This is a genomic window from Stenotrophomonas sp. STEN029, assembly GCF_056760015.1.
Genome location: NZ_JBRREC010000028.1, coordinates 1 through 45,804 on the forward strand (window position 1 = coordinate 1; position 45,804 = coordinate 45,804).

Annotated in this window: 35 protein-coding genes, 1 pseudogene and 1 riboswitch; of the genes and pseudogenes, 16 read left to right on the forward strand and 20 right to left on the reverse strand. The window is 65.3% G+C overall.

Annotation, left to right across the window (positions count from 1 at the left end; genetic code table 11):
• Positions 1 to 201: 201 nt before the first annotated feature.
• Together ACVOLI_RS08455 and ACVOLI_RS08460 are read right to left on the reverse strand one after the other, a co-directional pair.
• Positions 202 to 1,101, reverse strand: a complete 900-nt coding sequence (locus tag ACVOLI_RS08455) for a DnaJ C-terminal domain-containing protein (protein WP_296253514.1) — start codon at positions 1,099 to 1,101, stop codon at positions 202 to 204.
• 126 nt (positions 1,102 to 1,227) lie between these two features.
• Positions 1,228 to 1,665 (reverse strand): Hsp20/alpha crystallin family protein, encoded by a 438-nt coding sequence (locus ACVOLI_RS08460; protein WP_296253511.1) that lies wholly within the window; start codon positions 1,663 to 1,665, stop codon positions 1,228 to 1,230.
• Between the two features lie 151 nt (positions 1,666 to 1,816).
• Between ACVOLI_RS08460 and ACVOLI_RS08465 the strand changes: the two genes are divergently transcribed.
• Both ACVOLI_RS08465 and ACVOLI_RS08470 read left to right on the forward strand, forming a co-directional pair.
• Positions 1,817 to 2,299: a redoxin family protein gene (locus tag ACVOLI_RS08465; protein WP_481534261.1), complete on the forward strand. Its 483-nt coding sequence runs from the start codon at positions 1,817 to 1,819 to the stop codon at positions 2,297 to 2,299.
• A 26-nt stretch (positions 2,300 to 2,325) separates the two neighbouring features.
• The gene (locus tag ACVOLI_RS08470; protein ID WP_481534262.1) at positions 2,326 to 2,901 is read left to right on the forward strand and encodes a ferritin-like domain-containing protein; all 576 of its coding nucleotides are present in this window, start codon (positions 2,326 to 2,328) and stop codon (positions 2,899 to 2,901) included.
• Positions 2,902 to 3,161: 260 nt separating this feature from the next.
• Here ACVOLI_RS08470 and pbpC read toward each other — a convergent pair whose 3' ends face one another.
• The 6 genes from pbpC to prpB all read right to left on the reverse strand — a co-directional run bounded on the left by pbpC (position 3,162) and on the right by prpB (position 17,458).
• Positions 3,162 to 5,525, reverse strand: a complete 2,364-nt coding sequence (pbpC, locus tag ACVOLI_RS08475) for a penicillin-binding protein 1C (protein ID WP_481534284.1) — start codon at positions 5,523 to 5,525, stop codon at positions 3,162 to 3,164.
• Positions 5,526 to 5,777: 252 nt separating this feature from the next.
• Positions 5,778 to 10,697 carry an alpha-2-macroglobulin family protein gene (locus ACVOLI_RS08480; RefSeq protein ID WP_481534263.1) on the reverse strand — a complete coding sequence of 1,640 codons (4,920 nt, stop codon included), beginning with the start codon at positions 10,695 to 10,697 and terminating at the stop codon, positions 5,778 to 5,780.
• Positions 10,698 to 10,911: 214 nt separating this feature from the next.
• Positions 10,912 to 12,105, reverse strand: coding sequence for a 2-methylaconitate cis-trans isomerase PrpF (gene prpF, locus ACVOLI_RS08485; protein WP_481534264.1), 1,194 nt, complete (start codon positions 12,103 to 12,105; stop codon positions 10,912 to 10,914).
• A 177-nt stretch (positions 12,106 to 12,282) separates the two neighbouring features.
• On the reverse strand, positions 12,283 to 14,898 hold the full coding sequence (gene acnD / locus ACVOLI_RS08490) for a Fe/S-dependent 2-methylisocitrate dehydratase AcnD (RefSeq protein ID WP_481534265.1): 2,616 nt from the start codon (positions 14,896 to 14,898) through the stop codon (positions 12,283 to 12,285).
• A 359-nt stretch (positions 14,899 to 15,257) separates the two neighbouring features.
• Positions 15,258 to 16,415 carry a bifunctional 2-methylcitrate synthase/citrate synthase gene (gene prpC / locus ACVOLI_RS08495; protein ID WP_296249403.1) on the reverse strand — a complete coding sequence of 386 codons (1,158 nt, stop codon included), beginning with the start codon at positions 16,413 to 16,415 and terminating at the stop codon, positions 15,258 to 15,260.
• Positions 16,416 to 16,573: 158 nt separating this feature from the next.
• Positions 16,574 to 17,458 carry a methylisocitrate lyase gene (gene prpB, locus ACVOLI_RS08500; RefSeq protein WP_282265849.1) on the reverse strand — a complete coding sequence of 295 codons (885 nt, stop codon included), beginning with the start codon at positions 17,456 to 17,458 and terminating at the stop codon, positions 16,574 to 16,576.
• 122 nt (positions 17,459 to 17,580) lie between these two features.
• Between prpB and ACVOLI_RS08505 the strand changes: the two genes are divergently transcribed.
• Positions 17,581 to 18,804, forward strand: a complete 1,224-nt coding sequence (locus ACVOLI_RS08505) for a citrate/2-methylcitrate synthase (RefSeq protein ID WP_481534266.1) — start codon at positions 17,581 to 17,583, stop codon at positions 18,802 to 18,804.
• Between the two features lie 179 nt (positions 18,805 to 18,983).
• Here ACVOLI_RS08505 and ACVOLI_RS08510 read toward each other — a convergent pair whose 3' ends face one another.
• Genes ACVOLI_RS08510 through pdxH form a run of 4 tightly spaced genes read right to left on the reverse strand, consistent with a single transcriptional unit; the run spans position 18,984 to position 21,185 of the window.
• A complete protein-coding gene (locus ACVOLI_RS08510; protein ID WP_481534267.1) occupies positions 18,984 to 19,787 on the reverse strand; it encodes a cobalamin-binding protein in 804 nt (267 codons plus the stop codon).
• Positions 19,784 to 20,128, reverse strand: coding sequence for a YqfO family protein (locus ACVOLI_RS08515; protein WP_481534268.1), 345 nt, complete (start codon positions 20,126 to 20,128; stop codon positions 19,784 to 19,786). Before ACVOLI_RS08515 ends, ACVOLI_RS08510 begins: the two co-directional genes overlap by 4 nt.
• Entirely contained in the window at positions 20,128 to 20,589 is a 462-nt protein-coding gene (gene aac(6'), locus ACVOLI_RS08520; RefSeq protein ID WP_481534269.1) for an aminoglycoside 6'-N-acetyltransferase, read from the reverse strand. The genes ACVOLI_RS08515 and aac(6') overlap by 1 nt, the downstream gene beginning before the upstream one ends.
• The gene (gene pdxH, locus ACVOLI_RS08525; protein WP_481508768.1) at positions 20,586 to 21,185 is read right to left on the reverse strand and encodes a pyridoxamine 5'-phosphate oxidase; all 600 of its coding nucleotides are present in this window, start codon (positions 21,183 to 21,185) and stop codon (positions 20,586 to 20,588) included. Before pdxH ends, aac(6') begins: the two co-directional genes overlap by 4 nt.
• 42 nt (positions 21,186 to 21,227) lie before the next feature.
• Here pdxH and ACVOLI_RS08530 point away from each other — a divergent pair, with 42 nt between their 5' ends.
• Positions 21,228 to 22,061: a kinase gene (locus tag ACVOLI_RS08530; protein WP_296249395.1), complete on the forward strand. Its 834-nt coding sequence runs from the start codon at positions 21,228 to 21,230 to the stop codon at positions 22,059 to 22,061.
• Between the two features lie 136 nt (positions 22,062 to 22,197).
• On the opposite strand, the gene ACVOLI_RS08535 is transcribed toward ACVOLI_RS08530, so the two are convergent.
• Positions 22,198 to 22,401 (reverse strand): dodecin family protein, encoded by a 204-nt coding sequence (locus ACVOLI_RS08535; protein ID WP_282265844.1) that lies wholly within the window; start codon positions 22,399 to 22,401, stop codon positions 22,198 to 22,200.
• Between the two features lie 99 nt (positions 22,402 to 22,500).
• Here ACVOLI_RS08535 and ACVOLI_RS08540 point away from each other — a divergent pair.
• The 6 genes and pseudogenes from ACVOLI_RS08540 to mdtD all read left to right on the forward strand — a co-directional run.
• Positions 22,501 to 23,025 (forward strand): annotated as a pseudogene (locus ACVOLI_RS08540) (shikimate kinase); the annotation flags it as partial.
• Between the two features lie 15 nt (positions 23,026 to 23,040).
• Positions 23,041 to 24,150, forward strand: a complete 1,110-nt coding sequence (aroB, locus tag ACVOLI_RS08545) for a 3-dehydroquinate synthase (protein WP_481534285.1) — start codon at positions 23,041 to 23,043, stop codon at positions 24,148 to 24,150.
• 294 nt (positions 24,151 to 24,444) lie between these two features.
• Positions 24,445 to 24,696: a WGR domain-containing protein gene (locus tag ACVOLI_RS08550; RefSeq protein ID WP_282265842.1), complete on the forward strand. Its 252-nt coding sequence runs from the start codon at positions 24,445 to 24,447 to the stop codon at positions 24,694 to 24,696.
• Between the two features lie 60 nt (positions 24,697 to 24,756).
• Positions 24,757 to 25,830 carry a uroporphyrinogen decarboxylase gene (gene hemE / locus ACVOLI_RS08555; RefSeq protein WP_481534270.1) on the forward strand — a complete coding sequence of 358 codons (1,074 nt, stop codon included), beginning with the start codon at positions 24,757 to 24,759 and terminating at the stop codon, positions 25,828 to 25,830.
• A gap of 75 nt (positions 25,831 to 25,905) precedes the next feature.
• Positions 25,906 to 26,544, forward strand: coding sequence for a hypothetical protein (locus tag ACVOLI_RS08560; RefSeq protein WP_481534271.1), 639 nt, complete (start codon positions 25,906 to 25,908; stop codon positions 26,542 to 26,544).
• 64 nt (positions 26,545 to 26,608) lie between these two features.
• Positions 26,609 to 28,030 carry a multidrug transporter subunit MdtD gene (mdtD, locus tag ACVOLI_RS08565; protein WP_481534272.1) on the forward strand — a complete coding sequence of 474 codons (1,422 nt, stop codon included), beginning with the start codon at positions 26,609 to 26,611 and terminating at the stop codon, positions 28,028 to 28,030.
• 9 nt (positions 28,031 to 28,039) lie between these two features.
• On the opposite strand, the gene ACVOLI_RS08570 is transcribed toward mdtD, so the two are convergent.
• The gene (locus ACVOLI_RS08570; protein WP_481534273.1) at positions 28,040 to 31,597 is read right to left on the reverse strand and encodes a hybrid sensor histidine kinase/response regulator; all 3,558 of its coding nucleotides are present in this window, start codon (positions 31,595 to 31,597) and stop codon (positions 28,040 to 28,042) included.
• A gap of 46 nt (positions 31,598 to 31,643) precedes the next feature.
• Complete coding sequence (locus tag ACVOLI_RS08575; RefSeq protein ID WP_481534274.1) at positions 31,644 to 35,174, reverse strand: hybrid sensor histidine kinase/response regulator; 3,531 nt, start codon at positions 35,172 to 35,174, stop codon at positions 31,644 to 31,646.
• Between the two features lie 182 nt (positions 35,175 to 35,356).
• On the opposite strand from ACVOLI_RS08575, the gene ACVOLI_RS08580 reads away from it, so the two are divergent.
• The 3 genes from ACVOLI_RS08580 to ACVOLI_RS08590 are packed head-to-tail and all read left to right on the forward strand — an operon-like array spanning position 35,357 to position 37,187.
• Complete coding sequence (locus tag ACVOLI_RS08580) at positions 35,357 to 36,043, forward strand: YceI family protein (RefSeq protein WP_481534275.1); 687 nt, start codon at positions 35,357 to 35,359, stop codon at positions 36,041 to 36,043.
• Positions 36,040 to 36,618, forward strand: a complete 579-nt coding sequence (locus tag ACVOLI_RS08585) for a cytochrome b (protein WP_481534276.1) — start codon at positions 36,040 to 36,042, stop codon at positions 36,616 to 36,618. Before ACVOLI_RS08580 ends, ACVOLI_RS08585 begins: the two co-directional genes overlap by 4 nt.
• Complete coding sequence (locus ACVOLI_RS08590; RefSeq protein WP_296249376.1) at positions 36,615 to 37,187, forward strand: YceI family protein; 573 nt, start codon at positions 36,615 to 36,617, stop codon at positions 37,185 to 37,187. The genes ACVOLI_RS08585 and ACVOLI_RS08590 overlap by 4 nt, the downstream gene beginning before the upstream one ends.
• Positions 37,188 to 37,349: 162 nt before the next feature.
• Here ACVOLI_RS08590 and ACVOLI_RS08595 read toward each other — a convergent pair whose 3' ends face one another.
• On the reverse strand, positions 37,350 to 37,580 hold the full coding sequence (locus ACVOLI_RS08595) for a glutaredoxin family protein (protein ID WP_481534277.1): 231 nt from the start codon (positions 37,578 to 37,580) through the stop codon (positions 37,350 to 37,352).
• 96 nt (positions 37,581 to 37,676) lie between these two features.
• On the opposite strand from ACVOLI_RS08595, the gene ACVOLI_RS08600 reads away from it, so the two are divergent.
• Positions 37,677 to 39,059 carry an L-serine ammonia-lyase gene (locus ACVOLI_RS08600; RefSeq protein WP_296249371.1) on the forward strand — a complete coding sequence of 461 codons (1,383 nt, stop codon included), beginning with the start codon at positions 37,677 to 37,679 and terminating at the stop codon, positions 39,057 to 39,059.
• Positions 39,060 to 39,231: 172 nt separating this feature from the next.
• Positions 39,232 to 40,110 (forward strand): hypothetical protein, encoded by an 879-nt coding sequence (locus ACVOLI_RS08605; protein WP_481534278.1) that lies wholly within the window; start codon positions 39,232 to 39,234, stop codon positions 40,108 to 40,110.
• A 4-nt stretch (positions 40,111 to 40,114) separates the two neighbouring features.
• Here the strand turns inward: ACVOLI_RS08605 and rarD are convergent, their stop codons facing one another.
• From rarD to metX, 4 genes are all read right to left on the reverse strand, one after another.
• A complete protein-coding gene (gene rarD / locus ACVOLI_RS08610; RefSeq protein WP_481534279.1) occupies positions 40,115 to 40,996 on the reverse strand; it encodes an EamA family transporter RarD in 882 nt (293 codons plus the stop codon).
• Between the two features lie 249 nt (positions 40,997 to 41,245).
• The gene (locus ACVOLI_RS08615; protein WP_481534280.1) at positions 41,246 to 42,313 is read right to left on the reverse strand and encodes a homoserine dehydrogenase family protein; all 1,068 of its coding nucleotides are present in this window, start codon (positions 42,311 to 42,313) and stop codon (positions 41,246 to 41,248) included.
• Positions 42,310 to 43,560 carry an O-succinylhomoserine (thiol)-lyase gene (locus ACVOLI_RS08620; RefSeq protein ID WP_481534281.1) on the reverse strand — a complete coding sequence of 417 codons (1,251 nt, stop codon included), beginning with the start codon at positions 43,558 to 43,560 and terminating at the stop codon, positions 42,310 to 42,312. Before ACVOLI_RS08620 ends, ACVOLI_RS08615 begins: the two co-directional genes overlap by 4 nt.
• Positions 43,557 to 44,585 (reverse strand): homoserine O-succinyltransferase MetX, encoded by a 1,029-nt coding sequence (gene metX / locus ACVOLI_RS08625; protein ID WP_481534282.1) that lies wholly within the window; start codon positions 44,583 to 44,585, stop codon positions 43,557 to 43,559. The genes ACVOLI_RS08620 and metX overlap by 4 nt, the downstream gene beginning before the upstream one ends.
• A 71-nt stretch (positions 44,586 to 44,656) precedes the next feature.
• Positions 44,657 to 44,776, reverse strand: a riboswitch (SAM riboswitch).
• Positions 44,777 to 44,892: 116 nt separating this feature from the next.
• Between metX and ACVOLI_RS08630 the strand changes: the two genes are divergently transcribed.
• On the forward strand, positions 44,893 to 45,702 hold the full coding sequence (locus ACVOLI_RS08630) for a M23 family metallopeptidase (RefSeq protein ID WP_481534283.1): 810 nt from the start codon (positions 44,893 to 44,895) through the stop codon (positions 45,700 to 45,702).
• The last annotated feature ends 102 nt before the right edge of the window (positions 45,703 to 45,804 follow it).

Consider the following 45,804-nt stretch of genomic DNA (forward strand, 5'->3'; position numbering starts at 1 on the left):
TTTGGTGGGGGGGTGGGGGTGGCGGGGGGTGTGCTGGGGGGCGCCCCCCCCCCCCCCCCCCCCCCCCCCCCCCCCCCCCCCCCCGGGGGCCGGGGGGGGGGGGGGGGGGGAAGCTCCTGGCCAAAAATCCCAGCCAAAGAAAAAAGAAAAGCGGGCAAAGCCCGCTTTTCTTCAACTGCAACAGCGCGAACCAAACCGCGCTCAGTCCTCGCCAAACGCCTTGGCCAGGTCCTTGTACGCCTTGCGCTGGGCTTCGTTGCTCGCTACCGGCGCAATCACTTCCAGCTCCACGATCTGGTCACCATCCGGGCTGCCGGGCAAGCCTCGACCACGCAGGCGCAGCTTGCGGCCGCTGTCCGAATCGGCCGGCACCTTCAGCTCCACCGCGCCACCCAATGTCGGCACGCTGATGCTGGTGCCCAAGGCAGCCTGCCAGGGCGTCACCTGCAGCGTGTAAAGAATATTGCGGCCATCCACCTCGAACTGCGGATGCGAGGCGTACTCCACCTCCAGCATCAGGTTGCCACCGCCACTGCCCTGCCCGCTCAGGCGGATCACCTGGCCCGGGCGGATGCCCTTGGGGACGCGCACGTCGAGCTGGCGACCGTCCACGGTGATGCGCAGGCTGTCGCCACTGTAAGCAGCCTCCAGCGGTACCGACAGCTTGGCGCGGGTATCGCGCATCGGCTGCGGGCCGGCACCACCGAAACCCGGGCCCGGACGACGTCCACCGGCACCTGCGCCACCGCGCTGACGGGCAAACAGGCTTTCGAAGAAGTCGCTGAAACCGCCGTTGGCATTGCCACCGCCGAACACTTCCTCGAAATCAAAGCCCTGCCCGCCGCCAAAGCCCGGCGGTGCATTGAATTCCTCGCCAGGGCGATAGCCCTGCGCGCGCAGCTGGTCATAGGCCTTGCGCTTGGCTGGATCGCGCAGCGCCTCATAAGCCTCATTGACCGCCTTGAATTTGTCCTCGGCGCCGGCTTCCTTGCTTACGTCCGGGTGGTACTTGCGCGCCAACCGACGGTAGGCCGTCTTGATCTCGGCATCACCGGCGCTGGGCTCAACCCCAAGCGTGGCGTAGTAATCCTTGAATTCCATCCTCACACCTCTGAAAAAAAGCTGGCCCGACACCTTGCGGCAACGGGCCATCGTGCAATCGGCAAGCACCGTGGCCCCATTCTACCGGGCCACGGTGCCTGCGCAGGTGGAAGTTCGCTCACGCCGTCAGGCGCTGGGCTGGCCCTGCACCACCTGGATGCGGCGCGGTGCCGCCTCGCTGCGCTTGGGAATGCGCACTTCCAATACGCCATTGTGGCTATGGGCCACGATGCCCTCGGCATCGGCGCTGTCAGGCAGCACGAAACGGCGGTTGAAGGCACCCTGGGCGCGTTCACTGCGGGTCAGACGCTGGCCTTCAGCCAGCTCCGGCGCGCTGCGCTGGCCGCTGATGGTCAACACGCCCTTTTCCATCTGCACGTCGATGCTGGAAGCATCCACGCCGGGCAGGTCTGCCGAAACAACGAACCGGCCAGTTTCCTCGCGGATATCGACCGCAGGCACCCAGGCTGACGCGCTGCTGTTGGTGACGGTTTCAAGCAATGGCGACAACAACTGATGAATCTCGGACTGGGTCGGCCACTGGCGGTAACGTACGATGCTCATGATGTCCTCCTGCAAGATATGGGGACTGGCATGCCGGAATGGCGCTGCCTTTCCCATGCACACGACGTATTGTGTGAAGACCGCCTTTTCAAGCTGTTGACGCGGTGCTTCCACCGTCTCTTTAAACTTCAATTCAGCCTAGGAGTCCTGCATGTCCATCAACGTTGGCGACCGCATCCCTGAAGTCACTCTCAAGCGCCTGCGCGAAGGGCTGGAAACGATCGACACCCACGCATTGTTCGATGGCCGCAAGGCGGTGCTGTTCGCCGTGCCCGGCGCATTCACCCCGACCTGCTCGGCCCGCCACCTGCCCGGTTATGTCGAGCATTTCGAGGATTTCCGCAACCGCGGCATCGAAGTGTTCTGCATGGCGGTCAACGACCCGTTCGTGATGCAGGCCTGGGCCAAGAGCCAATCAGTGCCCGATGGATTGCAGATGCTGTCCGACGGCAATGGCGATTTCACCCGCGCACTGGGTCTGGAAATGGATGCCAGCGCGTCCGGCATGGGCATCCGTTCGCGTCGTTTTGCGCTGTACATCGAGAACGGCGTGGTCCGCGCAACCTACATCGAACAGCCGGGACAATTCGAGGTATCCGGGGCCGAGCATGTGCTCGCCCATCTCCCCACCTAGGGGTTCAATAGAAGGAAAGGCCAGCCATGAGCAAGCAGCCCGCCGCCAAGTCGACAAAATCAACGCAGTTGGCAGGAATCACTGATCGAAAAACCCTACGCGCCAACGCGCGCAAGAGCATCGAGGATGGCGCGGTCACGCCCACCTACAGTGCCAACCGCCCAGCGGTGATCAAACTGCTCAACGACGCGCTGGCCACCGAATGGGTGTGCGTGCTGCGCTATTACCGGCATTACTACATGGCCAAGGGCATGCTGGCCGACTCGGTCAAGGCCGAGTTCCTTGAACACGCGCAGCAGGAGCAGGCACATGCCGCCCTGCTATCCGAACGCATCGTGCAACTGGGCGGCGAACCCGACCTCAATCCGGACACCCTCACCGCCCGCGCGCACGCCGAATACAAGGAAGGCGGCAATCTGCGCGACATGGTGCGCGAGAACCTGATCGCCGAGCGCATCGCCATCGACAGCTATCGCGAGATGATCAACTTCATCGGCGACAAGGACACCACCACCAAGCGCATCCTCGAGCAGATATTGGCGCAGGAAGAAGAGCACGCTGATGAGTTCGCCGATCTATTGGAAGGTTGGATCGGCGAATAAGCCGGAGACGTGGTAGAGCCGAGCCATGCTCGGCTGGAGCCTTACCGACAAACCCATGTTGTAGGAGCGGTGTAAGCCGCGAAGCTGACACCAATGAAATTGCAGGGATCGCTGCAACTTGATTCATTTGTTGCTTCGCGGCTTACGCCGCTCCCACAAGCGCGGATTGCGTGGGAAGCTCCTGCCGAGCATGGCTCGGCACTACAGGGCATTGCTGGGAAATCCCCTGCCAAGCATGGCTCGGCACTACATTGCGCTTCTCAGTTCACTACGCGGAAGCGGACGCGCGTCCATGTGCCGTCGGCTGCCAGCGCCGTCAGGGTGTGTTCGCCGGCATCGTTGAAGTCGCGGGTGAAGGTGCGCGCGCCTTGTGTCTGCGCTATCCAGCGGCCGTCGAGCAGCCATTCAATCGTTGCTTCGCTGCCCAGCGCGCGCAGCTGCAGGCGCGGGCCATGCTGTGCACCCGGCGGTCTAGCCAGTGTAGCCAGGTCATTCAAGCCATCAATATGCAGCACGCCATCGGACTGCCGACCGTCATCGGCGCAGTCTGCTGCCAAAGGCGGCAGGCTTTGCGCCTGCCGTTGCGCCACGGTCAGCCAAGGCGACGCCATCGCTGGCCAGCGCGCGATCTCGCGATCCTCGACCCGTGGATGGCCTTCGCAGCCGGGCGACAGCCGCTGGCCGGTCGCTGCATCCACCTGGTAACGCATACGCCCGGATTGCCAGAACCTTGCCTCACGCTCAGGGAAGCTTGGCGGCACCACGCCGTCCAGCACCCACGCAGGGAAGCGGCGCTGGCACATGGCAGGCGGGGTCTGCTCGACGGCAATGCCCAGTGGCCAGCAGATCTCGACTTCGCTGACGCTGTCCGGCCGTGCCCGCACGGCATTGTCACCGGCCTGGCGCGGCAGGCTGTCGATCACCTCGAACATCAGCGGCAAGGCCGTCACCGCGCCGTACTGCCCCGGCAACGGCGTGCCATCCGGACGACCGACCCAGACGCCGACGGTATAGGAGCGAGTGCTGCCGATTGCCCAGGCGTCGCGGTAGCCGTAGCTGGTACCGGTCTTCCATGCCACGCGCGGGCGGTTGCCAGTATCGAAGGTACCCACGCCATAGCCCGGTCGCGGATTGGACTCGAGCACATCGCGCACGATCCATGCGGCACCCGGCGATACCAGCCTACGCTCGATGCGTGGGTCGTTGGGCGTGTAGCGCACGCGACCGGCGATACCTTCCCGGTTGAGCGCGGAGAACGCACCGACCAGATCCTCCAGGCGTGCCCCGGTGCCACCGAGAATCAACGCAAGGCTGGGCTGCGTGCCATGCGGAAAACGCAGATTGATGCCGGCATTGCCCAGCCGTGCAGCGAACCGCGATGGACCAACCCTGTCCAGCAGATCCACCGACGGCACGTTCAAGGACAAGCGCAAGGCAGTAGCAGCACCGACCGGCCCGTTGAATGCCGCATCGAAATTGCCTGGACGGTAGCCGCCGAAGCTCTGCGGCGCATCGACGATCAGGCTTTCCGAATGGATCAGGCCGTCGTCCAGCGCCATGCCATACAGGAACGGCTTGAGCGTTGAACCCGGCGAACGCCACGCCTGCACCATGTCCACATGGCCAAGCCGCGCCTTGTCGGCAAAGGTGACCGAACCGACATAGGCGCGTGCTTCCAGCGTGTTGTTGTCCATCACCAGCAGCGCAGCCGAGGTGCGTTCCGGCAGTTGTGAGAAATACGAGGAAACACGCTCTTCCAGCGTGCGTTGCAGACCGCTGTCGATCGTGGTTTCGATCTGCGGCACACGCGGATAGGCGCTGCGCATGCGTTGCGCCAGCAAGGCGGCATGCAAAGGCTGTTGCAGCGAACGCGCCACCACCGGCTCGATGCGCGCGTCGGCGACATCATCGACCGACCACACCTTGAGCTCGGCCATGCGTGCCAGCACCTTGTCGCGGGCGCGCTGCGCGGCTTCCGGGTGCCGATCAGGACGCAGCCGGCTGGGCGACTGCGGCAACACCGCCAGCAACGCGGCCTCGGCCTGCGACAGATGCGTGGCCGACTTGCCGAGATAGGCCCAACTCGCCGCTTCCACACCTTCGATGGTGCCACCGTAAGGCGCGCGTTCCAGGTACAGGTCGAGGATCTGTGTCTTGCTCAGGTGCACTTCCAGCTGCAGCGCACGCAGCAGCTGTTTGAGTTTGCCCCAGGGCGTGCGCGTATGCGGATCGAGGATGCGCGCGACCTGCATGGTCAGGGTCGAGCCACCGGAGACGATGCGTCGCTCCAGCAGCATCTGCTTGCCGGCGCGCGCCAGCGCCCACAGGTTGATGCCGGGATGGCGCCAGAACCAGCGGTCCTCGTAGGTCAGCAAAGCCTGCAGGTACAACGGCGAGATGGTCTTTGCATCGGCCGGGTAACGCCACACGCCTTCTGCATCGGCGAAGGCACGCAGCGGTGTGCCATCGCGCGCGACCACCAGCGTACTGGTGTCGCGTGATTTCGGCAGCGGCAACGGAAATGCCAGGTCCAGCACCAGCAACAAGGTCAGCAGGGCGGCAAGCGCCCAGCGCAGGTTGCGGAGCGTAAGGACGGCGCGCACGCGGGTGGCAATCTGTTTCAGCCGGGAGGCGCGCGTTTTCAATGGGGATGATTCTTCAGACATTGCCTGTGGAGCTGGGGCGGAACGGCTTGGCCGCGGAAGAGCTTACCCCTCCCCCACCCTCCCCTTGCCTTCGGCAAAGGGAGGGAGCAGGAGCAGCTGCCTGACGCCGCAATTGTTGCCTGTGTCGCTGCGGCGGAATGGCTTGGCCGTGGGAGAGCTTACCCCTCCCCGGCCCTCCCCTTGCCGTTGGCAAAGGGAGGGAGCAAGCGACTACGGCTGCACCACCGTGATGGTGCTGGGGTTGGAGCGGCCCACGCCGCGCATGTCGGGACGGTACATGTCCTCGGCCAGCGGCGGCGGCACCATGTACGTGCCCGGGGTGACCGCACGCACCAGATAGAACACGTGCGCTGTGCTGCCACGCGACAGCTTCAAGGCGGCCACATAGCGGTCGTCGCGGAACTCCTCGTGCTTGACGTCGGCAGCGCTGGAGCGGTCACTCACCTTGACCTCGCCCACCACCACGTCGGCCCACTGCTTGGCATCGCCAAGGTTGAAGTTCTCGATTTCCAGGCCGGCCGGCAACAGGTCGGTGAGCAAGGCATCGGGCATGTTCGAGTTGGAAGTGACGCTGAGCCGCACGATCAGGGCCTCGCCTTCCTTCAACGGACGCGGCGTCCACGGCTTGCCGTCGGTGCCGAACCAGGAGCGCTCGATGCCGATCACGCTGTTGTCCGGTGCCGGTGGCTGACGCGGAATGCCGGCAACGTCCAGGCTGGCGAACATCGGCGCCTCGCCCTGCGGCGAGAACCGCACGCCCTGCGCCAGCTGCGCCATGTCGAACACGCGACCAAAGGCCTTGCGTGCACTGATGTCCTCGACATTGTCGCCAACCGCCAGTTCGCCGGACACCAGCTTCTTCTGGTTGGCCATCAAGGCCTTGCCCAGGCGCGCCAGTGCCACCTGTTCCTGCGTGCTCAGCCACATCAGGCCACTGCCACGACGCACGTCCAGCGTGCGTCCCAGATCGATCACGCGCGCGTCGTATTCCGGCTTGGACAGGCCGCGCTCATGCAGCAGGGCGATCATCAAAGCCTCGTCGCGCAGGCGGGTGCCGTAGTCGCCGAAGTATTCCGGACGGTCGGCGCTGGACTTGGCGAAGCCAGCAGCAATCGCCGCCTGGCCACGCTTGCTGTCGCCCTGGATAGCCAGGGCCGCACCCAGATGCACCAGCGACAAACCGGTCACCGCCTTGCTGCGCTCGTTGTCCCACAGCGTGCGCAGCGTACCCAGCGGTGCGCGATTGACGCGTGCCAGCACATAGCCGGAATAGGCCTGGTTGGCGAACTTCAAACCGTCACGGCGATCACTGCCGTAGAACTGGTTGCCACCGCTGAGCAGGTCTTCGCTGATCCGGTTCAAGGCCTTCTGCAGCACGTTCTCCGGCACCGCGAAGCCTGCATCCTTGGCGTCGAGCAGGAACTCTGCGACATACGGCGTCAGCGCCAGATTGATGTAGTCGTCATCGCCCCACATCGAGAAGTTGCCGTTGGACACCTGCATCGACGCCAGCCGGCCGAACGCACCTTCCATGCGCTCACGACGGACCTTGGCGTCCAGACCATCGGCACCGAGCATCGCCGACGTGGCCTCATCCAGCATCAGCGCTGCATACCCCTTGCTGGTGGTCTGTTCGGCGCAACCATAGGGATAGTTCAAGGCGCCCTGCAGCGCCGATGCGAACGGGATCGGCGGCAAGGCGCTGACCAGCATGCGTGCATTGACCGAACCGCCCATCAAGCCATTGGCAAAGCTGCTGTCCAGGGCGATCGGCGCCAGCGGATCCAGGGTCCGGGTCTGCGAACGCAGCACCGATGGCCACGCCGCGCGCACCGGCAGGTCGTAGCGGCGGTCCACCTTGAAGCCATTGCCATCAACGCGCACCCGCACCTTGGCCACGCTATAGCCTTCCTGCGCGGTCAGCGGGAAGCTCAGCGTGCTCTTGGCGTCCGCCGCCAGTTGCACCGTACGGGTCGATTCGCCGATACCGAGCGGGCCTTCACCGTCCACGCGCACGTTGAACTCGCCGGGCTTGCCGGTGAAGTTCTGCACGTCGAGGGTAACCGTGCTGCGATCGCCCGGTGCCATCACCCGCGGCATGCTGGCCTCGGCCAGGATCGGCGCGCGCACCAGCGTCTCCACATCCCGATTGCCGTAGCGGTCGGCCGAGTAGACCATCGTCGAAACGCGCAGGGTGCCGTTGAAATCCGGCACCTGCAGGCGCACCCGCGCATTGCCCTTGGCATCCAGCGCCACCGGCCCGGAGAACAGGTCCACGGTCTGCACGCGGGCGGTCGGCCGCTTGGCCTGCGGCAGTGCCGCCAATGCCATGTCGCCGCCGAACTTCAGCTTGCCGCTATTGCCCTCGAAACTCTCGATCACGCGGCCGTAGATGTCATAGGCATCCACGCCCAGCCGACGCTGTGCGAAGAAGTGCCCGGGTGCATCCGGCACCGGGAAGCGGGTGATGTTGAGGATGCCCACGTCCACCGCCGAGACGGTGACGTGTGCCGGCTTGCCGGCCAGCTCGGGCGCGCTGACGGTCACCGTCATCGGCTGTTCCGGGCGCATCTGCTTGGGCGCGATCAGGCCGACCGCGACGCGGCGGTCGCGACGGTCCATCGGCACATGCGCGACGCCAACGGCACGCGCCGGGGTGATCTTGCTCGGCGCGCTGCCACCACGGAACACCAAGGCGGTGATGTAGACATCGTGCCGCTCCCAGTCCTTGCTGACCGGGATTTCAAACGTGCTGCCCGGCTTGGCATCGATGTCCTGCACGTACAGCATGCGGTCGCTTTCGACCATCAACACGCCACGGCCGGCATGCGGCGGGGTCAGCGTGACCTTGACGGTGTCACCGGCGCGATAAGCGGTCTTGTCCAGCGACAGCTTGACCTTGTCAGGGCGGGCATCCAGCCCACGGTTCTGATCGTCCCAGCTCCAACCGGCGCGGAACGGATAGCGCATGGTCAGGCCGGTGGCCGGATCAAACACGTCCACCCGGTACTCGCCCCACTCGACCGGGAAATCGAACCGGGCCGAGGTGGCACCGGCGTCGATGGTGCGGGTTTCCTTGTTCTCGAAGCGGCGGGTGAAGTCGTAGTCCCAACGGTTGTCGGTATAGGTCCAGTGGTAGTCGCGCAGTTCGCGCACCAGGGTGACCTTCAGTCCCTTGGCCGGCTGCGGCTTGCCATCGGCATCCACCCGCATCAGCTCGAAGCGGGCATTGGCGTTGGCGTCCGCACCGTCGCTGTCGCTGAACAGCGGGCGCAGGGCGACCAGCGCAGGTGCCGGCCACATCACCCGCTTCAAGGTGCGGGTGACGGTGCGGCCACCGGTTTCATAGACACTTCCGGACAGCAGCGCAGCCACGGTGGTGGCCTTGCCCGCCTCGGCCGGCAAGGCGACGTCTTCGCGCAGCTTGCCGTCCTTGGGCAGGGTGGTATCGATCACGTCATTGGCTTCGCGCGGCAGCTGCACGGTCGGGTCGCCGAAGAACCAGCCCGGCATCGACTCGACCGGGTGCTGCTCCACCGCCACCGCCAGGCGCGCGGTGAAGCGGTTGCCGTCGGCCGGTGCGCCATACAGATAGGCCGCATCGGCCTGCAGCTTCAGCGCCTCGCCCGGCTTCAGGGTCTTCTGCGCGCTGGCCAGGTCCAGCTTCATGCGCTCGGGCAGGAACTCCTCGATGCGCAGGGTCATGCCCTGCACCGCCTCCTTGCTGGCCGGATCGGTGCGGAACTCGACGGTCCAGCGCCCGGTGGGTGCCTCCACCGGAATGGTCTGCTCGAACGCGAAATAGCCCTGCTCGCCCGGCTGCAGGCGGGTCTCACGGAAGGTCTTGCCGTCCGGCTGCTTGAGCCGCAGGAACACCGGTTGGCCGCCGGTAGCTGGCCCGGCCAGGGTCTTGCCGTCGTTGTCGCGCAGCAGCGCGGAGATGCGCACGGTCTCGCCCGGGCGGTACAGATCGCGCCCGGACCAGGCAAATACGTCGAAATTGGCGTTCTGGCGCCCGGCCACCGCGAACTCGCTCAGGTCCAGCGCAGGCTGGTTGAACGGCAGCATGGTGGTGTCACTGCCACTGCTGGCGACCAGCACATGGGCGGCATCCAGCGTGTAGTTGAGCAGGGCGTTGCCGTTGCCGTCGGTCTGGCCCTTGAGGATGACCTCGCCCTTGCCATCGATGACCTTCAGCTCGACCTTCTTGGCCGGCGCGCCGTCGGCCAGCGAGGCGGTGTGGACGAACAGCTTGTCCTTGTAGGCGCGGGTATGCAGGCCGATGTCGCTGACGGTGAAGAACGAGGTATCGAATTCGTTGTCGAAACTGCCGGTGCGCTTCATCACCGCGAAGTACAGGCCGGGCTGCTGCAGCTCCTTCACGTCCTGGATCGGCAGATAGGTCAGCACGCGCTCGTTCTGTTTGCCACCGAGGATGAAGCGGTTGACGTAGACCGGCTCGGCCAGCTGGTTGAGCGGGGTCTTGTCACCGTATTCGCTGTCCAGCTCCCAGCTGCCACGTCGACCGCCGCGCTGGTACTGGCTGAAGAAGGTGGGCAGGTCCTTTTCGCGCACGCGCAGGAACTCCACGTCCACCTCGGGCACGTTCACCGAGACCACCGGCAGGCCGCGGCTTTCGCGGGCCGGCAGCACGCTGCCCTGCGAGGCGAAGCCTACTGCAGGATCCAGCTCGCCGGTGAAGACCTTCTGCTTCACTTCCGTGCCCAGCCGGTTGCCATCGGCCGCCAGCAGGTCGGCCGAGATGATCAGCGTGTATTCCTTGGCCGCCTCCACATAGGGATAGCGCAGGGTCTTGCCGTCATCGGACAGCGACCAACTGCTGTCCTCGTTGCCGACCTTCTCCTCGAAGCGCAGCAACTTGTCGAAGTCCTGGGTGCCGACCAGCGGGCGCGAGAACTCCACCGCCAACGCAAGGCCGTCACCACCCTTCTGGTCCGGGTAGGCGCGCAGCATGGCAAAACCCTTGACCTCTTCCTGCTTGGTCTGGATCGCCTCACCGCTGGCGCCGGGCAGCTGCCCGGTTTCGTTCCTGCTGCATCCTGCAACCAAGGCCAGCGCCACCAAGGCGGCCGCAGCCCAACGCATACCCTTCAACATCCTGTTACCCATGGCGTCCTCCCGCAGATCGCCGGAGTATAACCAGCCTGCTTGTAAGGGCTTGTGTAGCAAGCTGCCCTCTGCTGGGGATTTGTCTGGAAACCCGCCAGGCGTGCTACACCCGCTATATGTGGGTCCTCGAAATCGCAAAAAGCATAAGGGCCACTGATCCCAGCAGCCCTTGCTCTTCTTTCGCCGCCCTCATTGCCATGGACGGAGCGCGATATCAGAACGCATCACCGGGCACGCGCACCCAGCCTTCCATCAGGATGCGGGCACTGCGGCTCATCACCGCCTTGGTGACCGTCCACTGACCATCAACCAGCGCGACCGCCGCACCGACGCGCAGCGTGCCGGAAGGATGGCCAAAGCGCACCGCATCACGCTGACCACCACCACCGGCGAGGTTGACCAGCGTGCCCGGCACTGCCGCTGCCGTGGCAATTGCCACCGAGGCGGTGCCCATCATCGCGTGGTGCAGCTTGCCCATCGACATGGCGCGGGCGTTGAGGTCGATGTCGGCGGCGTGGATCTGCTTGTTGCCGCTGGACAGGTAGTCCTGCGGCGGTGCCACGAAGGCGACCTTGGGTGTGTGCTGGCGTTTGAGCGCTTCTTCAGGGCTCTTGATCAGGCCCATGCGCAGGGCGCCGGCAACGCGGATCGCCTCAAGCTTTGCCAGTGCCGTCTTGTCCTCATTGATGGCCGGCTGCAACTCGGCACCGGTGTAACCGATATCCGTTGCATTGATGAAAACCGTGGGGATGCCGGCGGTGATCATGGTCGCCTGCAGCTTGCCGACCCCGGGCACATCGAGCTCATCCACCAGGTTGCCGGTTGGGAACATCGCGCCACCACCCTCGCCTTCGCCCTCATCGGCCGGGTCGATGAACTCCAGCACGATCTCTGCTGCCGGGAAGGTCACGCCATCGAGATCGAAATCACCGGTTTCCTGCACCTGTCCGTTGCTGACCGGCACGTGGGCAATGATGGTCTTGTTGATGTTGGCCTGCCAGATGCGCACTACGCAGATACCATTTTCCGGCACACGAGCGGGATCAACGTAGCCTGCATGCAGCGCGAACGCACCAGCACCGGTAGACAAATTCCCGCAGTTGCCGGACCAGTCGACGAAGTCGGTATCGATCGACACCTGTCCATACAGATAATCCACATCGTGGTCGGGCTTGCTGCTGGGCGAGATGATCACGCACTTGCTGGTGCTGGAGGTGGCGCCGCCCATGCCGTCGGTGTGCTTGGCGTAGGGATCAGGGGAGCCGATCACCCGCTGCAATAAGCGGTCACGTGCCTGGCCCGGCTGTTGGGCGCTGGCTGGCAGGTCTTCCAAGCGGAAAAACACGCCCTTGGAGGTACCGCCGCGCATGTAGGTTGCCGGGATCTTGATCTGGGGGATGTGGGACATGGTGCGGGTTTCCTTGCTTCGATCGTGATGTGGAAGGCCGGATGCGATGCTAGCCGCCCATGCCCTCACCCCAACCCCCGCTCCGCGGCCCGGCCCTTGCGCAAGGGCGTTCGTGGGGCCGCGAACCAGGGGTTTGCTTACAGGCCCCCTCTCCCGCGCGCGGGAGAGGGGCTCAAGTCATGCGTTTGCCGATTCCAGGAAATCCTGCGCAAATCGCTGCAATACGCCACCGGCCTCGTAGATCGCCACTTCTTCATCCGAATCCAGGCGACAGGTCATCGGCACCCTGACCACTTCACCGTTGCGGCGGGTGATGATCAGGGTCAGATCGGTACGCGGGGTGCGCAGGCCGATAACGTCATAGCTCTCGGTGCCGTCGATGCCCAGCGTGTTGCGGTTGGTGCCCGGCTTGAACTCCAGCGGCAGCACGCCCATGCCGATCAGGTTGGTGCGGTGGATGCGCTCGAAACCTTCAGCGGCAATCGCTTCAACACCAGCCAGGCGAACGCCCTTGGCCGCCCAGTCACGCGAGCTGCCCTGGCCGTAGTCGGCACCGGCGATGATGATCAGCGGCTGCTTGCGCTCCATGTAGGTCTCGATTGCTTCCCACATGCGCATGACCTTGCCTTCCGGCTCCACCCGCGCCAGTGAGCCCTGCTTAACGCTGCCATCCTCGTTGCGCACCATCTCGTTGAACAGTTTGGGATTGGCGAAGGTGGCGCGCTGTGCGGTGAGGTGATCGCCGCGGTGGGTAGCGTAGGAATTGAAGTCCTCTTCCGGCAAGCCCATCTTGGCCAGGTATTCACCGGCCGCGCTGGACAGCAGGATCGCGTTGGACGGCGACAAATGGTCGGTAGTGATGTTGTCCGGCAGTACCGCCAGCGGCAGCATGCCGCGCAGCGTGCGCTCACCGGCCAATGCACCCTCCCAGTACGGCGGGCGGCGGATGTAGGTGCTTTGCGGGCGCCAGTCGTACAGCGGACTGACCTTCTCGCCATGCTCGACGCGGACGTTGAACATCGGGTTGTAAACCTTGCGGAACTGCTCCGGCTTGACCGCTGCCTTCACCACCGCATCGATCTCGGCATCGCTCGGCCAGATGTCCTTCAGGCGCACTTCCTTGCCGTCGGCGTCCACACCCAGCACGTCCTTCTCGATGTCGAAGCGCACGGTACCGGCAATGGCATAGGCGATCACCAGCGGCGGCGAGGCCAGGAAGGCCTGCTTGGCGTACGGGTGGATGCGGCCATCGAAGTTGCGGTTGCCCGACAGCACCGCAGTGGCGTACAGGTCGCGATCAATGATCTCCTGCTGGATCTTCGGGTCCAGCGCGCCACTCATGCCGTTGCAGGTGGTGCAGGCGAAAGCGACGATGCCGAAGCCCAGCTGCTCCAGATCCGGCAGCAGGCCGGCTTCTTCCAGATACAGCTGCACCGCCTTGGAGCCCGGCGCCAGCGATGACTTCACCCACGGCTTGCGGGTCAAACCGCGCGCGTTGGCGTTGCGCGCCAGCAGCGCTGCGGCAATCACATTGCGCGGATTTGAAGTATTGGTGCAGCTGGTGATGGCAGCGATGATCACCGCGCCATCCGGCATCAGGCCTTCGGCTTCCTCGCCCCTGCCACTGAGCAGCTTGGCTTCGTCGGCGATGCCGCGCTCGGCCAGGTCCGACACCGGCAGGCGCTTGTGTGGATTGCTGGGGCCGGCCATGTTGCGCACCACGCTGGACAGGTCGAACTCAACGACCCGCTCGTACTGCGCGGTTTCCAGTGCGTCCGCCCACAGACCGGTGGTCCTGGCGTAATTCTCGACCAGCGCGATCTGCGCATCCTCGCGGCCGGTCAGGCGCAGGTAGTCGATGGTCTGCTGGTCGATGTAGAACATCGCCGCGGTTGCGCCGTATTCGGGGCACATGTTGGAGATGGTGGCGCGGTCACCGATGGTCAATGCGGCAGCACCTTCACCGAAGAACTCAAGGTAGGCGCCAACCACACGTTCCTTGCGCAGGAACTCGGTGATCGCCAGCACCACGTCGGTGGCGGTGATGTTCGGCTGCGGCTTGCCGGTCAGCTTGGCGCCGATGATGTCGGGCAGGCGCATCCACGAGGCGCGGCCCAGCATCACGTTCTCGGCTTCCAGGCCGCCGACACCAATGGCGATGACGCCCAGCGCATCCACGTGCGGGGTGTGGCTGTCGGTACCAACGCAGGTATCCGGGAAGGCCACCCCGCCCTGCTGGTAAATCACCGGCGACATCTTCTCCAGATTGATCTGGTGCATGATGCCGTTGCCCGGCGGAATCACATCGACGTTCTCGAAGGCCAGCTTGGTCCAGTCGATGAAGTGGAAGCGGTCTTCGTTGCGGCGGTCTTCGATGGCGCGGTTCTTGGCGAACGCGTCCGGATCGTAGCCACCGCATTCCACTGCCAGCGAGTGATCGACGATCAGCTGCACCGGCACCACCGGGTTGACCTTGGCCGGGTCACCACCCTTGTCGGCGATGGCGTCACGCAGGCCGGCCAGGTCGACCAGTGCGGTCTGGCCGAGGATGTCATGGCAGACCACGCGCGCCGGGAACCAGGGGAAATCGAGGTCGCGCTTGCGCTCGATCAGCTGCTTGAGCGAATCGGTGAGCGTGGCCGGATTGCAGCGGCGCACCAGGTTTTCGGCCAGCACGCGCGAGGTATAGGGCAGCATGGCGTAGGCGCCGGGCTGGATGGCATCGACTGCGGCGCGTGCATCGAAGTAGTCGAGCGTGCTGCCTGCGAGGTGCTTGCGATAATCGGTATTCATGGCTGGCCTGTGAGGGTCTGGGCTTGCTGGTGTTGCGGTGGAGTGCTGCGAAGATGCGTGTGATTGCAGCAATCCCACAGCAACACATGAAATCTGGCATTTCCCTTCTCCCGCCTGCGGGGGAAGGCGCCCGAAGGGCGGATGGGGGGCTTTGGCTTTGGCTTCGGCTTTGGCTTCGGCTTTGGCTTCGGCTTTGGCTTTAGCTTTGGCCTTTTCCAAAAGCGAGAAGCTGCTCCACGTGCCAGGAGCTTCCCCTCACCCCAACCCCTCTCCCGCAGGCGGGAGAGGGGCTCTATCTCGCTTGTGGCGGAGATGCTGCAGGCGTCATCTCGCTTGTGGCGAAGATGGCTTTGTCTCCATCAAGCGCGCTTGTCCAGCGGCACGAAGGTCTGGTCTTCCGGGCCGGTGTAATTCGCGCTCGGGCGGATGATCTTGCCGTCGATGCGCTGCTCGATGATGTGCGCACTCCAACCTGCGGTACGTGCAATCACGAACAACGGGGTGAACATCGCGGTCGGCACGCCCATCATGTGGTAGCTGACGGCGCTGAACCAATCCAGGTTCGGGAACATCTTCTTGATGTCCCACATCACCGACTCAAGACGCTCGGCGATGTCGTACATCTTCATGTTTTCCTGCTCGGCCGACAGCTCACGCGAGACATCCTTGATCACCTTGTTGCGCGGGTCGGACACGGTGTAGACCGGGTGACCGAAACCGATCACCACTTCCTTGCGCTCGACGCGGGCCTTGATGTCGGCTTCGGCTTCGTCCGGGGTTTCATAACGCTTCTGCACTTCGAAGGCGACTTCATTGGCGCCACCGTGCTTCGGGCCACGCAGTGCGCCGATGCCGCCGGTGATGGCGCTGTACATGTCGCTGCCGGTGCCGGCGATGACGCGGCAGGCGAAAGTCGAGGCGTTGAATTCATGCTCCGCGTACAGGATCAGGCTGGTGTGCATGGCCTTGACCCAGGAGTCGCGCGGCTGCTCGCCGTGCAGCAGGTGCAGGAAGTGGCCGCCGATCGAGTCATCGTCGGTCTCCACGTCGATGACCTTGCCGTTGTGGCTCCAGTGGTACCAGTACAGCAACATCGAACCCAGCGAGGCCATCAGCTTGTCAGCGATGTCGCGTGCGCCCGGGTGATTGTGGTCGTCCTTCTCCGGCGACACGCAGCCCAGCACGGAAACGCCGGTACGCATCACGTCCATCGGGTGCGCCGACGGCGGCAGTTCTTCGAGCGCGGCCTTCACCGATGCCGGGATGCCACGCAGCGCCTTCAGCTTGGCCTTGTAGGCACGCAGCTCGGCCTTGTTCGGCAGCTTGCCGTGTACCAGCAGGTGGGCGATTTCCTCGAACTCGCTGGTGTTGGCCAGGTCCAGGATGTCGTAGCCACGGTAGTGCAGATCGTTGCCGCTGCGGCCAACGGTACACAGAGCGGTGTTGCCGGCAGCGGTACCGGACAGGGCGACGGACTTCTTCGGCTTGAACGCCGGTGCGGCGGTGGATTCAGACATGGTGTGAACCTCGATCAGATGCGGGATTTTGATGCCCCTCTCCCGCCGGGAGAGGGGTTGGGGGGAGGGTCGGACCCGCTGAAACATTCAGCAGTAGTGGCACCGACCCTCATCCGGCGCTACGCGCCACCTTCTCCCACAGGGAGAAGGAAGTGCTGTTACTTCTTCGCAGCAAACGTCTTGTCCAGGCTGCGCTCGAATTCGTGGTAGCCAATACGGTCATACAGCTCCTCGCGGGTCTGCATGCTGTCCACCACATTACGCTGGTGGCCATCACGGCGGATGGCTTCGTAGACGTTCTCGGCCGCCTTGTTCGCTGCACGGAACGCCGACAGCGGGAACAGCTGCATCGCCACACCGGCCGAGGCCAGTTCATCACGGCTGAACAGCGGCGTCGCGCCAAATTCGGTGATGTTGGCCAGCAACGGCACCTTCACCGCGTCGGCGAAGCGCTTATAGGTCTCCAGGTCGTAGGCAGCCTCGGCAAAGATGCCGTCGGCGCCAGCTTCCACGCAGGCCAGCGCGCGCTCGATGGCCGCGTCCACGCCTTCCATCTGGATGGCATCGGTGCGGGCGATCAGGAAGAAATCCGGATCGGTCTTGGCATCGGCGGCAGCCTTCACCCGGTCGACCATTTCACCCTGCGAGACGATTTCCTTGCCCGGGCGGTGGCCACAACGCTTGGCGCCCACCTGATCCTCGATATGGCAGGCAGCAGCACCGGCCTTGATCAGCGACTTCACCGTGCGCGCGATGTTGAACGCGCTTGGGCCGAAACCGGTGTCGATATCGACCATCAACGGCAGATCGCAGACATCACTGATGCGGCGCACGTCGATCAGCACGTCTTCCATGGTGTTGATACCCAGGTCCGGCAGGCCCAGCGAGCCGGCAGCAACGCCGCCGCCGGACAGGTAGATGGCACGGTACCCGGCGCGCTTGGCCAGCAGGGCGTGGTTGGCGTTGATCGCGCCCACCACCTGCAACGGGGATTCGGCGGCCAGTGCGGCGCGGAATGCAGCGCCGGCGGAAGAACGACTCATGGGATGGCTCCTGGCTTGTGGCTGGGCGGTGGCGAGCATGCCATTCCGCTGTGACGACTAATCTGTCACCATCAGATGCATTGATCAATCTTGATTCAATAAATCAACCTATTGAATACGCCATGTCCGCCGCCCTCGATCCCGAACTGATACCCGCCAGTGAAGCCTGTGCCCTGCTCGGCATCAGCGCCGCCACGCTGTACGCCTATGTCAGCCGCGGCCTGCTCAGCTCGCGGCCCGGCACGTCGGCCCGCAGCCGGGTGTACCTGCGGGCGGAAGTCGAACGCCTGGCGCAGCGCAAGCAGGCCGGGCGCGGCGCCGAACGCGGCGCCGCGCAGAGCCTGGACCGCGGCCTGCCGGTGCTGGAAACCCGTATCTCGCTGATCCGTCCGGATGCGCCCTATTACCGGGGCCGTTCAGCCGTGGCTGCCGCGCAGGCCGGTGCCACCCTGGAAGACATCGCGCGCCTGCTATGGGAATGCGAGGAGCAGGACCCGTTCGCCGCGGCGGCCCTGCCCTCCTGGCCGCCGCGTATCGCCAGCCTGGCGCTTGATGGCAGCCTGCCGCCGGTGGAGCGCGCAATGGCCTGCATTCCGCTGCTGGCCTTGGAGCAACGCCAATCGCTCAATGCAGCAGCCTCCGTGCGCCGTGAGGTCGCTGCGATGCTGCTACGCCAGAACGCGGCGTTGCTGGTCAGCACCGAGCCCGATGCGCGGCCGGTACATCGCCTGCTCGCCGATGCCTGGATGCCGGGGGATGCGGACTTCGCCGAACTGGTGCGCTCAGCCTTGGTGCTGTGTGCCGACCACGAACTGAATGTTTCGGCGTTTGCAGCGCGCGTGGTCGCCTCCACTGGCGCACACCTGCACGCGACGGTGAGCGCTGGATTGGCTGCCCTGTCCGGCCCGCGCCATGGCGGTGCTACCGCTCGTGCACATGCCCTCCTGGTCGATGCCGAAACCAGCGGGTCACCCGCCACCTTCATCGCCGAACGCTGGCGGCGCGGTGACGAACTACCCGGTTTCAACCATCTGCTGTATCCCGATGGCGACCCACGAGGTGCGGAGGTTCTGCGTCAATTGCGCGAACTGCGCGGCGATTCATCGCGCATGCGCCATGTGGAAGCGGTTTTGGCTGCTACCGAAGAAGTCAGCGGCCAGCGGCCGAATATTGACGGGATGCTGGGGGCAATCTGTTATGTGCACGAACTGCCAGGCGCGCATGCCTTGGTGATGTTCGCTACCGCGCGCCTGACCGGCTGGCTGGCGCACGCATTGGAACAGCAGGCACTGGGTACGTTGATACGACCGCGTGCGCGCTACACCGGGTTGGCGCCGAGGGGGTGAGCTTGTGCCCCCTCCCTTTGGCCAAAGGCCAAGGGGAGGGTTGGGGAGGGGTACGCTCTTGCGGCCTTTCCAGCATCACCAGCTTCGCGGCTCATGCCGCTCCCACATCCGGTAGATGTGCCGTGATTGCAGATTGATCGGCGGCTGGGCTGTTGCGAGCTTCGCGGCTTACGCCGCTCCTACAAGGCCCCTGCCCGTTTTGACCATTGATTGATGATCTGCGCGATCGCCTGCACGCCATCGGTCAAGGCCGCCGGCCCGGGCTGCAGGATCAGCGGTGACTTGATCTCGTGCAGCTCGCCATCACGCACGGCGTTGATCGCCTCCCAGCCCGGGCGCGCAGCCACCCGCTCCGGGCGAAATTTCTTGCCGCACCATGAGCCGATGATGATGTCCGGGTTGCGCGCGATCACCGGATCACCATTGGCAAGGATGCGCGCCTTGGCCAGCGGCTCACGCGACAACTCCGGGAACACATCGATGCCGCCGGCAATCTCCACCAGCTCCGCGCCCCATTGGATGCCGGTGATGATGGGCTCATCCCATTCCTCGACATAGACGCGCGGACGCTGCGACAGCTTAGCCGCCTGCCCTTCAATTGCATCCAGGCCCCGCTGCAGTTCGTCCGCGTAGGCATTGGCACGCGCGGCCACGCCCACCAACCCGCCCAGTCGACGGATGTAGTCGATGATGCCGGCGACGCTGCGGTGGTTGGCGATCCACACTTCCACACCGTTGCGTATCAACTCGGCAGCGATATCGGCCTGGATATCGGAGAAACCAATCGCCAGGTCCGGCTTCAGCTTTAGAATCTCGCCGACCTTGGCGCTGGTGAAAGCGCTGACCTTGGGCTTGTCACGGCGTGCCTCGGGCGGCCGCACGGTGAAGCCACTGATGCCGACGATGCGGTCCTGCTCGCCGAGTGCATAAAGCGTTTCGGTCGGCTCTTCGGTCAGGCAGACAATGCGGCGCGGGCCAATCATGGTGCGGCGAACTCCGTTGTATCGACGAATACGGCAGGGCTGTTCCAGGGATGATTGGCGGCAATGCCATCATCCAGAATCCGTTGCAGCCGCTGCGGATCGCGCGCAATGCAGAACTCCAGCCGCACCGCGGACACGCGCACCAGCTCGCCCGCCCCGCCAATGGCGCTCTGCGCACCTTGCAGCACACGGAACTGCTCCTGCCCCGGCGCCGACTCCCACATGCCGTGTGCGTAGCATCCGGCAGCCAGATCGTCCACTGCAAGGATGCCCTGCTTCAGCGCCTCCAGCTGCGCCGGCGGCACGAATACGGTGATCCTGTAGATCGGATGGAGCTGCATCAGCCAATCGCCCGCAGTGGCATGTGGTAGTAGACGACTCGCTCGGTTTCAGTGAAGCCGCACGCCTCGTGCGCCGCCTGCGCCGATACATTCGCCAAGTCCGAATCCGATGCCAGCTCGGTACAGCCCTGGTCACGCGCCCATTGCGCCACAGCGTCAATCAACAAACGCCCAACACCACCCCCGCGCGCCGATGCATGCACAACCCAGCCTTCCAGAAAGCCCACCGGAGAGCCGTCGGTACCATTGACATACTCATGGCGGACACTCGCTTCAGCCATACCCAGAACCCGCCCATCGGCGGTGCAGGCAAGCAGGCAGGTGCTAGCTGCCGATTCAATCAAGTCCAGCAGGTCAACCAGTTCTGTCTCGCTGCCTGGCCACAGTTCCAAGCGCAGCTCAGCCCAGTCCTGCCAATCCCCGGCTTGGGCACGCCGCACACTGCAGCCAGCGTTGTTCACGGGAATAGCATCCGCTTGCTCCACTCGCCCGCCGCATCGGCCTCGTAGCACCAACGCTCATGCAGGCGGAAGTCAGCGCCGTACCAGAACTCGATGCGCCGCGGCACCACACGCACCCCGCCCCAACCGTCCGGACGCGGCACATCGCGGCCTTCAAAACGTGTCTCGAAGTTGGCCAGGCGCTGTTCGAACTCCTCGCGCGACGCCAATGGCTGCGACTGCACCGAGGCCCAGGCGCCAATCTGGCTCATGCGCGGGCGGCTGGCGAAGTAGGCATCGGATTCGGCAGCCGACACCAGCTGCGCATCACCTTCGATCCGCACCTGGATGCCCGCCTCGCGCAGGCTGCGCCACAGGAACAACAACGCCGTTGCCCGGTTGTCGTGCAGTTCGCGGCCCTTGCGGCTGTCCAGGTGGGTATAGAACACAAAGCCGCGCTCGTCGAAGGCCTTCAGCAACACCGTGCGCGCCGACGGGCGGCCATCGATGTCAGCGGTGGCAACCGTCATCGCGGTGGCATCGATCTCCTTGCCAGCCTTGGCCTCTTCAAACAATGCGGCGAAAGTCGAAAGCGCTTCTGCGTAAAGATTGGTCATGGTCCTGCTTCGTAGGGCACGTGTTTGGGCTATTGTGGCGGCATGTCCCCCGTTCCGCACAGTTTTTCCCAACGCCGCTTTGCGCCGACACTGGTTGCACAGGCGTTGGACGATGCGCTGGCCAGTACCAACGGCACGCCGGTACTGGCAATCAGTGGTGTGCAAGGCAGTGGCAAGTCCACGCTGGCCGCGCAGATCGTGGACCTGGCGCGCACGCGCGGCCTGTGCGCGGCGGCGGTGTCCATCGACGACACCTACCTGACCCGCGCGCAACGGCAGCGGCTTGCCGATCGCGTGCATCCCTTGCTTGCCACGCGTGGGCCGCCGGGCACGCATGACCTGGCACTGGCGATGGCCACGCTGGATGCGGCCAAGGCCGGGCAAGGCTTCCTGCTGCCGCGCTTTGACAAGCTCGCCGATGAACGGGTGCCGGAAGCACAGTGGAAGAAGATCGAGCAACCGCTGGACCTGCTGGTGTTCGAGGGCTGGTTCCTGGGCACGCCGGCGGAAGCCGACGATGCGCTGCAGGTGCCCTTGAACGCACTGGAACGCGAGGCCGATGCCGACGGCCGCTGGCGGCGCTGGTGCAACCAATCACTGGCCGAGCATTACCCCGGCCTGTGGCAGCGTTTTGACCGGCTGTGGATGCTGCAACCGCCAAGCTTCGCCGTGGTCCCGCACTGGCGCTGGCAGCAGGAGCAGGCGCTGCAGCAGGCATCGCCTGGCCGCAGCAGCATGACAAGACCGCAGCTGGAGCGCTTCGTGCAGTTCTACGAGCGCATCAGTCGGCAGGCGCTGCGCACCCTGCCCGGCATCGCCGACCGGGTCATTGCCCTGGATGCACAACGACAGCCGTTGGCGGATACAGCGGACTGAGGCGACGAGGCGACCCGGCCAGCTGCAGCACAACGGTTTCGCATGAACGGCTCGACGGCGCTGGCGCCGCCGAGCCCTTGCAGATGCGTGCCCAGCCTGATCAGCGGGCACCCATCGCGCGATTACTGCAAATGCATTACTGCACCAGGAACGTGATCCGCAGGTTGACCCGCCACTCGGTGACGTTGCCGTCGCCGTCGGTGACAACCTTGGTTTCGTTGATCCACGCACCCTGGATGCCCTTGACCGTCTCGGCCACCTTCTTGATGCCGCTGCGCACCGCATCCTCGATACTGGTCTTGGAGGACGCGTTGACTTCAATGATTTTCGCCACTGACATGTCCAACTCCTTGGTTGCACCACGAACCATTCGTGGAACTGCCGAGCTTGGCTGCTACCGTGTTAAGGCACTGACACGAGGTGCTAGCATCTTCCGGTAATGAATCCCGCCCCCAATCTCATCCTGGTCGGCCCAATGGGCGCCGGCAAAACCAGCATCGGCCGTCGCCTGGCCGAGCGTTTCGGGCTGGTGTTCGTGGATGCCGACCAAGCCATCGTCGATGACGTGGGCTCCAGCATTCCGGCCATTTTCGAGAACGTCGGCGAAGCCGGCTTCCGTGCCCATGAAAAACGGGTCCTGTCACGCCTGCTGGACGGCAGCGGCCAGCTGATCTCGACCGGCGGCGGCTGTGTGCTCGACCCGGAGAACCGTGAACGCATCCGCGTCCGTGGTTTCGTGGTCTACCTGCGGGTCAGCGTGGCCTCGCAGCTGTCACGGCTGCAGCGCGACAAGACCCGCCCGCTGCTGCAACGCCCCGACCGCGAGCAGGTGCTGCACGCCATGGCGGCCATCCGCGACCCGCTGTACCGCGACGTTGCCGACCTGATCATCGATACCGACCTCTACACCCCCGCCGACGCCACCGCGCACACCGTCACACGGCTTGCCGCGCAATGGCAGATCCTGGAACCGACCCGCATGACCGCTCCCACCCGCACCGTCGCCGTCGGCGGCGAACACCCCTACCAGATCCATATCGGCCCTGGCCTGTTGTCGCAGGCACAGACGCTGGTCGGCGCCATCCGTGGCCGCCATGTGCTGCTGGTCAGCGACGACACCGTCGCACCGCTGTACCTGGCCAAGGTACAGACCGCGCTGTTGGCAGCCCGACCCGACCTGAAGATCGGCCAGCACATCATCCCGGCCGGCGAGGCCTCCAAGACGCTGGACAACTTCGGCGGCGCGATCAACGCGCTGGCAAGCCTCGGCGCCACCCGCGACGCCTGCGTGCTGGCGCTGGGCGGCGGCGTGGTCGGCGACCTGGCCGGCTTTGCTGCGGCCTGCTGGATGCGCGGCGTGGACTGCGTGCAGTTGCCCACCACCCTGCTGTCGATGGTCGACTCCTCGGTCGGCGGCAAGACCGCGGTGGATATCCCGCAGGGCAAGAACCTGGTCGGTGCCTTCCATCCGCCGCGTGCGGTCGTCGCGGATACCGCTGCGCTGCGCACCCTGCCGGCACGTGAGCTGCGGGCCGGCCTGGCCGAGGTGATCAAGTACGGCGCCATCCGCGATCCGCTGTTCTTCCAGTGGCTGCAGGCAGAACGCCAGGCCCTGCTGGCCGGCGACGACGGCGCGCTGGCCCAGGCCATCGCCCGCAGCTGCGAGCACAAGGCCGAGATCGTCGAACGTGACCCGCTGGAGAAGGGTGAACGCGCCCTGCTCAACCTCGGCCACACCTTCGGCCATGCGATCGAGACCGCGCAGGGTTACGGCGCGCCGGGCAATGACAACCTCAATCACGGCGAGGCGGTAGCGGTTGGCATGGTGCTGGCGGCCAGGCTGTCGGCGGCGCTGGGCATGGCCGATGCGGCCGATACCGAGGTTCTGCGCGAGCTGCTGGAGGCTTACGGCCTGCCGACGAACATCCCCGCAGGCCTGGATGCCGAGGCGCTGCTTGGGCATATGCGGCTGGACAAGAAGAACATCGCCGGGCGCCTGCGACTGGTGCTGTGGCGCGGCATCGGCAAGGCCGAGGTGGTGCCGGATGTGGATGAGGCGGCGGTGTTGGACGTGCTGCGGCAGGGCTGAGCGGGAAGTCGACCATTGCGCTCTGAAGCCCCTCTCCCTGCGGGGTGAAAGGGCAGCTTGCGAACCACTGGTTCGCTGCCCATTGAACGCCCTTGCGCTGGCGCAAGGGCCGGGGCGCGTAGCGGGGGTTGGGGTGAGGGTCCGTGCAAAGCCTGACGGCGTCAAAAGAGCGCAAGGCTTCGCCCGCACCCTCATCCGCCCTTCGGGCACCTTCTCCCGAAGGGAGAAGGATGGGGCGGGCTTCACCCGCCCCAAAACCAGCCCAAAACCCGCACACCGGCTACAATCGCCGCCATGCGCGTCCTACTGCAACAGCCGCCCAGCGGCAAAGAAGCCCCCCGCTACGTTCAACTGTCCCTGGTGCCGGATCTGCTCGGCGGCTGGGAGTTGCTGCGCGAGAGCGGCCAGACCGGTGGCCGCATCCAGTTGCGCCGCGAGCTTTTCCTGCAGCACGACGACGCCATCCACGCCTTCGAAAAGGCCCGCGATGGCCAGATCAAGAAAGGCTTCCAGGTGATGTTCACCGCCGGCCAGCCCGCGCCCTGAATCCCGCATTCCCTGCAGGTGCGCCGCAGCGCGCCTGCGGTTCTTACCCAGGAGTTCCATGTGACCAGCCCACTTCGCAATGACCGCTTCCTGCGCGCCCTGCGCCGCGAGCCCGTGGACTACACCCCCGTCTGGCTGATGCGCCAGGCCGGCCGCTACCTGCCCGAATACCGCGCCACCCGCGCCCGCGCCGGCAGCTTCCTGGGCATGGCCAAGAATCCGGAAGTCGCCTGCGAAGTGACCCTGCAGCCGCTGGAACGCTTCGACCTGGATGCCGCGATCCTGTTCTCGGACATCCTCACCGTGCCGGACGCCATGGGCCTGGGTCTGTACTTCGTCGACGGCGAAGGCCCCAAGTTCAAGCACCCGGTGCGTGATGCCGCCGCGGTCGCCAAGCTCGCGGTGCCGGACATGGAAACCGAGCTGCGCTATGTGATGGATGCAGTGCGCCTGATCCGCCGCGAGCTCGACGGCAAGGTGCCGCTGATCGGTTTCTCCGGCAGCCCGTGGACCTTGGCCTGCTACATGATCGAAGGCGGCGGCAGCAAGGATTTCGCCCGCATCAAGGCAATGGCGCTGAACGAGCCCAAGGCCCTGCACCAGCTGCTGGACGTGGTGACCGACGCGGTCATCGCCTACCTGTCGGCGCAGCGCGCGGCCGGTGCGCAGGCCCTGCAGGTGTTCGACACCTGGGGCGGCGTGCTCGGTCCGGCGATGTACCGCGAGTTCTCGCTGCGTTACCTCAACCGCATCGCCAGCGAGCTCAAGCGCGGCGACGGCGCCGAGCGCACCCCGCTGATCCTGTTCGGCAAGGGCACCGGCCAGTACGTCGCCGAGTTGGCCGCCAGCGGCGCGGAAGGCGTCGGCGTGGACTGGACCATCTCGCTGGAAGACGCTGCACGCGCAGCCGGCGGCAAGGTCGCACTGCAGGGCAACCTGGACCCGACCACGCTGTACGGCTCGCCCGATGCGATCAACCGCGAAGTCGGCAAGGTGCTGGAAAGCTATGCCGCTGGCAACGGTGGCTCGCGCGAAGGCCACGTGTTCAACCTGGGCCACGGCATGTCGCCGGATATGAACCCCGAGCACGTCGCCGTGCTGGTGGATGCGGTGCATCGCCTCAGCCGCCGCTGAGGTCCGAAGGCCCGGAAGCTTGACTTCAATCTTCCGGGCCCGGACGCTGGGCGCCCCTCATCAGGCCCGCGTCCCATGTCCAAACGTTGCAAGTCACTGCTGCTCGCACTGGCAATCGCTGCGCCGGTTGCAGCAATCGCTGCACCGCCGCCACTGCAGTTGGGCGAGGATGACTTCCCGACGCTGGCCGCGTTTCCTGAAGTCGCACAGCTGACCATCTTCAGCACCGGACCGATGGAATTCCCGACCAGCTGCAAACAGATCCGCATTGCGCGAGCAGAAGAAATCGCACCTCGCTGGCGGCCGTACATCACCCGCCTTTCGCTCGACCGCTGCAGCACCGAATCCGTCGGCACCGATGCCATGCAGGACACCTCGTACGATGCCAGCGCCCGGATCAGGCCCGGCTTGGTGACCCTGTACGGATTGCCGGTGACCGAGACGCGCGAAACGCTGGCCGAAATGTACGGCAACCGCACGCTGGTGCTTGCGGTTCCGCTGCAGGAGGCGTTGGAGAAAATACGTCCGATCAGCGAGCGCAACTGTGCACCGGTGGCGCGCAACAACCCCGGCATCCCAACCAACTGCAAGATGGAACGCATCGACGAGGACAGCTGGAGCATCACCATCGGTGAACTCAACTCCACCATCATGCTGAGCCGGAACCCCGATGATTCCGGATCAACCCTGTACACCATTGGCGGCGGCGACTGATCTACGCAACATCTGCACACGCATCGGAGGACAATAAGCGCCTGCTCCAGTGCGAGTCGTCTTGATGCCCCCAGCTCCCCCCATCCCGCAGCCTGCCAGTTCCGCCCAGAAGCCGCTGCTATGGCTGGTGTCGCTGGCCATCTTCATGCAGATGCTGGATTCGACCATCGTCAACACGGCCTTGCCGGCGATGGCGCGCAGCCTCGGCGAGAGCCCGCTGCAGATGCAGTCGGTGGTGTTCAGCTACGCGCTGGCGGTGGCTACCTTCATTCCCGCCTCGGGCTGGATCGCCGACCGCTTCGGCACGCGTCGCACCTTCCTCGCCGCGATCGTGCTGTTCACCCTGGGCTCGCTGGCCTGCGCACTGTCACCCACGCTGCAATGGCTGGTGGCCTCACGCGTGCTGCAGGGCATTGGCGGCGCGATGTTGCTGCCGGTCGGCCGTCTGGCGGTAATGCGTTCGGTGCCGCGCGAACAGTTCCTGTCGGCGATGAGCTTCATCGCCATCCCCGCGCTGATCGGCCCCCTGCTGGGCCCGACCCTCGGCGGCTGGCTGGTGGAAGTCGCCTCCTGGCATTGGATCTTCCTGATCAATCTGCCGATCGGCATCATCGGCTTCGTCGCCGCGCTGAAGATCATGCCCGACCACTACGGCCAGCGGAATCAACGCTTCGACCTGGCCGGCTATGTGATGCTGGCGTTCGGCATGATTGCCTTGTCACTGGCATTGGATGGTGTGTCAGCGCTCAACTCGGCGCATGCACTGGTGCTGCTGCTGGCAGTGGTTGGCATCGCCGCATTGGCCGGTTACTGGCTGCATGCGGCCAACGCCGCCAATGCGCTGTTTCCGCTGAGCCTGTTCAAGGTGATCAGCTTCCGCATCGGCATCCTCGGCAACCTGTTTTCGCGCATCGGCAGCGGAGCGATGCCGCTGCTGATTCCGCTGCTGTTGCAGGTCGGCATGGGCCTGAGCCCGATGACCGCAGGCATGATGATGATTCCGGTCGCCCTGTCCGGCATGGCCGCCAAGCGCGCAGCGGTGAGTCTGGTGGAGCGCTTTGGCTACCGCCGCATCCTGATGATCAACACCGTCTGCGTCGGCCTGGCGATGGCCAGTTTCGCGCTGATCACCGCCGAGCAGCCGCTGTGGTTGCGACTGACTCAACTGGCGATCTTCGGCGCGGTCAATTCGATGCAGTTCACCGTGATGAACACCGTCACCCTGCGCGACCTGGACACGCACCAGGCCAGCAGCGGCAACAGCTTGTTGTCGATGGTGATGATGCTCGCCACCGGTTTTGGCGCGGCCACCGCCGGCAGCCTGCTGGCGGCCTTTGGCAATCATTTGAGCGGCCACGGCGCGACCGCAGCACTGCATGCCACCTTCCTCTGCGTCGGGGCGATCACCCTCAGCTCGACCTTGGTGTTCTGGCAGCTGCCCGACAACCGCCCGCACCCGCGGGCGGTGGAAGAAGTTGCCGAGTAAGCGCGCCCTTCAGTCGGGCGCGGCCTGCGCCTGCTGCCGGCGCTGCGCCTCCAATACGCCAGCGATAGCCTCCAACAACACCTGCGCGGTCACCGGCTTGCGCAGGAAGTCGGCAAACCCGGCCTCACGTGCCAGCGGCTCGGCCTCGGCATCAGAGCGCGCGGTTACCGCGATCAACGGCATCTCGTAGCCCATTGCCTTCAATTGCCGTGCGAGCCCGAAGCCATCGATGCCGGGCAGATCCAGATCCAGCAAGGCCACATCGAACTCCTGGCTGGACAGTTCGGCCAATGCTGCCAGGCCATGCGCGGCATGCACCGCGCTATGCCCGTGCACTTCCAGCAAGCCACGGATCACCGCAGCAATCGTCGGGTCGTCCTCCACCAGCAGCACCCGCTGCGCCGGCAAGTTCATCCACGCGTCGCTGGTGGCATCATCGTCCATCGAGGTCGGCGGCACTTCCCAGGCCAGCGGCAGGTCGACGATGAAACAGGTGCCCTCCCCCAGACTGCTCTCCACATCGATGCTGCCGCCCATCGCCACGCTCAACTCGTTGCAGATGGCCAAGCCCAGACCGCTGCCACCATAGCGCGCGGCGGTGCGCGCGCCATCGGCCTGCTCAAAGCGACGGAACAGGCGCTGCTGCTGCTCGGCGCTGATACCCGGACCGGTGTCACTGACCTCGAAACGGACACCCTTGCCACCCTCCTGCAGGCGCACGCGCAGGCTCACCGAACCATGGCTGGTGAACTTGATCGCATTACCAAGCAGGTTGAGCAGTATCTGCCGCAAACGCATCACATCGCCAATCAGGCGCGTGCGTGGCGCTGCAGCGCTGTCGAATTCGAATGCCAGCCCGCGCCGCTGCGCCAGCGGTTCCATCAGGCCGCGCACGTCTTCCAGCAACTGCCGCAGCTCCAGGGGCTGATTCTGCAGCTCCAGTCGCCCGGCTTCGATACGGGCAAGATCCAGCGCATCGTTGACCAGTCGCAGCAGGTGTTCACCCGCCCGGCGGATCGACTGCGTATAGCCACGCTGGCGCTCGTCCAGCGGTGTCGCCAGCAACAGTTCGCTCATGCCCAGCACCCCGGTCATCGGCGTGCGCACCTCATGGCCGAGCGTGGCAAGGAAGCGGGTCTTGGCCAGGGACGCCTGCTCGGCCAGCTCCTGCTTGTGTCGCGCCAGCTGCCATTCATTGCGGCGGCGCAGACGCCGCTGGTACAGCCAGGCACCACTCAATATCAGCGCAACAGCTATCACGAGGAAAGTCATCACCCCGGCCGGGCTGCGCGCCCATGGCGGCTGCACGCGGAAGGCCAGGGTCTGCACCGGCGACCACACATTGTCCGAAGTGGCGGCCTGTATCTCCAGCTGATAGCGCCCCGGCGGCAGCCGCGAGAACACGCGATCGCCGGACGCGCCCACGTCCACCCAGTCCGGGTCATAGCCGGCCAGGCGGAAGCGGTAGGTATTGGTCGCCGAGTCGGCGAAGGACAGCAGGCGCGCGGCAATGCGCAGGTCGCGGTCGCCGTCGAGGATCTGCAAGGGCGATTCCAGGGTGATGTCGCGTTCCTTGTCACCGCGACGCACGCTGACCCGCTCGATGATCAGCGGCGGTCGGCGGGTTGAAGGCTTCACCTGGCTGGGGTCGAACAACACCACACCATCGGGCGTGCCACCGGCCAGCTGGCCGGTGCGCGCCTGCACCAGCGAGCGACGGCGGAACTCCTGCCCAGGCAGGCCATCGTGCACGCCATACATGCGCACCGAGCGATTGGCCGGGTCAATGCGGATCAGGCCGCGCGCACTGATCGCCCATGCCACGCCTTCGGCGTCCACCAGCAGGCCGGTGGCAGCCAGCATCGGAAAGCCCTGCTCGACGCCGACGCGATCAAGCAAGGTCATACGCTGCCCATCCCACAGATAGCGATCCATGCGCCCAAGGCCGGCGATCCAGACCACACCGGTATCGGTGACGTGGAAGGTGGAGACGCGTCCTGTCGGCCCGCCCGGCACCGGCGCGAAGCGCCCCTGCTGCGACTGCCAGGCATGCAGGCCGGTGCCTGTCGCCAACCACAGCTGATCAGCGGGGCCGCATTGCATGTCCTCGATCAATGCTTCCGGCACCCCGGCCTGGCCCGGTTTCAGCTGCAGCAGCACGTGGCCATCAGCATCGCGTTGCTGCATGCCGCCGTCTTCGGAATAGATCCAGATCCGGCCACCGTTGCAGCTGCGCACGATGTCGGCATCACCGATCATCGCCGCGTCCTTGCCGTCATTGCCATGCCAGCGCTGTACGCTGCCGTCACCCGGGTCATAGCGCACCAGCGCATCCAGACTGCCTATCCAGACCTTGCCGCGGGAATCCTCAACCAACGACTGCGGCCAGTTCTTGCCATCAATCGCCTGCAGGTGATGCTGCACTTCACCGGTACCGGGGTCGAGCCGATCCAGGGCGCCGCGCGTACCCACCACCCAGATACCGCCAGAGGCCGATGGCGCCAAGGCCAATGCATAGGGATTGCGCAACGAGGATGGATCGTCCATATGCCGCGACAACACCGAGAACTGCCGCCAGCTAGGTGGCAGATGCCATAACCCGGCATTGGTGCTGGCGAACCACAGCCCGCCTTCGCGGTCCTCGTAGGCGCTGGACCAGTTGGGCTTGACCAGCCCGCGTTCCTGCGCGCTGTACAAGGGCACGTTGCGCACCACGTTGCTGCGGATGCGGCCCAGCCCGGAACGGGTATCCAGCCAGTAACTGCCATCGGCCGAATACTGCAGCATGTTGAACACATCGCCGGGCGCGGCACCTGCCCAGGTTGCCGCCTCGAAGCGCCCGTCGGCATGGCGCTGGACCACACCTTCGTTGGTGGCCACCCACAGCCGGCCTTGCTTATCAACCTTCAAGCCATTGATGCGCGGCGAAGGCAGCAGTGCATTGCTGACCCGGTCGAAGCCCGCGCCATTCCAACGCGCCAAGCCGCCCTTGGTGCCAACCCAGAGGCTGCCATCCGGGGTGACTGTCATGTAGGTCACCGACGCCGCCGGCAGGCTGTGCTCATCGCCGGCTATCGGCATGAAGCGACGGATATTGCCGTCCGGATCGAGCCGGTGCAGGCCACCGGTAGCGGTACCGAACCAGACGCTGCCATCAGGCGTGGAGGCGATGGCCCAGATCGTATTGCTGCCTATCTGCGGATAGGTCTGCTGGTCGAAGAAGGTGAACTTGAGCCGGTCCGGCGACAACATCACCAGCCCGGCGTTCTGCGTGCCAATCCACAGCCGGTTGCTTTTATCCGCGTGCAAACTCCACACCACGTTGTCGCGCAGCCCGTTCTCCGCGCGCCAGATGCGGTAATTGCGACCGTCGTAGCGGGCAAGCCCGTCACGGCTGGCCAGCCACAGGTAACCGGTGAGGTCTTCGGCAAAGGCATTGATGTTGCTGGAAGGCAGGCCGTCGGCCACGGTCAACTGCCGTGGCTGCGGTGTTGCAGGCACTTCGGCCAGTGCCACAGATGGCACCAGCAACAGTCCGCCCAGCAACAACCCTGCGAGCCATTTCATCAAACCCAACCTCCTGCTACGCCGCCCGGCGCGCCTGTGATGGCGACTATTGTGCCTGTCCCGGCGCCAACGCATCAGCGATCGCATCGACCAGCATCTGCCCGGTTACCGGCTTGCGCAGAAATCCCTTCATACCTGCAGCGCGCGCTAGCTGTTCGGCCTGTGCGTCAGCGCGCGCGGTGACGGCGATCAACGGGAAGCGGTGGCCGGACCCACGCAGCTGGTCAGCCAGCGCGATGCCATCCAACGCCGGCAGATCCAGGTCCAGCAGACCCACATCGAATGCCTGCTCGCCCACCTCCGCCAACGCGGCCAGTCCGTGTGCGGCATGTATCACCTGGTGGCCGCGCGCGGTCAGTAGACCGGTGATCACTTGGGCCACGGTCGGATCGTCTTCCACCAGCAGTATGGTCAGTGGCCGCAGCGCGACCGCGGGCTCGGCAGCAGCCGCCCCGGCGCTGCTCGAGTGCTGCCATGGCAACGGCACTTCAAGCACGAAGCACGCGCCTTCACCCAGGCGGCTCTCGACACGGATGTTGCCGCCCATTGCTATTGCAAGTTCCTGGCAGATCGCCAGACCCAGACCACTGCCACCGTAGCGCGATGCAGTACGGTTGCCGTCAGCCTGCTCAAAACGTTGGAACAGACGACTCTGCTGCTCGGCACTGATACCCGGCCCGGTGTCGCTGACGCTCAGGCAGATGCCGCCGTGCCCTGGCAGCAGCTGCGCGCCAACCGCGACCTTGCCACGTTCGGTGAACTTGATTGCATTGCCCAGCAGGTTCATCAGGATCTGCCGCAGGCGCATGGCATCACCCACCACCATCACCGGTGTTGCAAACGGCGCAGCAGCCTCGAACACCAGCCCGCGACGCTCCGCCATCGGCGCCATCAGAGCGCTCACTTCCTGCAGCAGGCGGCCGAGGTCGAACGGGCGATTGTCGAGCTCCAACTTGCCTGCCTCGATACGCGCCAGGTCCAGCGCGTCATTGACCAAGGCCAACAGGTGCGTGCCGGCCTGTTGGATCGCACCGGCAAAGCGCTGCTGGCGCTCGTCCAGATCGGTGCTCAGCAACAATTCGCTCATGCCCAGGACACCGGTCAACGGTGTGCGCACCTCATGGCCCAAGGTTGCCAGGAAGCGGGTTTTCGCCTGCGAGGCTTGTTCGGCCAATTCCTGCTTGTGCAGCGCCAGCTGCCATTCGTTGCGCCGACGCTCACGCCGCCGGTACCCGAGCACCACTGCCACCGCCAACACTCCGAGCAGCAGCGCCCAGGCCGCCAGCGCCCAGTTGCTGCGCCACCACGGTGGTGCGACCTCGATCTGCAATGTCTGCGGTAGCGTCCACGGACCATCGGCGGCTGCACCCTGCACCTGCATCCGGTAGCTGCCGGCAGGCAGGCGCGATACCAGGCGTTCACCATCACTGCCCAGATCCACCCAGTTCTGGTCGTAGCCTTCGATCTGGACGCGGAAACGATGCCGCGCCGGATCGACATAGGACAGCAGTCGCCCGGTCACCCGCAGATCGCGATCCTCTGGCCCAAGGTGAATCGACGTCCCCTTGAGCCGCTGCTCGCGTGCAGCATCATCGCGACGCACGCCGATCGACTCGATCACCAGCTGCGAGCCCACTGGCGCGGTGACCTTGGCATCGGGATTGAAGCTGAGCAGGCCTGTCGCAGACACCGCCAAGGCCCGTCCGCAACCCGCATGCGCCGGTGGCCGCGCGGTGAACTCGGTATCGGTCAGGCCATCGCCTTCTTCCAGCACCCGCACCCGCGCCGCACCCGGCTGCCACCACAGCAGCCCGCGCGTCGTGGTCGCCCACAACTGGCCACTGCAGCCCACCACCAGCCCACCCATCGCCACTGCCGGCACCCCTTCATCGGCACTCAGCCGCTGCAGCAGGGAGAATCCATTCGCGTCATGAGCGTAATGTTCCAACGCGCCATCACGCGCCAACCAGGCGCTGCCATCGGCGAGGACCACCAGGTCATAGACCATTCCTTCCGAAACACCTGGCACGACGACAAAACGTTTGCCATCAAAACGCTGCACGCCGCCACCGCCAACCACCCACAGGCTGCCATCGGCCCCCTGTCGCAGCTGCTCAACCAGCTTTTCCGGCAGGCCGGAGGCCGTTCCCTGCGGATAATCCGCCAACAAGCGACCATCGGCCGCTCGGTGCTGCAGGCCGTAATTGATGATGGACAGCCACATGCTGCCGTCGGCCGCCAGCCGCATCAGATCCGCGCGCTGGGTTGGATCGTCACCAACGCCCAGATCGATCCGCCGCACCTGTCCATCCGAGGGCCGGTACAGGGTGATCCCACCGGCGCGGCCCAGCCAGATCACCCCATCACTACCGCGCTGCACCGACCAGATGCTGCCGGGGCCGAGTTGTGCATCACCGGCCAGCTGCGACAGCTTGCCATCCACATCCAACTGGTACAGGCCATGGCCGCCAACCACCAGGAAGCCCTTGCCGTCGGCGGCGGAGTTGATCAGGTACAGGCTCTCCAGCGATTTGCCGTCGAGCTGGTAGTGACTGGAAAACCGCGACCAGTCCGGACGCAGATAGGCCATGCCCTGGGTCAACATGGCGGTCCAGATGCCGCCTTCGTGATCCTGCAGCAGATCCAGCACACCACTGTTGGCAGTCAGGAAGCCGCTGCCACCGTCACCATCCAGCAACTGCAGGTTATGCGCATCGCCGCGATACAGTCCGGAGGAGCTGCCCATCCAGTAGCGCCCATCGCGATCATGCAGGACCATGGCCGCACGCGCCTGCGCCGCCTGCGGCCATGGCGCAGCCGACACCGTACCGTCGTCGAGTACCCGGTACAGGCCGGCATCGGTGCCTACCCAGATGCCGCCATCGCGGTCGCCGCTCAGGCGGATCACATCCTTGCCTTCAAGCAGTGGCGAACGCACAGCCGCAAAGCCGTCCCCCCGCCGCCAGCGCACCAGGCCACTGGTGGTACCGATCCACATGCTGCTGTCCTTGCCGGGCAGCAAGGCGTAGATGGTGTCGTCCGGCAGGCTGCGCGGATCATCCGGCTGGTGCTGGTAGCGGCTGATCCGGCCGTCGGCATGCCGCAGGCAGATACCGCTGCCGCTGGTACCCACCCACAGGTCGCTGCCCTGCATGGCCAACGCCCAGACCTGCTGTTTGCAGATGGCCTCCAGCTCGGCGAAGCGGGTGAAGCGCTGGCGGTTGGCATCCAGCATCGCCAGGCCGGCACCGTTGGCACCGACCCAGACCCGGTCCTGTGCATCGATCAGCATGGTTTCCAGCGTGTTGCCCGGCAACGAGCCCGACACCTGCGGGTCGTGCCGCCATACCCGCAACTGGGTGCCGTCGTAGCGTGCAAGGCCGTCATCGGTGGCGGCCCAGACGTAGCCTTGATGATCCTGGCCCAGCGCAAGCACGGTCCGCGACGGCAGGCCTTCAGCCACACCCAGACGCCGCATGCGCGGCGTTTCAGCCAGATCCAGCGCCACCGCCCAGCACGGCCACAACAGCAGCAACGCCAGCACCGTCAGCCGTGCACCCCGAAAAATCCTTTTCATCAACGCCCGACACTCCCCATCGCGGCCCCACATGCATCACCCCAATCGGTGCGACTTTAGCGCCGGCCCCGGCCCCGGGCAAAGTCACCTGAACCGACTACGTAACAAACCGTTGCGCAATATGCGCACAAACCATCACCTGCATCCGCCTAGAATCCCCTATCCCGACCCGGAGCCGGACCTTGCTGCCACGCCTGCTACTGCTGACCTGCGGCCTGCTCTCCTTTGCCGCCACTGCTGCCAACGAGCGCTACCGGCTTGATCCCGTGCATACCCGGGTGCTGTTCTCCATCGAGCATGCCGGCTTCTCGCATGCGCTGGGCACGGTCTCCGGCAGCGAGGGCGTCCTCGACTTCGACCCGCAGGACTGGGCCAACGCCAGGCTCGACGTCGCGGTGCCGATCACCCGGCTGGACCTGGGCGATGGCAAATGGAACCAGGCCACACTGGCGCGCAACCTGCTCGATGGCGAGCGCTTCCCGCAGGCACGCTTTGTTTCCAGCCGGGTCGAGCCGATTGATGCCAACCACGCCCGGGTGTTCGGTCAATTGACACTGCGCGGAGTCAGCCGTGAAGTCGCGCTGGAGGTCACCCTCAACGCGCTCAAACGCCACCCGCTGCCGCCGTTCCGGCGTACCGCCGGGTTCTCGGCGACCACCACGCTCAGTCGCGCCGACTTTGGCGTCAGCGCCTGGCCTTCGGTGATCGGCGACAAGGTCGAACTGCGCATCGAGGCCGAGGCCGTACGCGATGCCGGCGCCGAAGCACCGCCCGCCACCACTGAACCGACACCCGCGCCGGACAGCAGCCTCGAAGATGCCGCCGACGCAGCCCTGAAATCCGCAACAGAAACGGAAAAACACCCATGAGCCTTGAAAACACCGCGCAACGCTGGGGCAGCCTCAGCAAAAGCCTGCACTGGCTGATCGCCGTGCTGATCCTGGCCCTCGGCTTCGTCGGCCTGACCATGGGCGAGTTCCCGAAGACGCCGAAGTACTTCTGGATCTACACCATGCACAAGTCCATCGGCATCACCGTACTGGTGCTGGTGGTGGTTCGCCTGGGCTGGCGCCTGTATGCCGGTGCGCCGGAACCGGTGCCCGGCACCCCGAGCTGGCAGGAACGGATTGCTTCGGCCACGCATTGGCTGCTGTACGTGCTGATGTTCGCCATCCCGCTGTCGGGTTGGTTGTACGACTCGGCCAGTGGTCTGCGCCCGTTCAAGCTGTTCGGGTTGGTCGAAATGCCCAAGCTGGTTGCCCCCAGCGAGCAGGCCAGCCAGTTCTCCCATGCCATCCACGAATGGGGCTTCTGGGCGCTGATCCTGCTGGTGCTGGCACATGCCGGTGCCGCGTTCTATCACCACATTCATCTACGCGATGCCACGCTGGCACGCATGCTGCCGCAAGGCTGGCTCAACCTTCCGCAAAAGGATTCCGCATGAACATCAAGCTCACCTCCCCCGCCGCTGTTGCCGCCGCCCTTGCCGGCATGCTCGCCGTCGCCCCGGCCATGGCTGCCGACTACCAGCAGGCGCCGGGCGCCGGTTCCATCCTGGTGTTTGCCACCAAATATGACGGTGAAGTCTTCACCGGCAGCTTCCCCGGCTTCCAGACCCAGGTCAGCTTTGACCCGGCCAACCCGGCTGCCGGCAAACTGGACGTGACCATCCCGCTGGTTGGTGCCAAGAGCGGCAATACCGATCGCGACTCCACCCTGCAGGGCGCGGATTTCTTCAACGTCGCACAATTCGCCCAGGCCCGTTACACCGCCAACGGCTTCCGCGCGCTGGGCAACAACCAGTACGCCGCCGACGGCACCCTGGAGCTGCGCGGCGTCAGCAAGCCGGTGACGCTGACCTTCACCTGGGCAGCGGGCGCGCAGCCCGTGCTGACCGGCAAGGCCACGGTCAAGCGACTGGACTTCGGCGTGGGTGGTGGCGACTGGGCCGACACCAAAACCATCCCCAACGAAACCGCGATCAGCACCATCGTCAAGCTGAACGCCAAGTAAGACGCTGCCCTCACCCCAACCCCTCTACCGCACGCGGGAGAGGGGAATGTAGTGCCGAGCCATGCTCGGCAAGGGCTTTCCCGGTAAACCCCAAGCATGTAATGCCGAGCCATGTTCGGCAGAGGCCTTCCCGGCAACGCCCCAGCCGAGCATGGCTCGGCACTACAGGTGTGGCGGCAACCACGCGACCAACACGGCCGCATCAAACGGCCACTCCAGCTCCCTGCCGCCCGCATCCCGCAATACCGGCACGCGCGCGCCATACGCCGCCTCCAGCGCCGCATCGTCATCGATGAACACACTGTCGAACTCCGGCGCCCGCACCTGTGCCAGCACCGCCAGTGCCAGGTCACATAGATGGCAATCATCACGTTGGTAAAGGATCAATCCCACTTCGGCACCTGCGCAAGGAATGCTGCGCTGCAGACATGGCCTGCAGCAATGAACCCGTAGAATAGCGGCCATCTCAACGCAGTACGCAGAATCAGCATGTCCGTCAGTACGTTCGACCTGTTCAAGATCGGCATCGGCCCGAGTTCGTCACACACTGTTGGCCCGATGCGCGCGGCCGAGCGCTTCGTCCATCGCTGGCTGCTGGATCCGGGCCAGCTGGACAACACCGTGCGCATCCGCGCCGAGGTGTTCGGTTCGCTGGCCCTGACCGGCCGCGGCCATGGCACCGACAAGGCCGTACTGCTGGGCCTGGAAGGCAATCGCCCCAACGAGATCGATCCGGACATCATCCCGGCCACGCTGGAACGCATCCGCAGCAGCAAGCGCATCAAGTTGATGGGCCAGCGCGAGATCGCCTTCGACGAGAAGCGCGACCTGGCCCTGAACAAACGCCAGAAGCTGCCGTACCACACCAACGGCATGCGCTTCACCGCCTACGATGCCGACGACCAGATCATCGCCACCCGCGATTACTACTCGGTCGGTGGCGGCTTCGTGGTGAATGAGGATGATGCCGCCGATGACCGCATCGTGCCGGACCAGACGCCGATCCCCTACCCGTTCAAGAGCGGCGACGAGCTGCTCGCGCAGGCCGCGCGCAGCGGCCTGAGCATCGCCCAGATGATGTACGAGAACGAGAAGTGCTGGCGCAGCGAGGAAGAGATCCGCGCCGGCCTGCGCGAGATCTGGGACGCGATGCAGTCCTGCGTGACCCGCGGCATCCGTTCCGAAGGCACCTTGCCTGGTGGCCTGCATGTCAGCCGCCGTGCACCAACGCTGTACCGCGAACTGTCCTCGCGCCCCGAGGCCGCCATGCGCGACCCGCTGACCACGCTGGACTGGGTCAATCTGTACGCATTGGCGGTCAACGAGGAAAACGCCGCCGGTGGCCGCGTGGTCACCGCGCCCACCAACGGCGCAGCCGGCATCATTCCGTCGGTCCTGCATTACTACGACCGCTTCTGCCCGGGCAGCAACGAGCAGGGCGTGTTCAACTTCCTGTTGACCGCTGCCGCCATCGGCATCCTGTACAAGGAAAACGCATCGATCAGCGGCGCTGAAGTCGGTTGCCAGGGCGAAGTCGGCGTGGCCTGCTCGATGGCAGCCGGTGGCCTGATGGCGGCACTGGGCGGCAACCCCGGCCAGATCGAGAACGCCGCCGAGATCGGCATGGAGCACAACCTCGGCCTGACCTGCGACCCGATCGGCGGGCTGGTGCAGATCCCCTGCATCGAGCGCAACGCGATGGGCTCGGTGAAGGCGATCAATGCCAGCCGCATGGCCATGCGCGGCGACGGCAAGCACAAGGTCTCGCTGGACAAGGTGATCAAGACCATGCGCGACACCGGCCGCGACATGCAGGACAAGTACAAGGAAACCAGCCGTGGCGGCCTTGCCGTCAACGTCATCGAGTGCTGATCCACGCCAACGCAGGTGCCAGCCCATCCGGCGCTGGTACCTGCTGATGCTTCTGCCACGGTAGAAGCAACCGCCACGTCGTGAGCGGCTCCGCCGTTGCCTGCGGCATCTTGCAATGGCGCGCGCGGGTACACCAGAATCGCCCATCACAATGCAGCTTCAGGGGAAGCAGATGCACGGCGGAAAGGAATCTGGCGAGCAGGCACCGCTACGACGCCCACGTACGGCAGCACGTACCGCAGCGCCCGGCAATGGCCGGGCAACCCTGATCAAGCTGGTGCTTGCTGCGGTGGTCCTGCTGTTGCTGGCGTACTACTTTGGCAACCGCAAGCCGGCTCCTCCAGCAACGGATACAGCCGCAGCAGCACCTGATGTCGCAGCACCTGCCACCGCTTCGCCGCACGCAGGCCCCGCAGCGCTGGTGATCCAGGGCGAGAAGTCCACGACGATGGCCAACATCGACGAGGCGCGGATGTCGGTACAGGAAGGCGGCAACGTGCTGCGCATCGAAGGCAGTGTCGGCAGGAATTTTGCCACCCAGATGAAGACGCTACTGGACGCCAATCCAAGCGTGCGTCGCATCGATATCACCAGCGGCGGCGGCTATGCCAACCCGGGCCTGGAAGCAGCACGCCTGATCAACCGCAACAACCTCACGGTGCGGGTCCGCTCGCACTGCGCCAGCATGTGCGTGGCGCTTTGGGCCGCCGCCAATCAACGGCAGCTGGAGGCCGATGCGGTGATCGGCCTGCACCAATGGAATCCGCAGTGTGATGCCCGCCCTGAGGAGGCGGAGCGCAAGGAGTGCCATTACCAGGTCCAGTTCGCTACCGAGCACAACTCCAGCTACAACGCGTGGCTGCGCGCTGCCGGCTTCAACCAGCGCTTGTTGAACCTGCAGACGCAGACCGCCTCCGAAGACATCGCGGTGCTGTTCGCCCCGCAGCTTTGGGAAAACGGTGTCGACTTCACCACCGTCGACAGCAACGGCGCACGCATGAGCCGTGAGGCAGTCCTGCAGCACCTTGCCGCCAGGGCCAAGCGCGGCTGAGCACTCAGGCGCCGCGCCTGCCCAGCTTCAGCACGCCCTCCAGGGCCAACAGCGCCACCGCCAGCCAGATCGCCACATAGGTCGGCCACTGCCCGTGGCCTACGCTCTCGCCGAGCAGCAAGGCCGCCAGCATCAGCAGCACCGGCTCCACATAGGTAAGCAGACCAAACAGGCTGAACGACAGCATCTTCGAGGCCAGCATGTAGCACATCAACGCCACCGCGCTGATCGCCCCGAGCAGCGGGATCAAGGCGTACAGGGCGGGCTTCTGCGCCAACGCTGCCAGCAGTTGCTGGCCGTCACCAATCGCCGCCCAGAAGGCTACCGGCAGCAACAGCACCAGCTCCACCCAGAAACCACCCAGATGGCCAATGCGCAGATGCCGGCGCAGCAGGAAATAGGCCGGGTAACCCAGCGCCACCAGCAGCATTTCCCAGGACAACCCGTGGTTGCGCAGCAAGGCCCAGCCCACGCCCAGCGCGGCACTGGCCACCGCCAGTTTCTGCAGGACGGACAGACGCTCGCCGTAGACCGCGCGCCCCAGCAGCACCATCACCAGGGGCAGCAGGAAGTACCCCATCGATACCTGCAGCGCGCGGCCGTGCAACGGCGCCCACAGGAACAGCCACAGCTGCACCCCGACCATGCCCGCGCACAGCGGCAACGCCCACCATAGCCGACGCTCAACCCGCAGGCGTCGCAGGGTATCGATGATCAGTGTCTTCTCGCCGCTCACATGCAGCATCAGTGCCACCAACGGCACTGCGAACAACACGCGCCAGCCAAAAATGTCGCCACCCTGCAGCGGTGCCAGCTGCGGGCTGGCGTAGTACATCAGACCGAACAGCAGGGACGCTGCCAGCGAAACCAGAACACCTTTGGACACAGCACACCTGTCAGAGCAAGAAACCGGCAGCCTGCAGGCTGCACGGAATGGCAACGTCGACGCCATGACGCCAATACCCCGGCATCATAAAGCCAGAACGTTGCAGCGCCAGCTTCGAAGGGCATGCTTGCCGCCGATCCGGAGTCTGCGCGAGTGCGAGCCGATACCAGGCATCACCCACTCCGCAGCAGCCAGCCTGGATCGGCAACGAATCGGCGCTGCAGCACGCCAAGGGTGCTGCAGCGACACTCAGCGATTGACGATGCTCAGCACATCGTCCAGCAAGGCTGCAGCTGTCACCTCGGCACCTGCGCCCGGCCCCTGGATCAGCAGCGGCTGGGTGTTGTAACGGTCACTATGGATTGCCACACGATTGTCGGTGCCGCTGCCGCCAGCCAGCGCATGGGATTGCGGCAGTGCACGCAGACCGACGCTTGCACCCTGCGCATCCAGGCGGCCCACGAAGCACAGCTTCAGACCCTGCGCGCGTGCCTGCTGCAGGCGTTCGGCCAAGGGTGCGTCCAGCAGCGACAACGCGCCATCCACATCTTCAGCGGACAGCCCCGCCAATGCCGCCGGCACCAGCGAGTCGACCTTGATCTGATCGGCTTCCAGCGGCACACCCGCTGCACGTGCAAGAATCAGCAGCTTGCGGCGTACATCTTCGCCGGACAGATCGATGCGCGGGTCCGGCTCCGTGTAACCGGCAGCGGCGGCTTCGCGCACGCAGGCCGAGAACGGCTGGCTGCCGTCATAACGGTCGAACAACCAGGCCAGCGAGCCAGACAGCACGCCTTCGATGGCATGCACGTGGTCACCACCGGCAACTAGCGCGCGGATACTGCGCAACAGGGGCAAACCCGCACCGACCGTTGCCGCGTCGCCGTAGCGGGAATTCCCGGTCGCAACCAAGGCGCCAATCTGCTGCGCGCGCGCCAAGGCCGTGCCATTACCCAGCTTGTTGGCCGTCACCACATGAATGCCCTGTGCCAACCACAGCGCATGGTCGGCAGCGACAGATTCGCTGGCGGTGGCATCCACCACGATGTCGCCAACACGCAGGCGCCCTACTTCCTCGCGATGCACCGGCTCATCGCCCTGCCGCTGCGCGTCACGCGCACGCGACAGCGCCGCATGCGGCGCATCCTCACAGGCGAGCGCGATGCGCGAGTTAGCCACCACATGCAGTGAAGGCAGGCTCAACTGTCGCTGTTGCAATGCCTGGTAGCGTGCAACAAACGCCGAGCCAACCGTACCGGTTCCCAACAACACCAGCCGCGCCTGCGGCTGTTCGAGCGGACGCAGGACCGCGCTCATGCATCCACCGTTTTTTTACAGGTGCCAGCGGCCAGCTGCGCTTCGGCAATCACCTTGGCGGCGCGCTCAAGGCCTGCCCGCAGATCGGCGACCAGATCCTCGCTGGATTCGATGCCGACCGAAAGGCGCAGCAGGCACTCACTGATGCCAGCCGCAGCACGCGCATCGGCGCTCATCGCGGCATGGGTCATGGTCGCCGGATGCGCGACCAGGCTTTCCACGCCACCCAGCGATTCGGCCAGGGTGAAGTAATTCAGGCCATCCAGGAAAGCGCGCACCGCTGCATACGGATCGTCGCCCTGGCAGGCAGCCAGCTCGAACGAGAGCATCGCGCCGAAACCCTTCTGCTGGCGCGCCGCCACCGCATGGCCCGGATGCGACTCAAGGCCCGGGTAGTACACATTGGAGACGGCATCGCTGGCAGCCAGCAATTCAACCACGGCACGGGTGTTCTCCTGGTGCACGCGCAGGCGCGCATCGAGGGTGCGCAGGCCGCGCAACGTCAGGAAAGCATCGAACGGCGAACCGGTCAGGCCCAACGCATTGGCCCACCACACCAGTTGCTGGTGCACCTCGGCATCGCGTGCGATCACCGCTCCGCCAACCACGTCGCTGTGGCCGTTGACGTACTTGGTGGTCGAATGCAGCACCACGTCGGCACCGAAGGCGATCGGCGTCTGCAGCGCTGGCGACAGGAAGGTGTTGTCCACCACCACCTTGGCACCGGCCTTGTGCGCAGCCTCGATGACGAAGCGCAGATCAGTGATGCGCAGCAATGGATTGGACGGGGTTTCGATAAGCACCAGCTTCGGCGACTGCGCCAGCGCATCGGCCAGCGAGCGCGGATCGGTCAGGTCGGCGGTGATCAGCTCGAAGTGACCCTTCCTGGCCAGCGCATTGAACAGGCGCCAGCTGCCGCCGTAGGCATCGTGCGGCACCACCAGGCGCTCGCCCGGCTCCAGCAGGGCATTCAACACCAGGTTGATCGCGCCCATGCCGGTGGCGGTGATCACCCCGCCGGCGCCACCCTCCAGCTCGGCCAGTGCTTCGCCCAGCAGGTCGCGGGTCGGGTTGCCACTGCGGGTGTAGTCGTACTGGCGCTTATTGCCGAAGCCGTCGAAGCTGAAGTTGGACGACAGCACGATCGGCGGCGTCACCGCACCATAGGCGGTATCGCGGTCGATGCCCGCACGCACTGCCGACGTGGCACGGCTACAGGAGATATCGGAAGTGTGGGACAGGCTCATGCGGTTTCTCCGGGCAGGCGTAGGGCAGTGGCGAGGATCGCGTCGATGCGATCGGTTTCTTTGAGGAAGGCGTCATGGCCATAGGGCGAGCGCAGCACGCGCAGGCTGCCGCGCTGGCCCAGGCCTTCGACCAGCGCAACCAGGTCCGACAGCGGCACCAGCCGGTCACCTTCAACCGCGACCACCAGGGTCGGCACGCTGACCGCAGCCGGATCAACCCGGTGCAGATCGATGGATTCGGACAGACGCAGGTAGGCGTTGACGCGGGTGCGGGCCACGTACTGCGCGCCGGCTGCGTCGAGGTAATCCTCGGCGGCGACACGCACACGGCCATTGACGACTTCCGGTGGCGCATCGAAGCGCTCACCAAATTCTTCCGGGGTGCGGTAGCTGAGCATGGCGAACTGGCGCGCCAATGCCAGACCGTGGCTCTCCGCACACTGCAGCTGACCCAGCGCGACCGCACGCCGCTGCAGCGCGCGCCAGGCCGAAGCGTACGGATGCGGGCGATGCGCACCGCTGACCGCGATCAGCTTGTGCAGGCGGCGCGGATGGCGGATCGCCAGCTGCAGGCCAACCAGGGCGCCATAGGAATAGCCGACGAAGCCGTGCAGCTGTTCGATGCGCAATGCGTCCAGCAACGCGGCGATGGCATCGGCCTGATCAGCGGTATCGATGGGGGCATCCAGCTCGCCATCGGCACCGAGGAAATCAAAACCAAGCAAGCGACGACACGCAGGATCCAGTGCGCGGCCAGTGCCGACCAGGCCCTCGGCCCAGCCTTTTTCGGCATAGCCCGCATTCGCAGCGAGATGACGGTGTGCGGAAATACCACCGGCCACCAGGACCACCGGTGCGTTGGCAGCGCCCACCAGCTCATAGCGCAGGCGCAGCGCACGCTGACCTGCGTGACGCATGCGCAGCTGCACCTCGATCTCGCCACGCACAGCGGCAACGCTGCTGTCGGCACGGTCGATGAGAGCGATGGGGGCAAGCTGGACTGCGGTAGCGGTGGCGAAACTCATGGCGGTATCCGATAAGGAGCGGCCATCGAGCTTTCGCGGAGCTCGTGTTCGCCGTACACGCGGTACGGAACGAACCATCTTTCGGCGGACACGGAGGTCACCGCAGGATTTGGCACCAAACGCAGCCGCTTGCGCGTCCGCTGGTTGCCCCGGCTTCAAAGGGCCTGTCCCTCTGCCGGTCTCGATGGTGAGGCTACATTGCCAGCCCCCTTTCCGCCTGTCAATCGCTTTATTCGCATAAAGAGATGAATAAGTTTCCAGGGCAACCAAACAGGCACAATCAGGCGCTGCACCAAGGACCCTAACTGTGCCCCGAACCATTCCTGTACTGCTGTCGTTGGCACTGCTATGTGCCAGCGACGCCGAAGCCAGCCCAAGCAGCCCCTGGCGTGAGGCCTGGAGGCTGCCTGCGGCACCGACGCCTGCCGTGGCGGCGTCCAGCTCGGACGCCTTCGCCAGCCTGCAGCTGCAGGCACGTGCAGGCGGACGCAGCGCCGTGGTCAGCAATCTGACCGCTGGTCCGGTACAGGTCCGCCTGCGCAGCGATAGCCGGGCACCTGCCGCCACCCTATTGGCAGCGGGTGAGAAGCGCAGCCTGTTATGGCTGGAAGATGATGGCAATCCACTGCGCCTGGCCCTGGATGCGTTTCCTGGCGACCCGGCAGCGCAGCCGCAGGATCATCTCTATCTATTGCCACTGCAGAGCGCCAGCATTCGGGTCAGCCAGGCCTTCGCCGGGCATTACAGCCACACCGACCCACAGAACCTGTACGCGGTGGATTTCCCTGTGCCCGAAAGCACGCCAGTGCTGGCCGCACGTGCCGGCCGGGTGATGCAGGTAGTGGACAGCCAGGAGCAAGGCAGCCTGCTGCGCATCCTGCACAGCGACGGCAGCATGGCCCTGTACGCCCATCTGCAGGCTGGCAGCGCCAAGGTCCGCCCCGGGCAGAGCGTGGCTGTCGGGCAAGCCATCGCCCTGTCCGGCAACACCGGCCACAGCAGCGGCCCGCACCTGCATTTTGTCGTTCAGGCCAATACCGGGCTGGCGCTGCGCTCGATCCGGTTCCGCATGGGCAGCGCGCGCGGCGAGCTGCAGTTTCCGCGACAGGCTCCCTGAACAAACGGTTCCACCTCTAGTCCAAGCCATGCCCGGCCGCCCCTGTAGTGCCGAGCCATGCTCGGCAGGGGCTCTACCGGGAACGCCCTTGCCGAGCATGGC

Bases quoted from the DNA above. Each gene is read 5' to 3' on its own strand.
- pdxH (WP_481508768.1), bottom strand. From the start codon at position 21,185: ATGACCAATCTTTACGCAGAAGCGCTTTCGACTTTCGCCGCATTGTTT.
- ACVOLI_RS08530 (WP_296249395.1), top strand. From the start codon at position 21,228: ATGTCCCCCGTTCCGCACAGTTTTTCCCAACGCCGCTTTGCGCCGACA.
- ACVOLI_RS08550 (WP_282265842.1), top strand. From the start codon at position 24,445: ATGCGCGTCCTACTGCAACAGCCGCCCAGCGGCAAAGAAGCCCCCCGC.
- mdtD (WP_481534272.1), top strand. From the start codon at position 26,609: ATGCCCCCAGCTCCCCCCATCCCGCAGCCTGCCAGTTCCGCCCAGAAG.
- ACVOLI_RS08615 (WP_481534280.1), bottom strand. From the start codon at position 42,313: ATGAGCGCGGTCCTGCGTCCGCTCGAACAGCCGCAGGCGCGGCTGGTG.
- ACVOLI_RS08510 (WP_481534267.1), bottom strand. From the start codon at position 19,787: ATGATTGGCCCGCGCCGCATTGTCTGCCTGACCGAAGAGCCGACCGAA.
- ACVOLI_RS08575 (WP_481534274.1), bottom strand. From the start codon at position 35,174: ATGAAAAGGATTTTTCGGGGTGCACGGCTGACGGTGCTGGCGTTGCTG.
- ACVOLI_RS08605 (WP_481534278.1), top strand. From the start codon at position 39,232: ATGCACGGCGGAAAGGAATCTGGCGAGCAGGCACCGCTACGACGCCCA.
- prpC (WP_296249403.1), bottom strand. From the start codon at position 16,415: ATGTCTGAATCCACCGCCGCACCGGCGTTCAAGCCGAAGAAGTCCGTC.
- aroB (WP_481534285.1), top strand. From the start codon at position 23,041: ATGACCGCTCCCACCCGCACCGTCGCCGTCGGCGGCGAACACCCCTAC.
- ACVOLI_RS08455 (WP_296253514.1), bottom strand. From the start codon at position 1,101: ATGGAATTCAAGGATTACTACGCCACGCTTGGGGTTGAGCCCAGCGCC.
- ACVOLI_RS08585 (WP_481534276.1), top strand. From the start codon at position 36,040: ATGAGCCTTGAAAACACCGCGCAACGCTGGGGCAGCCTCAGCAAAAGC.
- metX (WP_481534282.1), bottom strand. From the start codon at position 44,585: ATGAGTTTCGCCACCGCTACCGCAGTCCAGCTTGCCCCCATCGCTCTC.
- ACVOLI_RS08570 (WP_481534273.1), bottom strand. From the start codon at position 31,597: ATGAAATGGCTCGCAGGGTTGTTGCTGGGCGGACTGTTGCTGGTGCCA.
- ACVOLI_RS08460 (WP_296253511.1), bottom strand. From the start codon at position 1,665: ATGAGCATCGTACGTTACCGCCAGTGGCCGACCCAGTCCGAGATTCAT.
- prpB (WP_282265849.1), bottom strand. From the start codon at position 17,458: ATGAGTCGTTCTTCCGCCGGCGCTGCATTCCGCGCCGCACTGGCCGCC.
- ACVOLI_RS08480 (WP_481534263.1), bottom strand. From the start codon at position 10,697: ATGGGTAACAGGATGTTGAAGGGTATGCGTTGGGCTGCGGCCGCCTTG.
- acnD (WP_481534265.1), bottom strand. From the start codon at position 14,898: ATGAATACCGATTATCGCAAGCACCTCGCAGGCAGCACGCTCGACTAC.
- ACVOLI_RS08505 (WP_481534266.1), top strand. From the start codon at position 17,581: ATGTCCGCCGCCCTCGATCCCGAACTGATACCCGCCAGTGAAGCCTGT.
- ACVOLI_RS08600 (WP_296249371.1), top strand. From the start codon at position 37,677: ATGTCCGTCAGTACGTTCGACCTGTTCAAGATCGGCATCGGCCCGAGT.
- prpF (WP_481534264.1), bottom strand. From the start codon at position 12,105: ATGTCCCACATCCCCCAGATCAAGATCCCGGCAACCTACATGCGCGGC.
- ACVOLI_RS08515 (WP_481534268.1), bottom strand. From the start codon at position 20,128: ATGCAGCTCCATCCGATCTACAGGATCACCGTATTCGTGCCGCCGGCG.
- ACVOLI_RS08620 (WP_481534281.1), bottom strand. From the start codon at position 43,560: ATGAGCCTGTCCCACACTTCCGATATCTCCTGTAGCCGTGCCACGTCG.
- ACVOLI_RS08560 (WP_481534271.1), top strand. From the start codon at position 25,906: ATGTCCAAACGTTGCAAGTCACTGCTGCTCGCACTGGCAATCGCTGCG.
- ACVOLI_RS08470 (WP_481534262.1), top strand. From the start codon at position 2,326: ATGAGCAAGCAGCCCGCCGCCAAGTCGACAAAATCAACGCAGTTGGCA.
- ACVOLI_RS08535 (WP_282265844.1), bottom strand. From the start codon at position 22,401: ATGTCAGTGGCGAAAATCATTGAAGTCAACGCGTCCTCCAAGACCAGT.
- ACVOLI_RS08465 (WP_481534261.1), top strand. From the start codon at position 1,817: ATGTCCATCAACGTTGGCGACCGCATCCCTGAAGTCACTCTCAAGCGC.
- ACVOLI_RS08590 (WP_296249376.1), top strand. From the start codon at position 36,615: ATGAACATCAAGCTCACCTCCCCCGCCGCTGTTGCCGCCGCCCTTGCC.